The sequence below is a fragment of the Tamaricihabitans halophyticus genome (assembly GCF_004340875.1).
GTDB classification, from domain to species: Bacteria; Actinomycetota; Actinomycetes; order Mycobacteriales; family Pseudonocardiaceae; genus Tamaricihabitans; species Tamaricihabitans halophyticus.
On record NZ_SLXQ01000003.1, the window covers coordinates 221,631 to 277,762 of the forward strand.

General features: G+C 66.0%; 55 protein-coding genes and 1 other RNA gene (1 of these 56 only partly in view). 20 read left to right on the top strand and 36 right to left on the bottom strand.

The features are described 5' to 3' along the window. Positions 1–152 precede the first annotated feature (152 nt). Positions 153–1,244, top strand: a complete 1,092-nt coding sequence (locus EV191_RS11450; RefSeq protein ID WP_132876954.1) for an alpha/beta hydrolase — start codon at positions 153–155, stop codon at positions 1,242–1,244. 136 nt (positions 1,245–1,380) lie between these two features. On the opposite strand, the gene EV191_RS11455 is transcribed toward EV191_RS11450, so the two are convergent. Next, positions 1,381–1,752 carry a hypothetical protein gene (locus EV191_RS11455; RefSeq protein WP_132876955.1) on the bottom strand — a complete coding sequence of 124 codons (372 nt, stop codon included), beginning with the start codon at positions 1,750–1,752 and terminating at the stop codon, positions 1,381–1,383. A gap of 618 nt (positions 1,753–2,370) precedes the next feature. Here EV191_RS11455 and EV191_RS11460 point away from each other — a divergent pair. The 3 genes from EV191_RS11460 to EV191_RS11470 all read left to right on the top strand — a co-directional run bounded on the left by EV191_RS11460 (position 2,371) and on the right by EV191_RS11470 (position 4,038). Beyond that, positions 2,371–3,126 carry a hypothetical protein gene (locus EV191_RS11460; RefSeq protein WP_132876956.1) on the top strand — a complete coding sequence of 252 codons (756 nt, stop codon included), beginning with the start codon at positions 2,371–2,373 and terminating at the stop codon, positions 3,124–3,126. A 164-nt stretch (positions 3,127–3,290) separates the two neighbouring features. After that, a complete protein-coding gene (locus EV191_RS11465; RefSeq protein ID WP_132876957.1) occupies positions 3,291–3,617 on the top strand; it encodes a hypothetical protein in 327 nt (108 codons plus the stop codon). Next, positions 3,610–4,038 carry an acyl-CoA thioesterase gene (locus tag EV191_RS11470; protein ID WP_132876958.1) on the top strand — a complete coding sequence of 143 codons (429 nt, stop codon included), beginning with the start codon at positions 3,610–3,612 and terminating at the stop codon, positions 4,036–4,038. The genes EV191_RS11465 and EV191_RS11470 overlap by 8 nt, the downstream gene beginning before the upstream one ends. Here the strand turns inward: EV191_RS11470 and EV191_RS11475 are convergent. Then, the gene (locus EV191_RS11475; RefSeq protein ID WP_132876959.1) at positions 4,035–4,652 is read right to left on the bottom strand and encodes a TetR/AcrR family transcriptional regulator; all 618 of its coding nucleotides are present in this window, start codon (positions 4,650–4,652) and stop codon (positions 4,035–4,037) included. The genes EV191_RS11470 and EV191_RS11475 overlap by 4 nt on opposite strands. Then, positions 4,633–6,165, bottom strand: a complete 1,533-nt coding sequence (locus EV191_RS11480; protein ID WP_243658890.1) for an MFS transporter — start codon at positions 6,163–6,165, stop codon at positions 4,633–4,635. Before EV191_RS11480 ends, EV191_RS11475 begins: the two co-directional genes overlap by 20 nt. A gap of 113 nt (positions 6,166–6,278) precedes the next feature. Between EV191_RS11480 and EV191_RS11485 the strand changes: the two genes are divergently transcribed. Further along, on the top strand, positions 6,279–7,499 hold the full coding sequence (locus EV191_RS11485) for an MFS transporter (RefSeq protein ID WP_424565453.1): 1,221 nt from the start codon (positions 6,279–6,281) through the stop codon (positions 7,497–7,499). Here EV191_RS11485 and EV191_RS11490 read toward each other — a convergent pair whose 3' ends face one another. The 8 genes from EV191_RS11490 to EV191_RS11525 form a co-directional block, all read right to left on the bottom strand. Then, the gene (locus tag EV191_RS11490; RefSeq protein ID WP_132876961.1) at positions 7,500–8,018 is read right to left on the bottom strand and encodes a GNAT family N-acetyltransferase; all 519 of its coding nucleotides are present in this window, start codon (positions 8,016–8,018) and stop codon (positions 7,500–7,502) included. Positions 8,019–8,094: 76 nt separating this feature from the next. After that, on the bottom strand, positions 8,095–8,712 hold the full coding sequence (locus tag EV191_RS11495; protein WP_165912921.1) for a DUF3558 domain-containing protein: 618 nt from the start codon (positions 8,710–8,712) through the stop codon (positions 8,095–8,097). Positions 8,713–8,726: 14 nt separating this feature from the next. After that, positions 8,727–9,209: a hypothetical protein gene (locus EV191_RS11500; protein WP_132876963.1), complete on the bottom strand. Its 483-nt coding sequence runs from the start codon at positions 9,207–9,209 to the stop codon at positions 8,727–8,729. Positions 9,210–9,362: 153 nt separating this feature from the next. Further along, the gene (locus EV191_RS11505) at positions 9,363–9,548 is read right to left on the bottom strand and encodes a DUF397 domain-containing protein (protein WP_132876964.1); all 186 of its coding nucleotides are present in this window, start codon (positions 9,546–9,548) and stop codon (positions 9,363–9,365) included. Next, on the bottom strand, positions 9,493–10,410 hold the full coding sequence (locus EV191_RS11510) for a helix-turn-helix domain-containing protein (protein WP_132876965.1): 918 nt from the start codon (positions 10,408–10,410) through the stop codon (positions 9,493–9,495). Before EV191_RS11510 ends, EV191_RS11505 begins: the two co-directional genes overlap by 56 nt. A gap of 114 nt (positions 10,411–10,524) precedes the next feature. Then, complete coding sequence (locus EV191_RS11515; RefSeq protein ID WP_132876966.1) at positions 10,525–10,905, bottom strand: hypothetical protein; 381 nt, start codon at positions 10,903–10,905, stop codon at positions 10,525–10,527. Next, entirely contained in the window at positions 10,902–11,966 is a 1,065-nt protein-coding gene (locus EV191_RS11520) for an aspartate-semialdehyde dehydrogenase (RefSeq protein ID WP_132876967.1), read from the bottom strand. Before EV191_RS11520 ends, EV191_RS11515 begins: the two co-directional genes overlap by 4 nt. Further along, a complete protein-coding gene (locus EV191_RS11525; RefSeq protein ID WP_132876968.1) occupies positions 11,966–13,231 on the bottom strand; it encodes an aspartate kinase in 1,266 nt (421 codons plus the stop codon). Before EV191_RS11525 ends, EV191_RS11520 begins: the two co-directional genes overlap by 1 nt. Before the next feature lie 401 nt (positions 13,232–13,632). Between EV191_RS11525 and EV191_RS11530 the strand changes: the two genes are divergently transcribed. Together EV191_RS11530 and EV191_RS11535 are read left to right on the top strand one after the other, a co-directional pair. Beyond that, on the top strand, positions 13,633–14,742 hold the full coding sequence (locus EV191_RS11530; RefSeq protein ID WP_243658891.1) for a hypothetical protein: 1,110 nt from the start codon (positions 13,633–13,635) through the stop codon (positions 14,740–14,742). Between the two features lie 10 nt (positions 14,743–14,752). Further along, positions 14,753–15,364: a nitroreductase family protein gene (locus tag EV191_RS11535; RefSeq protein WP_132876969.1), complete on the top strand. Its 612-nt coding sequence runs from the start codon at positions 14,753–14,755 to the stop codon at positions 15,362–15,364. 88 nt (positions 15,365–15,452) lie between these two features. Here the strand turns inward: EV191_RS11535 and EV191_RS11540 are convergent, their stop codons facing one another. After that, positions 15,453–15,890: a hypothetical protein gene (locus tag EV191_RS11540; RefSeq protein WP_243658892.1), complete on the bottom strand. Its 438-nt coding sequence runs from the start codon at positions 15,888–15,890 to the stop codon at positions 15,453–15,455. A gap of 312 nt (positions 15,891–16,202) precedes the next feature. Here EV191_RS11540 and leuA point away from each other — a divergent pair, with 312 nt between their 5' ends. Both leuA and EV191_RS11550 read left to right on the top strand, forming a co-directional pair. Beyond that, complete coding sequence (gene leuA / locus EV191_RS11545) at positions 16,203–18,008, top strand: 2-isopropylmalate synthase (RefSeq protein WP_132876970.1); 1,806 nt, start codon at positions 16,203–16,205, stop codon at positions 18,006–18,008. Positions 18,009–18,013: 5 nt separating this feature from the next. Further along, a complete protein-coding gene (locus tag EV191_RS11550) occupies positions 18,014–18,994 on the top strand; it encodes a helix-turn-helix transcriptional regulator (RefSeq protein WP_132876971.1) in 981 nt (326 codons plus the stop codon). Between the two features lie 18 nt (positions 18,995–19,012). Here EV191_RS11550 and EV191_RS11555 read toward each other — a convergent pair whose 3' ends face one another. Together EV191_RS11555 and EV191_RS11560 are read right to left on the bottom strand one after the other, a co-directional pair. Then, a complete protein-coding gene (locus EV191_RS11555) occupies positions 19,013–19,930 on the bottom strand; it encodes an SDR family oxidoreductase (RefSeq protein ID WP_132877148.1) in 918 nt (305 codons plus the stop codon). Positions 19,931–20,009: 79 nt separating this feature from the next. Further along, positions 20,010–20,912 carry a LysR family transcriptional regulator gene (locus EV191_RS11560; RefSeq protein WP_132876972.1) on the bottom strand — a complete coding sequence of 301 codons (903 nt, stop codon included), beginning with the start codon at positions 20,910–20,912 and terminating at the stop codon, positions 20,010–20,012. 72 nt (positions 20,913–20,984) lie between these two features. On the opposite strand from EV191_RS11560, the gene EV191_RS11565 reads away from it, so the two are divergent. Continuing rightward, on the top strand, positions 20,985–21,959 hold the full coding sequence (locus tag EV191_RS11565) for an EamA family transporter (RefSeq protein ID WP_132876973.1): 975 nt from the start codon (positions 20,985–20,987) through the stop codon (positions 21,957–21,959). A 124-nt stretch (positions 21,960–22,083) separates the two neighbouring features. Here the strand turns inward: EV191_RS11565 and EV191_RS11570 are convergent, their stop codons facing one another. From EV191_RS11570 to EV191_RS11605, 8 genes are all read right to left on the bottom strand, one after another. Then, positions 22,084–23,208 carry an ABC transporter ATP-binding protein gene (locus EV191_RS11570; RefSeq protein WP_132877149.1) on the bottom strand — a complete coding sequence of 375 codons (1,125 nt, stop codon included), beginning with the start codon at positions 23,206–23,208 and terminating at the stop codon, positions 22,084–22,086. 23 nt (positions 23,209–23,231) lie between these two features. After that, positions 23,232–24,224, bottom strand: coding sequence for an ABC transporter ATP-binding protein (locus tag EV191_RS11575; RefSeq protein ID WP_132876974.1), 993 nt, complete (start codon positions 24,222–24,224; stop codon positions 23,232–23,234). A 7-nt stretch (positions 24,225–24,231) separates the two neighbouring features. Then, positions 24,232–25,167 carry an ABC transporter permease gene (locus EV191_RS11580; RefSeq protein WP_132876975.1) on the bottom strand — a complete coding sequence of 312 codons (936 nt, stop codon included), beginning with the start codon at positions 25,165–25,167 and terminating at the stop codon, positions 24,232–24,234. Then, positions 25,164–26,171 carry an ABC transporter permease gene (locus tag EV191_RS11585; RefSeq protein WP_132876976.1) on the bottom strand — a complete coding sequence of 336 codons (1,008 nt, stop codon included), beginning with the start codon at positions 26,169–26,171 and terminating at the stop codon, positions 25,164–25,166. Before EV191_RS11585 ends, EV191_RS11580 begins: the two co-directional genes overlap by 4 nt. A 65-nt stretch (positions 26,172–26,236) precedes the next feature. After that, complete coding sequence (locus EV191_RS11590; RefSeq protein WP_132876977.1) at positions 26,237–27,916, bottom strand: ABC transporter substrate-binding protein; 1,680 nt, start codon at positions 27,914–27,916, stop codon at positions 26,237–26,239. 114 nt (positions 27,917–28,030) lie between these two features. Continuing rightward, a complete protein-coding gene (locus tag EV191_RS11595; RefSeq protein ID WP_243658893.1) occupies positions 28,031–28,663 on the bottom strand; it encodes a uridine kinase family protein in 633 nt (210 codons plus the stop codon). Beyond that, positions 28,660–29,256 (bottom strand): recombination mediator RecR, encoded by a 597-nt coding sequence (gene recR, locus EV191_RS11600; RefSeq protein ID WP_132876978.1) that lies wholly within the window; start codon positions 29,254–29,256, stop codon positions 28,660–28,662. Before recR ends, EV191_RS11595 begins: the two co-directional genes overlap by 4 nt. A 3-nt stretch (positions 29,257–29,259) precedes the next feature. Next, positions 29,260–29,589 (bottom strand): YbaB/EbfC family nucleoid-associated protein, encoded by a 330-nt coding sequence (locus EV191_RS11605; RefSeq protein WP_243658919.1) that lies wholly within the window; start codon positions 29,587–29,589, stop codon positions 29,260–29,262. Between the two features lie 96 nt (positions 29,590–29,685). Between EV191_RS11605 and EV191_RS11610 the strand changes: the two genes are divergently transcribed. Then, the gene (locus tag EV191_RS11610) at positions 29,686–30,516 is read left to right on the top strand and encodes an N-acetylmuramoyl-L-alanine amidase (protein WP_243658894.1); all 831 of its coding nucleotides are present in this window, start codon (positions 29,686–29,688) and stop codon (positions 30,514–30,516) included. On the opposite strand, the gene EV191_RS11615 is transcribed toward EV191_RS11610, so the two are convergent. Then, positions 30,517–32,565, bottom strand: a complete 2,049-nt coding sequence (locus tag EV191_RS11615; protein ID WP_132876980.1) for a DNA polymerase III subunit gamma and tau — start codon at positions 32,563–32,565, stop codon at positions 30,517–30,519. A gap of 117 nt (positions 32,566–32,682) precedes the next feature. Here EV191_RS11615 and ffs point away from each other — a divergent pair. Then, positions 32,683–32,777: signal recognition particle sRNA small type (ffs, locus tag EV191_RS11620), an RNA gene on the top strand. A gap of 7 nt (positions 32,778–32,784) precedes the next feature. Here the strand turns inward: ffs and EV191_RS11625 are convergent. The 4 genes from EV191_RS11625 to EV191_RS11640 form a co-directional block, all read right to left on the bottom strand. Continuing rightward, positions 32,785–33,186 carry an SH3 domain-containing protein gene (locus EV191_RS11625; RefSeq protein WP_243658895.1) on the bottom strand — a complete coding sequence of 134 codons (402 nt, stop codon included), beginning with the start codon at positions 33,184–33,186 and terminating at the stop codon, positions 32,785–32,787. Positions 33,187–33,284: 98 nt separating this feature from the next. Next, positions 33,285–34,934 (bottom strand): thiamine pyrophosphate-binding protein, encoded by a 1,650-nt coding sequence (locus EV191_RS11630; RefSeq protein WP_132876981.1) that lies wholly within the window; start codon positions 34,932–34,934, stop codon positions 33,285–33,287. 5 nt (positions 34,935–34,939) lie between these two features. Then, positions 34,940–35,719, bottom strand: coding sequence for a cyclase family protein (locus tag EV191_RS11635; protein WP_132876982.1), 780 nt, complete (start codon positions 35,717–35,719; stop codon positions 34,940–34,942). A 48-nt stretch (positions 35,720–35,767) separates the two neighbouring features. Then, a complete protein-coding gene (locus EV191_RS11640) occupies positions 35,768–37,393 on the bottom strand; it encodes an AMP-binding protein (RefSeq protein ID WP_132877153.1) in 1,626 nt (541 codons plus the stop codon). Positions 37,394–37,559: 166 nt separating this feature from the next. Here EV191_RS11640 and EV191_RS11645 point away from each other — a divergent pair, with 166 nt between their 5' ends. Continuing rightward, positions 37,560–38,387: an enoyl-CoA hydratase family protein gene (locus EV191_RS11645; RefSeq protein WP_132876983.1), complete on the top strand. Its 828-nt coding sequence runs from the start codon at positions 37,560–37,562 to the stop codon at positions 38,385–38,387. 34 nt (positions 38,388–38,421) lie between these two features. Here EV191_RS11645 and EV191_RS11650 read toward each other — a convergent pair whose 3' ends face one another. Continuing rightward, positions 38,422–39,564, bottom strand: coding sequence for an acyl-CoA dehydrogenase family protein (locus EV191_RS11650; protein WP_243658896.1), 1,143 nt, complete (start codon positions 39,562–39,564; stop codon positions 38,422–38,424). Continuing rightward, complete coding sequence (locus tag EV191_RS11655; RefSeq protein WP_132876985.1) at positions 39,557–41,938, bottom strand: bifunctional salicylyl-CoA 5-hydroxylase/oxidoreductase; 2,382 nt, start codon at positions 41,936–41,938, stop codon at positions 39,557–39,559. The genes EV191_RS11650 and EV191_RS11655 overlap by 8 nt, the downstream gene beginning before the upstream one ends. Before the next feature lie 87 nt (positions 41,939–42,025). Here EV191_RS11655 and EV191_RS11660 point away from each other — a divergent pair, with 87 nt between their 5' ends. Continuing rightward, positions 42,026–42,799, top strand: a complete 774-nt coding sequence (locus EV191_RS11660) for an SDR family NAD(P)-dependent oxidoreductase (protein WP_132876986.1) — start codon at positions 42,026–42,028, stop codon at positions 42,797–42,799. Beyond that, entirely contained in the window at positions 42,796–43,203 is a 408-nt protein-coding gene (locus tag EV191_RS11665; RefSeq protein WP_132876987.1) for a RidA family protein, read from the top strand. The genes EV191_RS11660 and EV191_RS11665 overlap by 4 nt, the downstream gene beginning before the upstream one ends. Before the next feature lie 29 nt (positions 43,204–43,232). On the opposite strand, the gene EV191_RS11670 is transcribed toward EV191_RS11665, so the two are convergent. Continuing rightward, positions 43,233–44,102, bottom strand: a complete 870-nt coding sequence (locus EV191_RS11670; RefSeq protein ID WP_481557249.1) for a PaaX family transcriptional regulator — start codon at positions 44,100–44,102, stop codon at positions 43,233–43,235. Positions 44,103–44,256: 154 nt separating this feature from the next. On the opposite strand from EV191_RS11670, the gene EV191_RS11675 reads away from it, so the two are divergent. Then, positions 44,257–44,901 (top strand): TetR/AcrR family transcriptional regulator, encoded by a 645-nt coding sequence (locus tag EV191_RS11675; RefSeq protein WP_165912922.1) that lies wholly within the window; start codon positions 44,257–44,259, stop codon positions 44,899–44,901. Here the strand turns inward: EV191_RS11675 and EV191_RS11680 are convergent. From EV191_RS11680 to EV191_RS11695, 4 genes are read right to left on the bottom strand one after another with little or no spacing between them, the layout of a single operon-like run. After that, a complete protein-coding gene (locus EV191_RS11680; RefSeq protein ID WP_132876989.1) occupies positions 44,879–46,471 on the bottom strand; it encodes an AMP-binding protein in 1,593 nt (530 codons plus the stop codon). The genes EV191_RS11675 and EV191_RS11680 overlap by 23 nt on opposite strands. Next, positions 46,468–47,340, bottom strand: a complete 873-nt coding sequence (locus EV191_RS11685; RefSeq protein WP_132876990.1) for an amidohydrolase family protein — start codon at positions 47,338–47,340, stop codon at positions 46,468–46,470. Before EV191_RS11685 ends, EV191_RS11680 begins: the two co-directional genes overlap by 4 nt. A gap of 17 nt (positions 47,341–47,357) precedes the next feature. Beyond that, positions 47,358–48,665, bottom strand: a complete 1,308-nt coding sequence (locus EV191_RS11690) for an MFS transporter (protein WP_132876991.1) — start codon at positions 48,663–48,665, stop codon at positions 47,358–47,360. Next, entirely contained in the window at positions 48,662–49,702 is a 1,041-nt protein-coding gene (locus tag EV191_RS11695) for a phosphotriesterase family protein (protein ID WP_132876992.1), read from the bottom strand. The genes EV191_RS11690 and EV191_RS11695 overlap by 4 nt, the downstream gene beginning before the upstream one ends. A gap of 133 nt (positions 49,703–49,835) precedes the next feature. Here EV191_RS11695 and EV191_RS11700 point away from each other — a divergent pair, with 133 nt between their 5' ends. Further along, positions 49,836–50,522 (top strand): alpha/beta hydrolase, encoded by a 687-nt coding sequence (locus tag EV191_RS11700; protein WP_132876993.1) that lies wholly within the window; start codon positions 49,836–49,838, stop codon positions 50,520–50,522. Positions 50,523–50,537: 15 nt separating this feature from the next. Here EV191_RS11700 and EV191_RS11705 read toward each other — a convergent pair whose 3' ends face one another. After that, positions 50,538–51,926, bottom strand: coding sequence for an MFS transporter (locus EV191_RS11705; protein WP_132876994.1), 1,389 nt, complete (start codon positions 51,924–51,926; stop codon positions 50,538–50,540). 352 nt (positions 51,927–52,278) lie between these two features. On the opposite strand from EV191_RS11705, the gene EV191_RS11710 reads away from it, so the two are divergent. Together EV191_RS11710 and EV191_RS11715 are read left to right on the top strand one after the other, a co-directional pair. Beyond that, complete coding sequence (locus EV191_RS11710; RefSeq protein WP_207894500.1) at positions 52,279–53,658, top strand: hemolysin family protein; 1,380 nt, start codon at positions 52,279–52,281, stop codon at positions 53,656–53,658. Beyond that, positions 53,655–54,710: a hemolysin family protein gene (locus tag EV191_RS11715; protein ID WP_132876996.1), complete on the top strand. Its 1,056-nt coding sequence runs from the start codon at positions 53,655–53,657 to the stop codon at positions 54,708–54,710. Before EV191_RS11710 ends, EV191_RS11715 begins: the two co-directional genes overlap by 4 nt. Here EV191_RS11715 and aztA read toward each other — a convergent pair. Next, a complete protein-coding gene (aztA, locus tag EV191_RS11720; RefSeq protein WP_132876997.1) occupies positions 54,651–55,382 on the bottom strand; it encodes a zinc ABC transporter ATP-binding protein AztA in 732 nt (243 codons plus the stop codon). The two genes, EV191_RS11715 and aztA, sit on opposite strands and share 60 nt — an antisense overlap. Positions 55,383–55,428: 46 nt before the next feature. On the opposite strand from aztA, the gene aztB reads away from it, so the two are divergent. After that, positions 55,429–56,132: the 5' portion of a zinc ABC transporter permease AztB gene (aztB, locus tag EV191_RS11725; protein ID WP_132876998.1), read on the top strand. It continues 154 nt past the right edge of the window; only the first 704 of its 858 coding nucleotides appear in the window; its start codon is at positions 55,429–55,431; the stop codon falls past the right edge of the window.

The following is a 56,132-nucleotide window of genomic DNA, read 5'->3' on the forward strand; positions in this document are numbered from 1 at the left end:
GTTCGCATATCCGCACAATATGACCTCAACCTGGGTCGAGGTCCAGCCCACGTGACGAGCGCGATCACCGACCAGCCAAGCCGCCACGACGCAGCCCTAGTCAGTTGCTACTCGACAGTAGTACTTTCTGATCACCCACCTCAGGAGTCGATATGGCCACCCCGCTCGAACGCCTTCCCGTGCCCGTCCTCCGCACCGTCGCGCTGGCGCCCTTCGCGCTACCTGCCGCGATGCGCAAGCGGATGGTCGGCGCGCCGATCCGGATGGACGGCCAGCAGCTCGCCCTGGACGCTCAGGTGGTCCTCTACGTGATGAAAATGTCGGGCCGTACCCGGCTGGTGAACGACGAGCTGGCCGAGGTTCGGGCTGGGATGGTCCTTGGGCAGCACATGCTCGGCGGCCCGCCGACCGAGCCGGTGGCGACCAGGGACCTGGAGATCCCCAGTGGCGAGCACCGCATCGGTGGCCGGTTGTACACCCCGGCCGGGCTCGCCGAAGGCTCCCCGCTGCTGGTGTTCTTCCACGGCGGGGGTTGGGTGATCGGCAATCTGGACACGCACGACAAGGCGTGCCGGTTGTTCGCCAAATACGCTGGTGTACGCGTGCTTTCCGTGGACTACCGGCTGGCGCCGGAGCATCCGTTCCCTGCCGCGGTTGAGGACGCGAACGCCGCCTTTCGCTTCGCCGCCGAGCATGCGGCCGAGCTCGGGGCGGACCCGGCGGCGATCGCGGTCGGCGGGGACAGCGCCGGCGGTAACCTCGCCGCGGTCGTCGCCGTGCAGGCCGCGGCCGATCCGGCGGGCCCACAGCCGGTCTTTCAGCTGTTGATCTACCCGGCCATCGACAACGTGACCGAGCGGCCGTCCAGGCGGCTGTTCCGCGAAGGGTTCCTGCTCACCGGCGAGGACATGAACTGGTTCCGCGAGCAGTACGTGGCGAATCTGCGGGATCCTGCCGACCCGCGGTTTTCCGTGTTCCATTCGGAGAACGTGGCTGGTGTGGCACCCGCCTATATTTCCACGGCCGGTTTCGATCCGCTGCGGGATGAAGGTGAGGCCTACGGCGAGAAGCTGCGCGCGGCCGGGGTTGCGGTCACGGTGAATCGCATGTCCGACCTGTTCCACGGCTACCTGAACTTCCTCGGCGCTGGCCGGCGGTTCCGTGAAGCCACGCTCGAACTGGCCAGTGGCCTGCGGGTCGGGATCAGCATGGCGTTGGCGAGCAAGACAACCGGCCGGAAGTAGTTGCTCGACACAGGCAAAGGTGGGGTGCGCCCTCCAGCACACCCCACCTTTGCTCTAACCCCCCGCCGATAGTGCCTTACCGTCCATTCCTGTCCCGTTCACCGTCAATTCGGAAAACGTCACAAGAAATGGGAACTTACGGTACGGGCACCGGCGGCACCTCTGGTTCCGGAATCGGAAGCGGAGGTGCCCCGCCGCCAAGCAAGCCATCCAGCAGTCCGGACAATTGTGTTAGCAGCGACTGCAACAAGTCATTAACCGTTGTCAGCAGGCTGCCGGTATCTGGCAATTGCCCCGAAACATTGGCCTCGATTAGTTCTCCCAGTTTGGTGTCCAAACGGACCGACAGGTCAACCGAACTGTCGACGCGGCTGGACACCTCACTACGTGCCGCCCATGGCTCCGATCGATTCTGCAGCGACTCGACGACCCCGTTGATCTCCTGCGTAGCCTGTTGTGCGGAGTTCAGCTTCCCCTGATCTGCCTTGACAGCCAGCTGATCCCGCAACGTTTGAACCGCTTCCGCACTCGCCGCCGGCGAGGTAGTCACGGAGCCAGAGCCACCGGAAGGAGGCGCACTAGCACTCGCGTATGACATACCCGCGCCAGTCATTGCGAGGACGCTACCGACGGCTACGGCGGTAACTATTTTGGCCAAGCCTTTCCTCATCACCAGCTCCTTACCAATGTCCACGCACAATGGTTCAGATTTTCGTTTCGCACGCTCGGTAATTGACGTGCCCCGATATCGTGACCCTGAGCGGCTCCGAAAATCTAGTGGGTCACCCGTCCGGTGCGGATAGCGAATTCGCGTTTCGTACACAGTTCAACCACATTCGCCGCCTTCGGGAACACTAAAGAGGTGTCGTTGCCCTGGCCGTCAATCACCCTCTGCTGATCATGAGGGCGCCGCGTCGTTGATCTCGCCTCACCGGGTGACTCAAGATCACTCGGCTCAGCGTGGTTTCGCGGTGAGCGCGTGTTCCTAGCGCCTGCCCCGTGTCGGTGAGCGCGCTATCACCCACGACGTGCATTGGGCCGGGTTGGCTCGGCAGGTGACGGCAGCCTGCCCAGTCAGCTGTGCATGCCGGCACACGAGGCGTGGCCGGCCTGGCAGACTGCACCTATGTCAGCCAGATTCGTGGATCTACCGTTCGCGCCCGCGAGTGCCGATACCGGCGAGCGAGAGGGCCGCTGGGTGCGCGAGGGCATCAGGGAGTTCGGCTCGAGCGTGTCCGCCCTGCTGCCGGACAGCCTGCCCGGCTACGCGCGGATCCTGCACCCCGCCTGGCGCGAGGTGCACGGTACGGCCCGCCAGGTTTCCTGGGCCGAGGTCGCGGGCGCCAACGGGCGTAAGGCACATCGGTTGATGCAGTGGCCGGGGATCACCGGGATCGGTGATCTGGACCAGTGGCAGCTCGGTCAGGCGAAGGTTTATGACGAGGAGCCGCTGCTCGGTAGCCTGCCGACCGAGGTGGCGCGTCCACTGGTGGAGATCCTTGCCAAGCACACCGAAACGCCCGAGTCCTGCCTGTTCGGGCTCTGGCATGGCTACGGCGGTGCGCTACAGCAGTTGCCAAGGGATGCCGAGATCGAACTGCCGCACCGCAAGCTGTGGCTTTACCAGGCGAGGGTGCAGGACGCCACGGCCAGCTTCACCGATGGTTCGGGCCCGGAACACCAGTCCGCGAACCTGTGGTGGCCGAGTGATCAGGCCTGGTGCGTAGCCACCGATATCGATCTTGCCAGCAGCTACGTCGGCGGCAGTGCCGAGTTGATCGCGGCGCTGCTCGACTCGCCCGACCTGGAGGCGGTCGACGCGTACCTAGCCGACCCGATTCACCTGCGCGCGGACACCGTGAACCCGTACCCAGAACTCTGAGCTCGCAGAACTCTGAGCTCGCTAACCTTAAAGAACGCGATCACGGGACGTAACTAACGTCGTCGCGCCCCGTGGTCGCAAGATCCCTGCGGAACGCGGTCTCGGCGCGGTTTCGCATGCCTAGCGATTGCTATGCAATTGATAGCGTTTGCTATGCTATATCGATGACCCAACAGGCTCCCGGAGTTGCCGATATCGCTGCCGCGCTACGTCAGATAAGCAGGGGTTTTGCTGCGCTGGCCAATGCTGTCGACCAGGATCCTGCCGGTTTATCGGAGTCCGATCGCTATCAATCGGTTTTGCACGAATGGGGACATCGCGGGCTGGGCAGGGCGGAGACGAGCGCGCTGCTGCGCAAGCACGGTTTCTCTCCGCAAGCCGCCGGCGGTTGGGTACGTGGCGAATGGCTGGAAACGCGCGCGGACGGGCGCAGGTACCTCACCGCGCGTTCCCGGCGTTGGCTGGCCGAACAGGAGGTCGGGAATGTTTGATCTGCCGTTTCGGGTGCGGATGACCGTACGCGGCTATGAACTTGATGCGCAGCGGCACGTCAACGGCTCCGTGTACGTGCAGTACGCCGATCATTCGCGGTATGCCTGCGTGCAGGCGGCCGGGGTGCCGGTGGAGGAACTGATTGGCAACGGCTACGGCCCGGTGAACCTGAAGACCAATATCCAGTACCACCACGAACTCCGCGGTGGTGAGGACGTCGAGGTGTCCTGCGACTGGCAGTGGACCGACGGCAAGACCTTCAAGGTGGTGCACGTCTTCCGGCGCCCGGATGGCGAGGTCGTCGCCGAGCTGGAACACCTCAGCGGGATGCTCGACCTGAAAACCCGCCGGCTGGTGCCCAACCCCGCGGAGATGTGGCGCTCCTACGCCAAACGACCGGCCCTGCTCGGCTTGTCCTAACGGTCCTCCAGGGTGGCCAGCGCTTCGTCCAGCCGCTGGATCAGCGCATCCGCATCGTCGATCTTGGCCTGCTCCAACTGGCCAAGATGCGGGACGAGCGCGGCCACCAGCACGCCGAACATCGCCCCTGCCAGCATTCGCGCGGCGAAATCGGCCGGCTCCCTGCCCATCCGGGTGGCCACCACTCCGGCGAACACGTCGAAATCCCGGATGGCCCCGTCGATGAGCGCCCCGCGTAGTTCCGGCACGGTGAGCACCAGACGCTGCCGGCCGAGCTCGGTGTCCACCTCGGCATCGGACATACCCCGGTAAACCCCGGCGATCGCGGTACGGAACGCGGCAACCGGGCCCAGTTCGGCGGGTTGGGCAAGAAACGCGGCGAACAATTCCGGGTCAACGGAGTCGTAGAGCACCGTCTGTTCCTTGGTAGGGAAGTACCGGTAGAAGGTGCTCGGCGAGATCTCCGCGGCCTCGGCGATCTGTTCGATCGTCGTCTGCGCGTAACCCTGCTCGGCGAACAGCCGCATCGCATGCCGCTGGATCGTGGCCAGCGTCTTGGCCTTCTTCCGCTCCCGCAGCCCGGTCGGCCGCGCCTCATCCCGCGACGTGCTCATCCTTCGATTGTCCCGTCCGTTCGCCCTGTTCCTCCGCCACGACATCCTCGGCGTGGTTCGGGAGATACACCAGGGTCAGGATCACACCGAGCACCGCGATCCCCGCACATACCCACAGGGTGGCGGACATGCCGTGCACCAGCGCGGCGCGCACCGAAGCGAGCAGCTCCGGCGCGTCCAGGGTTTGCGCGACCCGCACACCCGCCGCCGCGCTGTCGGCAGCGGCGGCCGGCACCGCGGTCAGGTCCAGCTGCCCGCGATACGTCGCGCCGAGTAGCGTGCCAAGAAGCGCCACGCCCAGCGTCCCGCCGACCTGGCGGGCCGCCTGCAACATCCCGGAGCCGACCCCGCTGCCGCTTCGCGGCAGGGCTCCCATCGCGATATCCATCGCTGGTGGCAAGGCGAAGCCGAAACCGACGCCGAGTACGGAAAGCCAGAACGCCACGAATCCATAGCTGTCGGCGACGCTGGTCTGCGTGCCGATCAGCAGTCCGGCGGCCAGCAACGCGAAGCCAATCGCAACGATCGCTTTCGCGCCGACGTTCGGGCGAAGTCGATTGGCCAGCTGTACCCCGACGAGCAGCCCGCCGACCACCGGGAGCAGCCGTAACCCGGTGCCGAGCGCGGTCGCGTCGAACACCGCCTGGAAGTACTGCGGCAGCACGAACATCGCACCCATCAGCACGAACGAAGCCACCGTGGCGAGCAGCGTGCCCCAGGCGAACCCGCGTGAGCTGAACAGCGCCGGATCCACCAGCGGAGTGCGAGCGCGGGTGATCCACCAGCCGAACGCGCCGAGCAGTAGCCCGCCGAGCAGGATCAGCGACCAGGTCAGCGTGCCGCCCCAGCCGTGCTCGCCAGCTTCGATCAACCCATAGGTCAACACCCCGAGTCCGGTCGCGGACAGCAGCACCCCGATGCCGTCGATCCGGTTGCCCGGCGCTGCCGGGGTGGCCGGCAACAGCCAACCGAGCAGTAGCAGGCCGACCAGCACCAGCGGAATGTTGATCAAGAAGATCGAACCCCACCAGAAGTGGTCCAGCAGCCAACCACCGACTACCGGGCCGAGGGGGATACCGAGCGCCATCGCCGCCGACCAGACACCGATCGCCTTCGTTCGCTCGGCGCCGTGGAACATCCTGGTCAACATCGACATGGACAGCGGGATCAGCAGGGCGGCACCGAGACCAAGGGCCGCTCGTGCCGTGATCAACATGCCCGCGCTGCCGGCGTAGGCGCACCATGCCGATGCCGCTCCGAACACCGTCAGGGCAACGAGCAGCAGCTTCTTCTGGCCGAACCGGTCGCCGCACAGTCCGGCCGGCAGCAGTCCAGCGGCCAGTACCAGCGTGAACGAGTTCACGAACCACTGCAGTTCGCTCGTGGACGCGGACAGTTCGGTGGCCAGCGTGGGTAGCGCCACGTTCAGGATCGTCGTATCCAACCCGATGGTCAGTAGCGCCACGCTGAGCGCGCCGAGCGCCCACCAGCGACGTGTTCCGGAATATGTCAACGCGACTCCTAGAGTGGTAGCTGCTTCTTTTTGATAGTAACTACCTTTTTAGAGTCTATGCAACGCCGGAAAGAAGTTGCACGTGCGTACCAAGTCGCGGTTACATGGACGTTGTGTCTTTGCAGTCGTATCGTGCTGCGCTCCGGATCCGGGGAGTTCCCAGCTCGCTCTTGCTGATGTTCGTCGTGCGCCTGCCGATGACCGCGGCAGGTTTGACCATGACGTTGCATGTGGTCAGCGAACTCGGGATGGGCTACGGCGCGGCTGGCCTGGTCGGCGCGGTGACGACCGGAGGGACAGCGCTGGGGGCGCCGCTACTCGGCCGGTTCTTTGATCGGTACGGGCTGCGGCCGGTTATCGCGGTCTGCGCGATCGCCTCCACCGTGTACTGGTTGACCGCCTCGCATCTGCCCTATGTGGCCTTGCTGTGCACCGCGCTCCCGGCGGGGCTGCTGGCGATCCCCGCCGGTCCCGTTGGCAAGCAGATCCTCGCCGCGCTGGTGCCCGAACGGCAGCGGCGTAGTGTCTTCTCACTGGACACGGTGTCCGTCGAACTGAGTTTCATGATCGGGCCCGCGCTCGGTATCGGGATCGCCACGGCGTTTTCCGGCACCGTGGCGTTGAGCGCCATTGGGATCTGCTTCGGCGTTGGCGGGTTGCTGTTGTGGTTGATGAACCCACCGATCCGCAATTCGGACGAGATCGGCGCGGGGGAGCTGTACCGCCCCCGGCTGCGCCAGTGGGTGAACCGTTCGCTGATCGCTACCTGGCTCACCGCGTTCGGCGCGCTTTTCGTGTTGATCGGCACCGAGCTTTCCGCGCTGGCCGTCTTGCGCGCCTCGGGGAATGTGGAGCTCACCGGCGTGGTGATCGCGGTGATCTGTCTCGCCTCGCTGATCGGTGGGCTGGTCTATGGTGCGGCGTCCCGGACGCCTTCGCAGCGCACGCTGATGTTCTTGCTTGCCGCCTTGCTCATTCCGGTTGCGGTGCTTGACGAACCGTGGTGGCTGCTCGCGATCGCGTTGATCCCGTCCAATTTGGTCTGCGCGCCGACCTTGGCCGCGACCTCGGAGGCGGTGAGCAGGCTCGCCCCGCCGCAGGTTCGCGGTACGGCGATGGGCTTACAGGACTCCTCGGTGCGGCTCGGCCTCGCTGTTGGTAACCCGGCGATCGGGTTGGTGATCGACCACGGTTCGGCGTCCTGGGGCTTCGCCGCTTCCGGGCTGGTAGGTGTGGTCATCGCTGGAGTGGCGATGCTGCTTGTCGGATTCTCGACCACGAGCAAGCCAGCTGCCCCGCGAGAGTCGAAGCAGCGGACCCGGGCACCCCGTTAGCTAGAGGTTCATGAAGGCGGCCGGATAGCTGAACTCGCCGCGCATCGTCGGGTCGTAGCCGTGTAGCGGCAGGACCATGAAATTCGGCGCCCAGGTCGGGTCCGGTGGCGTGATACCGAACTCGGCTGCCAGCCGGAATCCGAACCTCGGGTAGTAGTCGATGTGGCCGAGCAGGGCGATCAATGGCTCATCGAGCGCGTCCGCGGCGCCGAGCACGGTGCGCATCAGCGCGCTGCCGATCCCGCCGGACTGTACGCGGGCATTGACGCCGATCGGTCCGAGCGCGAGCGCCGGCGTATCGCCAACCTTGCCGCGGGTGCACACCACATGCCCGATGATCTGCGCGTCCCGCAGTGCCACGAACGCGAGTTGGGGCAGCCAGGCATCGCTCTCGCGCAGTGCGTCGACGAGGCCTACCTCGACTGGCTCGGTACCAGCTTCGCTGGTTGCCGCGAAGGCTGACGCGTGTACGTCGCGGATACCCGCCGCATCGCCGGCCTGTTCCCTCCTGATCAGCATGCGGCACAGTGTGCCGGCTGGCGTACCGCCCGGCCACTGATTTACCACCAAACCGCAATCTTTAGGGATCTTGCGGTTACTGGGCGGCCTTCATCGTCTGCAACATGTACTCAGCGATACCTTGCACCGTTCCGCATGCATCGCCGCCCTCGTTGCCCCACGACAACCGCACACCGACGTCCATCGCCAACTCATCAGTCAGGCCCACCGCAACCGTGCAGTAGCCTTTTTCCGGCTCTCCCTCAGTCGAGCTATAGATGACACCTGGGTGGCCCTCGATCGGTTCAACTGGCTCAAACACGGCGTACTGACTACGGGTCTCGTACAGTGCCGTCAAACCACGATCGCTAGCAGTCACAAGAATGATGCTGGCGTTACCCGTGGTTTCCCGATTGTTCCAGTTGCACATAGGGCCTGCTTCGGCATCCTCTTCCTCGCCTTGCTGGGGAAGGTTCAGCTCCTGCAGGTGCTCCGGCGTCAACGCCGCACAGGGATCTTCCTCGAACTTCGAGGTATCTAGCGGTTTCTCAACAGCCGGCGCGCCTCCTGCCGGAAGGCCATCGGCGTCACCTGGCGCCGAAATTGACGGCGAACCCGCATCTGACGTGCCGGCTGGCTCGGCCGAACCAGGCTCCTCCGTTGAACAACCCACCAACAACATCGACACTACGGCGACAACCGATGCGGTCGCCATATGACCACGCGACATCACACCGGCCCCACCGGGCCATCTGGCTTCTTCATCTCCCGTGCCGCCTCGTCTTCGGTTTCTACGTACTCACCCAGTGCCTCGGCGCACTTTCGCGCCTGCGCCCAGCAATAGTCACGCCGCTCTTTGAGGGATCGGATGACTTGCTCGCCGGACGCGTTTGCCGCCAGAGCATAGCGAGCGCTGACGTATTCATCGCCCGGACCGACGATCCGCCGCAGTGGCTCGGCGATCCGGACGTCCTCTTGGTACTCCTCGGCCAAGGCTTTCCAGCGGTTCATGATGGAGCGGAGTTGTTCTTCGGTGTACTCGAAGCGGCCGGCTTCGCCGCCGCTGTTGGCTACGGCGTTGAGCTCGTCCATCTGGCCCGCGCCGATGGCCGTGGCTCCGAGGCCGATGGCGCCGCCGACTTCGGCCGGGCCGGCTACATTCTCGGCTCCGGGTGCGGCCCCAACCTCTGGGTCTTGTTCTGGCTGGCTCATGTCCCCTCCCATGCGACAACCATGCGCGGCTACATACTGCAATCAATGTATCACCGCACGCGATTGTCGCGGGGACAATCAGTCAGAACTAGCTGGATAGAGCGCTACCAACAACGAACGGGCTCACTCAGGGTGAACCCGAACGGACGAGACCTAGGCCAGCTCGTCCAACAGGGCACGCCAGGCAGCGCCCGGGATCGTGAGTTGGCCGCCGGCACGGTTCTTGGTGTCCCGCACCTGGACGGCACCGTCAGCCCGGGCCACCTCGACGCAGGCGCCATTGCTACCGCTGTAACTGCTGGTTCGCCAGGGAACGACCTTCGATTCGGGCGTGGTCATCGCTGTTCTCTCCATCCGGGTAGAGCTCCATCGCCGTATTGCCGATCAGCTCCTTCGATTGTCGCGCATCCAGAGCCGTTTCCGCGAGCCTGCCCAGCATGCTCCGATAGGTGGCGATTTCCGCCGGCTCCTCAAGAAACACGCTCGCCGTCTGACTTTCCAGATACACCACCGGCTTGAAACCAACGATATCCAGCAACATGAATCCGCCAGCGATCCCCGCATGTCCACCTCGGCTGGCCGGCACGATCCGCAGCTCGATATTCGGCCGTACCGCCATCCGCAGCAGATGGTGCAACTGCTCCGACATCACTTCGGGTCCGCCAACAGCCAGCCGTAGCGCAAGCTCGTGGATGAAGTAGCTGAACCGGATCGGTTTCTCCCTGCTGAGCAAGCTTTGTCGCGCCAACCGAGCGGCAACGCGATCATCGATCTCGTTCGGCTCGTCGTTCCCAGCCTCGAGCAGCAGTGCCCGCGCATACTCGCCAGTCTGCAGCATGCCTGGGACTATGTTCGGCTGGAAGTCGCCGACATGTTCCGCGTTGTCCTCCAGGTCGACCAGGATGCGCAGTTGCTTCGGCAAGCCGGTACCGAACTGCTGCAACAGCCCCGGCCGGTTCGCTTCCTCGCCCAGCCACAACAACCGGTCGCGTTCCGCGCCTTTCACCTCGCATACGCCAAGGAACGTCGCCAGATCCAGCTTCGGGCAGGTGCGCTTACCACTGAGATAGCGGGAAAGCCGCGCCTCGTCCCAACCGATCTTGCGGGCAAATTCCTTACCGGACAGTCCGGTCGCGCGCAGCGCCTGTCTCATCGCATCGCCGAGCTGCCGGCTGCGGATCGTGGGGAAATCGGCATCCATGGCGGCCCAACCTAGCGGGCCACCATCGAACTCCACACCAACAACGGGATTGTTCCCCGGAACGACGGATCGATTGTTCCGCCTGCAATCACTTCAATACTCAACCATGCACGGCTAGGTGCAGGCCTTGCGCAGGTTTTCCAGGTTGGCAAGGCTCTGCTGTAGCCAGCTGTCGAAGTTGCTGAGTTGCTCGCCAGCCCGCTGATCCAAGGTCGCATAGGACTCGGCCATCGTGTTCAGCGTCTGCTGCACCTCGGTGTTCGCCGTTTGCTCGGCAAGTTCGCGTAGCTCCGTGGCCTTCGTGCCAGCCTGCTCCGCCGCCTGCTGCGGATCGATATTCGGGTTCAGATCCACAATGCCGAGCGCCTTGGTACACGCGGATGCCTTGTCCCCGGCGTTTTCCACCTGGTCAACCGTCTCGGTGACCTCGGAGCAACCAACGAGCAGCACGCCGAGGGCCGCAACCGAAAGCAGCCTTGGCGCGGCCCGCCTCATAGCGTCTTCGCCAGTTCTTCGGCCACCTCGTAGGTGTTCAGCGCGGCACCCTTACGCAGGTTGTCCCCGCAAACGAAGAAGTCCAGCGTGTTCGGGAAGTCCAGCGCCTGGCGAATCCGGCCAACATAGGTCGGGTCACCACCGACCACATCGGCCGGAGTGGGGAACACACCTTCGGTCGGATCGTCCACAAGCACCACGGATGCCTGCTCGGCGAAGACCTTCTGTGCGGTCGCCACACTCACCTCGCGCTCGAACGTGGCGTGCACGGCAAGCGAATGCGTGGTGACCACCGGAACCCGCACACAGGTCGCGGAAACCTTCAACTCGGGGATCCCGAGGATCTTGCGCGACTCGTTGCGCACCTTCAGTTCCTCGGAGGCCCAGCCGTCCTCCTTCAGCGAACCTGCCCACGGCACCACGTTCAGCGCCAGCGGCGCGCCGGCGAACGGCGAATCCGCCATCGGTAGCCCGGCACGCTCCAGTTCGGTTCGTACATCGCCGGCCACCGAGCCGAGTTCCTTGCCCGCGATCGCGGAAAGCTCGGCCTGTAGCCGGTCAATGCCTTCCTGGCCCGCGCCGGAAGCTGCCTGGTAGGAGGCGACCACCAGCTCAGTGAGGCCGAACTCGCGGTGCACCGAACCAAGCGCGGCCATCATGGAAAGCGTGGTGCAGTTGGGATTCGCGATGATCCCCTTTGGACGGTTCGCGATCTGGTCGAGGTTCACCTCGGGCACCACGAGCGGCACCTCGGGGTCCATCCGGAACGCGCCCGAGTTGTCCACCGCGACCGCGCCACGCGCGGCGGCGATCGGGGCCCACTCCGCGGAGATCTCGTCCGGCACGTCGAACATCGCGATGTCCACGCCGTCGAAAACCTCGGGCGCGAGCGCCTGCACGGTGAGCTCGGTGCCGCGCACGGTCATCTTCTTGCCGGCCGAACGCGGCGAGGCGATCAACCGGATCTCGCCCCATGGCACGGATTCCCGCGCATTCATGATGTCGATCATCACGCCGCCGACCGCGCCGGTGGCGCCTACCAGTGCAAGCGTCGGTGCCATCAGCGACCACTCCCCGCGTACACCACGGCTTCCTCGTCGCCGTCCAGCTCGAAGGCCTCATGGATCGCACGCACCGCGGTGTCCAACTCCTCATCCCTGATCAGCACGGAAATGCGGATCTCCGAGGTGTTGATGATCTCGATGTTCACTCCGGCGTTGGCCAGCGCCTCACAGAAGGTCGCGGTCACCCCTGGGTGCGAGCGCATCCCGGCACCGACCAGGGAAACCTTGCCGACATGATCGTCGTAGCGGACCTGCTCGAAGCCCAACTCGCCCTTCAGCTTCTCCAGTTCGGACACCGCACGCGGCCCGTTGGTCTTGGAAAGCGTGAAGGTGATATCCGTGCGCCCGGAGGAGGTCCCGGACACGTTCTGCAGGACCATGTCGATATCGATCTCCGCGTCGGCGACCGTGCGGAAGATCTTGCCGGCCACCCCGAGGTTGTCCGGCACACCGGTAACGGTGATCTTGGCTTCGGACCGGTCGTGTGAAACGCCGGTGATCATCGCTTGTTCCACGGAAAGATCCTCCACTGAGCCGGTGACCAGGGTCCCGGGCTTGCTGTTGTAAGACGAGCGGACATGGATCGGCACGCCGTACCGGCGAGCGTATTCGACACAACGCAGCATGAGCACCTTCGCGCCGGTTGCCGCGAGCTCGAGCATTTCCTCGTACGGCACCTGCTGCAAATGCTTCGCGCTGGGCACAATCCGCGGGTCCGCGGTGTACACACCGTCCACATCGGTATAGATCTCGCAGACATCCGCGTTCAGCGCGGCCGCGAGAGCCACCGCCGTGGTGTCCGAACCGCCCCTGCCGAGCGTGGTGATGTCCTTGGTGTCCTGCGCGACGCCCTGAAAGCCGGCGACGAGCACGATGTAGCCCTCATCGAGGGCCTGGCGCACCCTGCCAGGCGTGACGTCGATGATTCGCGCGTTCTGGTGTGCGGCCGTGGTGATCACGCCGGCCTGCGACCCGGTGAACGAGATCGCCTCGGCGCCCTTGGACTCGATTGCCATGGCCACCAGCGCGTTCGAGATGCGCTCGCCCGCGGTGAGCAACATATCCATTTCGCGTTCCGGCGGGACCGGGTTCACCTGCTGAGCGAGGTCGGTCAGCTCGTCGGTCGTATCGCCCATGGCGGAGCACACCACGACCACGTCGTTGCCCTCTTTACGGGTCCGCACGATCCGGTCGGCAACCCGTTTGATCCGGTCCGCGGACTCGAGAGAGGAACCGCCGTACTTCTGGACGACCAACGCCACTTGGGTCGAACCTCCTTCAACCGGCCAGATGCCGTTGCTAGCCTCCGGCGAGCAACACACGCGAACCGGAAGCCGCGATGAATACCTTCGGTGCAGGGTACCTGCGACACTCGGGTGTGGCGCCGCAGCGTGTGGCCGCGAACACGTTTGGCGCGCTACGCACCCGACGGTGTGCGGTGCGTGCGTAAGTGTAAAAAGATTGCCGCGCACAGATCAGGCGATTTTTTGGAGGGCAAGGCACGTTGTCCGGGTCGGTATCGCCCACGGAGTCCACGTCTACGTCGACATCGGCGTCAGACGCGGTTGCTACTTCGGACGATGCGGTCAACAAGGACAGACGGGCGCCAAGGGAAAAGACGTCGCGGGAGCAGGCGCCAAGGGAGAAAGCGCGGAAGGCGTTGGTGGTGCTCGCACCCGCGTTGATCTATTTCGGCGTGCGCGAGTTCGGGCTGGTGCTGCTCAGCTGGCTAGGCGTGGTGCATGGCACGACCATGAGCGAGGCGCTGACCTCGTGGGACGGCCAGTGGTACCTGGCGATCGCCAGCAATGGCTACGGCGGCGTACCGGACAGCCTGGTGGATGCCTTCGGTAACCGGTCAGGGGAGACGCCGCTCGCGTTCTTTCCCGGCTACCCCTGGGTGGTGCAGCTGTTCTCGCAGTTGCCCGGGGTAGGGATGGTGCTTGCCGCGCTGCTGGCCAGTGCGGCCTTCGGCATTCTCGCCGCGTACGCGCTCGCCCGGCTTGGCCAGTTGGTTTCCGGCGGTTCGCGGCGAGCCGGCCTGGCGCTGGTCGCGCTGTTCGCGGCCTCACCGATGGGCATCGTGCTTTCCATGGCCTACTCGGAGGCCATGTTCTGCGCGCTTTCCGCGTGGGCATTGGTGTTCGTGCTCGAACGGCGCTGGATCTTCGCCGGCGTCTGCTGCGCGCTCGCCGGGCTGGTCCGGCCGACCGCGGGGGCACTGCTGCTCGCCGTGGGCCTGGCGTTGCTGGTGGCCATCGTGCAGCGCAAGGACGGCTGGCGGCCGTGGTTGGGCGCGCTACTGGCGCCGGTTGGTCTGCTCGGTTATCTCGGCTGGGTCGGCGTACAGACGGGCTCGCTCACCGGTTGGTTCGATCTGCAGGAGCGCGGCTGGGATTCGCGGTTCGACGGCGGGCTGGCCACGGTCCGGTTCAGCGGGGAGGTGCTTGGCTCGGCCCGTTCGGTGCTCGAGGTCGGCACGGTCGTCCTGCTGGTCGGCGCTGTAGCGCTGCTGGTCATCAGCTGGCGGCGCGGGTTGGACTGGCCGTTGCAGGTGTTCTCGGTGGGGGTGCTGCTGATGAACCTGGGCTCGAACGGGCTGATGAATTCGAAGGCGCGGTTGCTGCTGCCGGCGTTCACCCTGCTTATCCCGATCGCGCTCGCGCTGGCCAAACGTAAGCCGACGACGATGGTGCTGGTGCTCAGCGCCGCCGCCGTGGGTAGCGCCTGGTTCGGTGCCTACGCGCTGACCGGCTGGAGCTACGCGATCTAGGGTGGCCGGTATGTCTGCTGAACTGCCGAGTAAACCGCCCGAGACCAGCGAGCCCTTCCATGAACTGCTCGCCGCGCGCTGGAGCCCGCGAGCATTCCGGACGGATATCGAGGTCACTGACCGGCAGCTGCGTGCGCTGCTGGAAGCCGCGCGCTGGGCGGCTTCCTCCGGTAACACGCAGCCGGCGCGGTACCTGGTTGGCAAACGGGGAACCGGAACGTTCGACCGGATTCTGGGCACGCTCAGCGGCGGTAACAAGGTGTGGGCACAGCGTGCCGGAGTGCTGCTGATCGGCGTCGCGGTTACCGAGAACGCCAAGGGCACGATCCCGCTCGCCGAGTACGGGCTCGCGCTTGCCACGCAGAACCTGGTGTTGCAGGCCGTGGCCGAGGGCCTGGTGGCGCACCAGATGTCCGGCTTCGATCCGGCCGCGGCGCATCGGGAGTTCGCGCTGCCCGCGCATGCCGCCCCGCTGGTGGCCATCGCGGTGGGCGCACAGGCCGAACCGGAAGCGCTCGAGGACGAGAAGTTGATCAGCAGGGAGCGTGCGCCACGCAACCGCATCCCGCTCAGCGAGCTGGCCTTCACCGGAACCTGGAACGAGCCAACCTTCCCCGCCTAACCTCACTAGCCTTCAAGAACGCGGTCACGCACAGTCACCGCAAGATCCCTAAAGATTGCGGTCCTGGCGGTCACGGGGAGTGTCGGGGTTACAGCGAGGAACCGCCAAGTCGGCGGACGATGCGTGCCGCGATCGCCGAGACGACGAGCCAGAAGATCGCCGCCAACCCGTAGTTGACCAGCAGTTCCAGCTTCTGGTCGGCGATGATGAACAGATCCTGGAACCCGATCGACAGCGGGCCGGCCAGGTCCGCGACCGTCATGGTTATCCAGTTGTCCGGGTTGGCCTCGCCGATCACCAGGATGATGTGCGCGACCAGGATCACCGCGAAGACCAGCCCAACCCAGCGCAGCACCGCGGCCAGGATGCCCGCGCCCCGCTCGCGCAGCTGCGTCCAGTTCGGTGGTTGGCGCTTCGCCCGGCGAATGTGGGTGGTCGCTTCGGCATCCGCCTCAGGTTTGTCGGTGCTTTCTGGCTCTTCGGTCATCGAGTCCGTCCCGGCGCCACGTTCCCCGTGCTCAGCCATAGCAGGAGTGTAGGAGCCGGCATGGCAGTTTGCTACGCGCGAGTAGTATCAATTCGGCAGCGGTTGGTAACCCCCACCCGGTTGGCGGAATGTCCGACTAGCCGCTCGCGAACTGTGATTGATCAGACCCTCGATTTCCATTCGGCGCCCCACCGTGGTTACAGTGGGCCCGTGGCACGCGTCCTCCTGCTTCGCTGCCGCGACGGGGCCTGATCAGACCGGCTCCCCGCCGCGGAGCGTTGTGTTGCCCGCCGGTCGTCGAAGTTGACCATTCGGGAACAACACCCAGCAGACGCAGGAGCCCTTCGCATCATGAGTATCTCGTCCGATAAGACGATCTCGTCCAATCCCAGCATCAACCGAGTACGCATCCCTTCCCGGCCAGCGCCGGCGGACCAGCCGGTGTGGAACCCGCAGCTGGGCAGCGCCATGCCGGTGCACCGCTACCGCCCGTTCCCCGAGCTGGTGGAAGACGTCACGCTGGCCGACCGCACCTGGCCGGACAAGCGCATCGAACGTGCCCCACTGTGGTGCGCGGTGGACCTGCGGGACGGCAACCAGGCGCTGATCGATCCGATGTCGCCCGCCCGCAAGCGCGCGATGTTCGAGCTGCTGGTGCGGATGGGCTACAAGGAGATCGAGGTCGGCTTCCCCGCCGCCTCGCAGACCGATTTCGACTTCGTGCGGGAGATCATCGAGGAAGACGCGATCCCGGAGGACGTACGCATCCAGGTGCTCAGCCAGTGCCGGCCGGAACTGATCGAGCGCACCTTTGCCGCGCTGGACGGCGTGCACAAGGCCGTGGTGCATATCTACAACTCGACCTCGATCCTGCAGCGCAGGGTGGTTTTCCGGGAAGAACAAGAGGGCATCAAGAAGATCGCGCTGCAGGCCGCCGAACTCGTTCGCGAGTACGCGAGCAAGTACCCGGACACCGACTGGCGTTTCCAGTACTCGCCGGAGTCCTACACCGGCACCGAGCTCTCCTACGCGGTCGAGGTGTGCAACGCGGTCTCGGATATCTGGCAGCCGACCCCGGAACGGCCGGTGATCATGAACCTGCCGGCGACCGTGGAAATGGCCACTCCGAACGTGTACGCCGACTCGATCGAGTGGATGAACCGCAATCTGGAGCGGCGCGATTCGGTGATTCTCTCGCTGCACCCGCACAACGACAGGGGCACCGGGGTGGCGGCCGCCGAGCTGGGGTATCAGGCCGGCGCGGATCGGATCGAAGGCTGCCTGTTCGGCAACGGCGAGCGCACCGGCAACGTTTGCCTGGTCACGCTGGGCATGAACATGTTCAGCCAGGGCATCGATCCGCAGATCGACTTCTCCGATATCGACGCGATCCGGCGCACCGTGGAGCACTGCAACCAGCTGCCGGTGCACGAGCGCCATCCATGGGGCGGCGACCTGGTGTTCACCGCGTTCTCCGGCAGCCACCAGGACGCGATCAACAAGGGGCTGGACGCGCTGGGTGTGGCAGCGGAGCGGGCAGGGCAGCCGGTGGACGAGCACCCATGGGAGGTGCCGTACCTGCCGATCGACCCGAAGGACGTTGGCCGCAGCTACGAAGCGGTCATCAGGGTGAACTCGCAGTCCGGCAAGGGCGGCATCGCGTACGTGATGAAGACCGAGCACCAGCTGGATCTGCCACGCAAACTGCAGATCGAGTTCTCCCAAGCGATCCAGAAGCACACCGATGCCGAAGGTGGCGAGGTCAACCCGAGGCAGATGTGGGACGCCTTCGCCGGCGAGTACCTGGACGTGCGCACGCCGCTCGAGCTGGTCCGGCATCGGACAACCGATTCGGCGGCCGGCGAGGAGACCGAGATTGCCGCGCTGGTGCAGGTGGAAGGTGTGGAGCACGAGGTCAGCGGCACCGGCAACGGCCCGATTGCGGCCTTTGTGGACGCACTGGCCAGCGTCGGCTTCGACGCGCGGGTGCTCGACTACACCGAGCACGCACTTTCCGCCGGCGATGACGCCAAGGCCGCGGCCTATGTGGAATGCGGCATCGACGACAAGGTGTTCTGGGGTGTCGGGATCGACTCGTCGATCGTGAAGGCTTCCCTGCGTGCGGTCGTTTCCGCGGTGAACCGCGCCAACCGGTAATCCTGATGCGGGCCGAGCGGTTGATGGCACTGCTGTTCACCTTGCAGCAGCGCAGGGGGGCAACCGCGGCCGAACTTGCCGATGCGCTGGAAGTATCCGAGCGCACCATCCATCGGGACGTCGGCGCGCTGCTGGCCGCCGGTGTTCCAATATGGACAGAACAGGGGCGTGCGGGCGGTATCCGGCTGCTGGACGGTTGGCGGACCAGATTGGACGGTCTGACGGCGCAGGAGGCCACGGCGCTGTTCGCCGTCGGGGTACCGCAGGCGCTCGCGCAGCTCGGGATGAGTACCGCGGCCGCCGCGGGGCAAGCCAAGCTCAGCGCGACGCTACCGGAGCAGCTGCGGGTTCGAGTGCAGCATGTGGCCGACCGGTTCCATCTGGACACGCCGGGCTGGTTCCGCCGTCCGGAAGAGGCGGCCCAGCTGAGTACGGTCGCCGCCGCGTTGTGGGATCAACATCGCTTGCTGGTCAGCTACGGCCGGGGCGAGCAGCTGGTGGAACGCAAGCTCGAACCGCTCGGCCTGGTACTCAAGGCCGGTACCTGGTACCTGGTCGCTGGCGTGGCGGACACCATCCGCACCTACCGGGTCGCCCGCATCGCCGAGGCGACGCAGCTGGCCGAGCGGTTCGACCGGCCGCCGGATTTCGAGCTGGTCGACTGGTGGCAGCGGTCCTCGGCCACCTTCGAACAGTCGCTGCTGCGCGAAACGGTGCATATCCGGCTCAGCCCGAGTGGGGTGCGGGCATTGCCGGCGGTGACTGACCGGGAAGCCGCGCTGGCCGCGATCGAGGCGGCCAGCGAAGCCGATGAGCATGGCTGGCGCGAGCTCGCACTCGCCGTGGAAAGCCAGGAAGTCGCGCTCAGCCAACTCGTCGGGCTCGGCACGGAAGTGGAGATCCTCGCCCCCACGGCGTTGCGGGCCGCGCTCGCCGACCTCGGCAACCGCATCGCCGCCCGCAACGCCCCACCGCAAGAACCTTAAAGACCGCGGTCCGGCGGGTCAGCGGTAGCCGGTGGTATCCGCGGGTTTACCCGCGTCCGCTACCTCGGTGATGTACCGCCACGCGTCCGGTTGGCTGCCGTCCGCGTCGGTGAATCCGTACTCCCGCGCGAGGAAGCCGCTGGACAGTCCCTGCCCGTTCCACCGGTGCACGTCCGGGTCGGCGGCAAGCGCGGCTGCCGCCCTGCCAACCAGCACCGGTGATTCGGCGATGGCGAAGTGCGGGTCCACTTTGGTCCCATCTAACCAGTTCTCCTCGGTGACCCCGAAGTGTTCCAGCATTGCCTCGGAACGCAGGAAACCGGGAGTGAGCCCGACCGCGGTGCCACCGTACGGCTCCAGCTCGACACTTTGCGCCAGCGCCAACCGCAGCACTCCTGCCTTGACGAAGTCGTAGTACACGCTGGCTTCCTTGCGGTACTTCGCGTTGTACTCATTGGTGCCATCGGTCATCTCGATCACCAGCCCGCCGGGCTGCCTGTTCAGCAGTGGCAGCGCGAAATGGCTGGTGATCAGGTGAGTGTCGATGCCCAGCCGGAGCATCCGCAAGCCAGCTTCCAGCGGCTGCTCCCACATTGGCTGATTGAACTGCAGGTAGATATCCCCGCCCCAGACATCGTTCACCAGAACGTCCAATTTGCCCTGTTCCGCGTCGATGCGCTCGACAAGGACGCGGACCTGCTCGGGGTCCAGATGATCCGTCGGCACCGCGATACCCTCACCGCCCGCCTGGCTCACCAGCTCGGCGGTGTCCTCGATGGTCTCCGATCGATCCATTTCAGACCGGGTGGTTCGCGTTGTCCTTCCGGTTGCGTACACGGTCGCCCCAAGTGTGCCGAGCTCCACCGCGATCGCCCGGCCCGCACCCCGTGTCGCGCCTGCCACCAGCGCGACCTTGCCGTTCAACGTCTTGCTCATCCTGTCCTTCCAGCCGTTGGTCACTGAACCAGAATGCGCGCGAACCATGCCATCCACTGACATGGTTTCCAGGCGAGTTTCAGCCGATCGCGGTAGCTTCCGCGCGTAGCGCGGCCAGCACCTCGGCAACCGAGGGCCGCGCGCTCGCGCCCGCGCGTAGCACCGCCTCGACATGCCGTGCCGCGCGGATCCCCGCGAGCGGCCTGCGCACCCAGCGTCGCCCACTGTGCGGCCCCAGGGTGTAGCGCGGCAGCAACGCGACGCCCAGCCCCGCGGCAACCAGCCGCTCTGTCACATGGAAATCGTTGATGCGTTGCACCACCGTCGGCCGCACTCCGGTACGCACCGCGAGCGAACGCAGCACATCGTCCACCGGAAACCCGACATCGACCCCGATCCAGGACTCTTCGGCAAGATCGGTCAGCGGCACCTTGCGGCGCTTGGCCAACCGGTGCCCCGCTGGCAGGGCCACATCCAGCGGTTCCCGCAGCAGATGCACGACCTCAGCACGGGCGTCGTCGAACGGCGGCATCTGCTCGTCCCGATGCGTGACCACAATGTCGTAATCGGCGAGCAATGCCGGCACTTCGTTGGGCTGCATATCGATATCGCGGCATTCCAGGCGCAGCCCGGCTACCGGGGTGAGCCGGCGCATGAGCCCGGCGAGCAACAGTTCCGCACCGGTGGGAAACATCGCCACCCGAACTGCCCCCTTCGGCCGTGACCGGTAGCTGTCCAGCTCGGCCTCCACCCGCTCGGCGGACGAAAGGACCTCATCGGCGTGCCGGACCAGAGCCCAGCCGGCGTCGGTCAACCGGAGCCGGCGGCCAGTGCGCTCGGTGAGCGGTATCCCCACCTCGGCCTGCAGGGCACGCAGCTGCTGGGAAACGGCCGATGGCGTGCGGTTCAGCGCCCGCGCCGCGGCGTGCACGGTCCCGCGGTCGGCGAACTCGCGCAGGGCACGGAGCCGAACTAAGTCCATACAGTAACGCTACACATCAGGGGTGCAAATATTCGCTTGTGCTGCACGAAATCCCTTTGCACCATCGATTACGTGCCGATCCGCGACCGCTTCCTTGCTGTCCTGGTCGCGGCTATCTGGGGGATGAACTTCATCGGGGTGCACGCGGTACTGCAGCATTTTCCGCCGCTGTTCGCCGCCGCGATCCGGTTCACCGTGCTGGCTATCCCCACCCTGCTGTTCGTCCGTCCGCCCCGAGTTCCCTGGTACTGGGTGGTTGGCTATGGGCTCGGGTTCGGCACCGCGCAGTTCGGGTTCCTGTTCGTCGCGATGAACGTCGGGATGCCGACCGGGCTCGCTTCGTTGGTGTTGCAGACCTCGGCCCCGTTCACCGTGCTGCTCGGCGCGCTGTGGCTCAGGGAGCGACCGCGTCCCCGGCAGTTCGCCGGGCTGGCGCTCGCGCTCGCCGGGATGACCGCGATCGCCTGGTATCGCGCGGAGGTGGCCGCGTTGCTTCCGGTGCTGCTCACGATATGTGCCGCGGTCGGCTGGGCGGTGGGCAACGTCTGCAACCGCAAAGCGCTTGTCGATGCCACCACGACGGATCGAAGCACACCGATCCGGCTCACCCTGTGGATGACGGTGGTCCCACCGATCCCGCTGTTCGCGCTGTCCGCGAGCACCGAGGGGCTTTCCGCGGGCTGGACGGCGCTTCGCACCGCGACCGACAGTGCGACCGGTTGGCTGGCGCTCGGTGGGCTGGCCTATATCGTGCTGCTGGCCACGCTGATTGGTTCAGCCGTGTGGACGGCGCTGCTGCGGCGAAACCCGGCAGGCGTGGTCGCGCCCTTCTCACTGCTCGTGCCGGTAGTGGGGATCTCGCTCGCCTGGCTGCTGCTCGCCGAGCAACCAGCCCTGCTGGAGATCATCGCCGGGGTGGTCGTGGTCCTCGGGGTGCTGCTTGGCATACCCCGCGCCACCGGCAAGCGAAAGCGGGACAGAACCGGTCCCCGTGCGCCCGCTCCCCACGAGGAACGCGACCCCGAGACACACCCCACCCCTCGCTAACCTTAAAGAACGCGGTTCGGGTGTAGCCCGGCAACCTTCCCGCTCGCCTCGATAAGCACGCTATCCCTAAAGAACGCGGTTCGGCGGGCGCTGCTGGCCGCGCAAACGCGGTTACGGGGTGTGGTCAGGTGCTGAGCATCTCGGTCACCGAAGCGGCGCCACCGAGGCCCGCACCCGGCCCCGCCTCAGTCTCCTTGACCAGCTCGACGTCCACCGCATGCCGCTCGATCTTGCCCGCGGCGATGTCCTCGGCCCAATGGCAGGCCACCCGGTGGCCCGGCGCGATCTCCCGCAACTCGGGCCGCTCGGAATCGCACCGGGTCTCCTGCCGCCACGGGCAGCGGGTATGGAACCGGCAACCACTGGGCGGCGCGGACGGGGACGGTAGATCACCCGCGAGCAGGATCTGCTCCCGCTGGTCCTCGACGACCGGATCCGGCACCGGGATAGCGGAGAGCAACGCCTTGGTGTAGGGATGCAGCGGCTCCTGGTACAGCGTGTCCGCATCGGTCTCCTCGACGATCGAACCGAGGTACATCACGCCGATCCGGTCCGAGATATGCCGGACAACCGCAAGGTCATGCGCGATGACCAGATAGGTCAGCCCGAATTCCGTCTGCAGCTCCTCGAGCAGGTTGATCACCTGCGCCTGCACCGAAACGTCCAATGCGGACACCGGCTCGTCCGCCACGATCAGGTCCGGCTCTACCGCAAGCGAGCGGGCGATGCCGATCCGCTGCCGCTGGCCGCCGGAGAACTCGTGCGGGTACTTGCGCAGCGCGGTCACCGGCAGGCCAACCGCGGAGAGCAGTTCGCGCAACCGGGCGGAGGTGGCCGTCCGATCGTTGTCCAGGCCGTGTGCCCGCATACCCTCAACCAGGATGGACTCAACGGACTGGCGCGGATCCAAACTAGACAGTGGATCCTGGAAGATCATCTGCATCCGGCGGCGTATCCTGCGTAGCTGCTCGCCATGCAATGTGGACAGATCGGTGCCATCGAACACGGCACGGCCGCCGGTTGGTTCGACAAGGCGCAACAAGCCACGGCCGAGCGTGGTCTTGCCGCAGCCGGACTCGCCGACAAGGCCGTAGGTTTCCCCCCGCGCGATCCGCAGGTCCACACCGTCCACCGCGTACACATAGCCAACGGTGCGATCAAGCACGATTCCCCGTTTGATCGGGAAATGCACCTTGAGGTCTTCCAGCCGCAGCAGGGTGTCATCCGAGGCTGGCTGGTCGGTTTCCATGGTCGTCTCCGAACTGACCGTCATCAGCCCTCCTTTGCCGCGGTAGTAGCCGGCAGCACCGGGTTGTAGCAGCGCAGCAACCTGGTGTCCTGGGTTTCCAGTTCGGGCGGCTGCTCCACGCAGCCCTGCAGCGCGTTCGGGCAGCGCGGCGCGAACGCGCAGCCATCGGCCCATGGGATGTTGTCCGCGACCGAACCGGTGATCGGGGCCAGCTTCGCGGACCGCGCCGAGTCCAACCTCGGGATCGAGCCGAGCAGCCCGTGCGTGTAAGGGTGCCGGGGATCGGCGAACAGCTCGTGCCGCGCCGCCCGCTCCACGACCCTGCCCGCGTAGAGCACGTTCACTTCATCGCACAGCCCGGCCACCACACCGAGATCGTGGGTAATCATGATCAGCGCGGTATCCGTGCCGGCAACGAGTTCCTTGAGCAGGTTCAGGATCTGCGCCTGGATCGTGACGTCCAGCGCGGTGGTCGGTTCATCAGCGATCAGCAGCCTCGGCTGGCAGGCGAGTGCGATCGCGATCAGCGCCCGCTGCCGCATCCCACCGGAGAGCTGATGTGGATACTCGCTCAGCCGCCGGTTCGGATCGGGGATACCGACCTTGTTCAGTAGTTCGGTTGCTTCGGCTTGCGCCTTCTTGTGGTCCAGCCCGCGATGCCGTCGCAGGACCTCGGTGACCTGCAGTCCGATGGGGATGACCGGATTCAGCGAGGTCAGCGGGTCCTGGAAGACCATGCCGAGGTCCCTGCCGCGCCGATCGCGCAGTTGTTTGTCCGAAAGGGTCAGCAGCTCGGTGCCATCGAAGGTAACCGAACCGCTTACCCGAACGCCGCGTTTCGGCAGCAGCCCCATAATGGCAAGCGAAGTCACCGATTTACCGCAACCGGATTCGCCAACGAGCCCGACCGTCTGGCCGGCTGCCACGGAGAAGCTGACGCCGTCCACCGCGGTGAACGGCTTCTGCCGCTTACGGCCGAAGACCACGGACAGATCGCGTACTTCGAGTAGCGCCATACTCGGCTCACCGCCGCTTCTTCGGGTCGAGGGCTTCGCGCAGGGACTCGCCGAGCAGCGTGAACCCGAGCGCGACGATGATGATCGCGGCGGCAGGTAGGAACGCCAACTCCGGTTTGACCTCGATGAACTGCTGCGATTCGGCCAGCATCAAACCCCATTCGGCGCGGGACGGGTCCGGATCGCCGAGCCCGAGGAAGGAGAGCGCGGCCGCGTCGATGATCGAGGTGGCCAGCGTCAAGGTGGCTTGCACGATCACGGGCGTGAGCGCGTTCGGCAGGATATGCCGGAACACCACGGTCCGCCGCCGCACGCCAAGCGCGGTGGCCGCGAGTACGTGGTCACTATGTCGTTGGGCGAGCATGGCGCCCCGTAACAAGCGCGCGAACACCGGGATCGCGACCATCGAAACGGCGATGATCACCGTCCACTGATTGGTTTCGGCGAACAGCGCGGCCACACTGATCGCGAGCAAAATGGACGGAAAGGAAAGCAGGATATCGGTGAACCGCATCAAAGCGGTGTCCACCCAACCGCCAAAGGCGCCCGCGAGCCCGCCGAGCGTGCAGCCAACGGCAACCCCGATCAGCGTGGCGAGCACCCCGACGATCAGTGTTTGCTGTGCCCCCACCAGTAATCTGGAAAACAGGTCATAGCCGTACTGATCACTGCCGAGCAGGAACCCAGGCATCGGCCCCGGAATCGACTCGGGGGTCAGCTGGTTCTTCAGCTCGGCGTACTGGGTGCGTGGGTCCTTGGGCGCGAGGAAAGGCGCGAGGATCGCCAGCACCACGAACAACGCGACGATGATTGCCCCGGTGATCGCGACCGGATTTGCGCGCATCCGCCGCAATGCGTCCTTGGCGAGGCTGACACCGGCATCGCCAGCATCTGCCAGCTCGTCGATCCGCTCGCGGCGGCGCTGGAGCAGTTTCGGTGTCATCGGCCCACCCGCACCCTCGGATCGATGATCGCGTACGAGATATCCACCAGCAGGTTCACCACCACGTAGACCACCGCGGCGAGCAGGATCAGCGCCTGCAACCGGGGATAGTCCTTGAGCTCGATCGCCTCGGCGAGCAGCGAACCGAGACCGCCCCAGACGAACACCTTCTCGGTCAGCACCGCGCCGGCAAGCAGCAGGCCGGTCTGCAGACCGATCGTGGTGGACACCGGAAGCAGGGCGTTGCGCAGCACATGCCGCCGGCGGATCGTCGCGGTACCGAGGCCCTTGGACTCCGCGGTGCGGACGAAATCCTCGTCGAGCACATCGAGTACCGAGGCGCGGGTGATCCGCACGATCACCGCCATCGGGATGGTGGCCAGTACCAGCGCCGGCATCAGTAGGTGCACAAGGCCATCGATCGTGGCGTCGAACTCCCTGGTGAGTAAGCCATCCAGGGTGACGAAACCGGTCACCGAGGTCGAGTTGATCTCCACGTCCTGCCTGCCGGACGGCGGCAGGATGCCCAGCTGGCTGGAGAACACCCATTTCGCGAGGAACCCGAGGAAGAACACCGGCACCGCGACCCCGATCAGGGTGCTGACCACGGTGAGGTTGTCCAGCAGCCTGCCCCGGTAGCGTGCGGCGAGGTAGCCGAGTGGGATCCCGAGGCCGATGGCGACCACCATGGCGAAAAAGGACAGTTCTACCGTCGCGGTGAAGCCCCTACCGATCTCCTCGATCACCGGCAGCCCGGTTACCGTGGAGTTGCCGAAGTCGCCGGTGATCGCGCGACCGAGGAACTTCCAGTACTGCACCCAGATCGGCTGGTCCAGGCCGAGTGCGGCATTGAGCTGTGCTTCCCGCTCCGGTGTCCACCTGTCCCCGAGCATCGCCGTCGCCGGCCCGCCAGGCAGGGCGCGCAACCACGCGAAGATCAGAATGGACAGCACGATGAGCGTCGGGATTGCTTGCAGCAGCCGACGAACGATGAATCGCAGCATACGTCGATACCTTTACCTGCCGTGGTTGGCAGCGCGCCGCACTGCCAACCACGTGCCTGGTGTGCTTACGATTCTTCCACGGTGACCGTGCTGAACCGCTCATCAGTGAGCGGGCTCGGCACGATGCCGTGCACCTTCGGGCTCACCGCGAGCGCAGCCGGCGAGGAGGTGAGCGGGACCGCCGGGATGAACTCGGCGATCTTCTGTGCGGCCTCCTCGTAGTCCTTCTTCTGCTCGGCATCGTCCACAGTGGCATCCGCCCTGCTGAGCGCGTCGAAGATCTCCGGGTTGTTGAAGCCGAACTCGGCCTTCTCCCTGCCGAAGAAGGTGCCGATGAAGTTGCCGGCGTCGCCGTAGTCGCCGGTCCAGCCGAGCAGGTGGATGTCCTGCTTGCCCAACTTCTGCACGTCGTCCTTGAACCCGCCGTTCCACGGCCGCAGCACGGTTTCCACCTTGATGCCGACCTTCTCCAGGTCGTCTGCGATCGCGCCACCCACGGCCTGCGGGTTGGGCAGGTACGGGCGGGACACTTCGGTTGGCACGTAGAACTTCAGCGTCAGGTTCTCCGCGCCGGCTTCCTTCAGCAGCCGCTTGGCGTCTTCCTGGCTGTACGGGAACTTCTCGACGTCCTTGGTGAAGCCGTCCAGCGTGTCGGGCAGGAACTGGTCCCGGCCGGTAGCGCCGCGCGGCAGCTGGTTCTGGGCCAGCTGCTTCTTGTTGATCGCGTACTGGATCGCCTGGCGTACTCGGACATCCTTCAGCTTGGGATTACCTTCCTGGTTGATGCCAAGGTAGAGGATGTTGAAGTTCGGCCTGCTGAGGATTTTCTGACCGTTGTCTTCCAGGCTCTGGTAGTGCGCGGGCGAGGGGAAGTCGTAGGCCTGGATGCTGCCGGCCTCGAGTTCCTGTTTGCGGGCGTTCTCGTCTTCAATGATCTTGAAGACGACCTTGTCCAGTTTGGCCTTTTCGCCCCAGTAGTCATCGTTGCGGACCAGGGTGACCGTGTTGTTCTGCGGCTTGTAGCTCTCGAACTTGAACGGGCCGGTGCCGGTGGGGAACTTGTTCGCATAATCCGAGTAGGAGAACGCGCCGCCGGTCTGGGTAACCTCGTCGGCGTTGTGCTTCTCCATCGCGGTGGGGCTGGAGATGGAGAACGAGGTGAGCCCGAACGCGTCCGGGAAGGCGCCCTTGGCCTTGCCCAGGTTGACCACCGCGGTGTTCTCGCCATCGGCTTCGCAGGACTTGTAGAGCGGCTCGCCGGTGGCGTCGCCCTTGTTCTCCGCGAACCCGCCGAAGACATCGCCGTAGTAGATCGCCTGGCTCTGCGCGGCCGCGCTTGGCAGGTTGTGCCAGCGGTCGAAGTTCGCGCAGACCGCCTCGGCGTTGAAATCGGTCCCGTCGTGGAACTTGACGTCTTCGCGGAGGGTAAACGTCCAGGTCTTGCCTTCGTTGCTGGGCTCCCACTCGGTGGCAAGGCCCGGTTCGAGTTCGGCGGTCCCCGGCTTGTAGGTGATCAACGTGTCGTACATCTGCCGCTGAATGCGGAAGGTCTCGCCATCGTCGTTGAAGATCGGGTCGAAGTTCTTCGGCTTGCCCGCCGCGCCGAAGACCAACGTACCGCCGGACTCACCGCTTCCCGAATCCCCTCGATCGGACTCCGCGCAGGCAGAGACGGAAACCACGAGTGCGCCGGCTAGCCCGATCAGGGCAGCCTTGCGGACCCGCTTTTTACCGGTATGGAGCATCGTTGCTACCCCTTGGCACAGTTCGGTTCTCACGTTGTGGACGCTGACACTAGCCGTTATCCCGCGTTCACTTAAGTGCCAAAGGTTACGATCCTGCTACTAGCCTCGCTGGGGTTATCCCTGGTTTAGGCCAAACGGCCTATGGATCGAGCTGGCCGATTCCAAAACACCAGGTCCGGATATGACCGAATTGGCCCGCTCTGGGGTGTGGTCGACCGCGAACCAACCTTTTTCAAACTCCTGCCAGCGGCGCAGCGGTTCCCGGCAGGCCTCCCCGTCCCGCGCCACGGCGGCGGCCAGCCGGCTCGCCTGGTCACCGCAGCCGACCCAGATCAGCTGGCTCAACTTCGCGGCGATCGAAGCTCGCCCGGCGGAAACCCCCTCGAGCACGAGTACCTCGGGCACCGGCACCCGGACGAAAGCACCCCGTACCGGTTCGCCGTTCGGCCATTCGACACGCTGGTAGCGCCCCGGCAAACCCTGGCTGAGTGGGTCGAGTACCCCAGCGTGCAGCCGGGGCCACCAAGCGACCGGTTGCTCCCAGGTGGCGAAGTCGTCGGTGCGCACGATCCGGACGGCGGACTCCGCCTGGAGGCTTTTCCGTAACTCCGCGGCCAGCGCATCGGCGAAAGTGGACTTACCCGCCCCGGACGGACCGTCCACGGCCACCAACCGGACCCGACCGAGCAGGGCGGGCGCGGCGCGCACGGCACGGGCGATCCCGGCCAGCTCGGCTGGCTCGGTCACAGCGCGCGGCGGCCGGAAAGCGCCCTACCGAGCGTGAGCTCGTCGGCGAACTCCAGGTCGCCGCCCATCGGCAACCCGGAGGCCAGCCGGGTGACGGTGAGCCCAGGGAAATCACGCAGCATGCGAACCAGATAGGTGGCGGTGGCCTCGCCCTCGGTGTTCGGGTCGGTCGCCAGGATCACCTCGGTGATCTCGTCGGTGCCGATCCGCGCCAGCAGCTCACGCATCCGCAGCTGATCGGGGCCGATCCCGGACAACGGATCAAGCGCGCCGCCGAGCACGTGATAGCGCCCCTTGAACTCGCCGGTGCGTTCCACGGCGAGTACGTCCTTTGGTTCTTCGACGACGCAGACCAGCGTGGCGTCCCTGCGCTCGTCCCGGCAGATCCGGCAGCGCTGCTGCTCCGCGACGGTCCCGCAGACCTCGCAGAACGTCACGCCCTCGGCGACCTTGCCAAGTACCTCGCGCAGTCGGTTGATATCCGCAGGATCGGAGTTCAGCAGGTGAAAGGCGATCCGCTGGGCGCTCTTCGGACCGACCCCGGGAAACCGACCGAGCTCGTCGATCAGGTCCTGGACAACTCCCTCGTACACGGCCTACATACCCGGCAGGCCAGGCAGCCCGCCTCCGCCGCCGAGCCCGCCAAGGCCCTCGGCGAGCGGGCCCATCTTCTGCTGGGCAAGCTTCTCCGCGTTCGCGTTGGCGTCGCGCACCGCCGCGACCACGAGATCGGCGAGGGTTTCCGGGTCCTCCGGGTCGACCACCTTCGGGTCGATCACCAGCGACTTCAGTTCGCCGCCGCCGGAAACCGTCGCCGTGACCAGGCCACCACCCGAGCTGCCGTCGACCTCGGCGTCGGCCAGCTCCTGCTGGGCCGAAGCGAACTGCTCCTGCATTTTCTGCGCCTGCTGCAACATTTGCTGCATGTCCGGCATCCCGCCAGGCTGCACCGCGGCTCCTCACTCGTTGGTTTCCTGCGTGGCATCCAGCCTAGTCGGCTTTGGTGTGGCAGCGTGCGCTGCGTGCGTACTCGATTGCTCCGGACGGTCCGCGGCGCGCTCACGCTCGGTTGTGCATTGGCCATAGCCGGTTGCGCCGCGGAAACGCCGTCGGCAACTGATGGTGGCACGAGCGCGGCGACCAGCGCGCCGGCGCCTTCCTCGACCACGAGTAGCCCGCGCGTCACCAGCTCACCGCCCGCGAAACCTGAGCCACTTGTGGTACTCGACCCCGGGCATAACGGGGGAAACGCCGCTGCGCCGGAGCAGATCAACCAGCAGGTGCCCGCCGGTCGGGGCGCGAGCAAGGCCTGCAACACCACTGGAACCGAAACCGATGCCGGCTATCCGGAGCACGCGTTCAACTGGGACGTGACCAACCGGATCGCCCAGGTGCTCGCCGAACGCGGCGTACGGGCACAGCTGACCAGGGGCAGTGACGAGGGCGTCGGCCCGTGTGTGGACCGCAGGGCGGCGATCGGGAACCAGTCCGAGGTGGCCGCGGTGGTATCGGTGCACGCGGACGGTTCGACCTCGCCGCAGGCCCACGGATTCCATATCGCCTATTCGGACCCGCCGCTGAACGCCGCGCAGCGCGGACCGGCGCGGGAGCTGGCCGAAGCGATGCGGGACGGGATGCGCGACAGTGGCCTGCCGATCTCGGACTACCTGGGCACGGATGGGCTCGCGCCGCGCGATGACCTTGCCGGGTTGAACCTCGCCGAGCGGCCAGCGGTGCTTGTCGAATGCGGCAATATGCGCAATCCGCAGGAGGCGGCGGCCTTCAGCAGCGAGCAGGGCAGGCAGCGCTACGCCGAGGCCATCGCGAACGGCATCCTCGGCTACCTGGGTTAGCTACTCGTCGAGCGGGCGGGCGCCAAGTTGGTCGGAAAGCAACTGCTGCACGTCGATCGCGCCACCGCCGAGCGAGGGACCGCTCGGTGCTGGGCTTGCCGGGGGTTCCGTACTGACCGGCGTGGGACTGGGCGCGCTTGCTCGCGGCGGGCTGGCCGGTGGCTCGTACTCGTCCGGCTCCGGTTCGGGCGGTAGCGGGATATCGTCGTCCGGCTGGCTGCGCGGCGCGGGTTTTGCTGGTTGCGGCTGGGCCTGCGGTGTCGGCGGCGCGGGCGGCGGTTCGGGTGCCGCCGCCGGTGCTGGACGCTCCGGTGGCGGTTGCGGTGCGCGGGCCGGCTGCGCGGGGGCCGCACTGGCTGCCGGTGGACTGGCAGGCTTCGCCGTTCCCGAGCCCGAGGTGCGTGCCGAATCCGCCTGGTCCGCGGGGACGCAGCGCACCTGCCACTGGCCGCCGAGTACTTCGGCGAGCGCCTTCGCGATGACGTCCACATTGCGCGGTTCGGAAAGCCGCCTGGCCAGCGGGGCCGCGGTATGCGTCAGGATCACCGTGTCGTTCTCCACGGCGTGCACGCTCGCGTTGGTCATCATCGCTTCGGTGCTACGGCTGGACTTGCGGATCACGCCGAGTAGATCGGACCACACCCGCCGGACCGCCGTGGCATCCAGCGCCCCCGGCGTTTCCGGTGTCTCGGCCGCAGCTGGCTCGGCGGCCGGCTGCGGTGTCGGCTCAGGTGGGGCGGGTTCAGGCTGGGCCGGCTGAGCTGGGGCCGGTGCCGGCGCGGCGGGCTTTGCCTCGGGCGCCGGCCGCGTCCGAGGCGCTGGCTCGGCTGACCGCGCCGTCCGGGCCTCCGGTTGGGCTGGCTCCTCAGCAGCCGAAGCGCTGCCCGATACGGTCAGCCGGCGCTCCAATCGATCCATCCGGTGGCGCAGCCCAGCCTCGGACTCGTCCGTCGCCGGCAGCAGCATGCGCGCGCAGAGCAGTTCGAGCAGCAACCGGGGCGCGGTCGCGCCGCGCATCTCGGTCAACCCCGTGTGCACGATATCGGCGCAGCGGGACAGGGTGCCGGCGTCCAGCCGCTGCACCTGCTGCTGCATCCGGGTGAGTTGATCCTCCGGTGCGTCCACCAGACCGCGCCCGGCGGCATCCGGGACCGCGCGCAGCAGCACCAGATCCCGTAGCCGGTCGAGTAGGTCCGCGGCGAACCGGCGTGGGTCGTGCCCAGCCTCGACGAGCTTGTGCACGGTGTCGTAAATGGCCGCGCCATCGGCCACCGCGAGACCGTCGATCACATCGTCGATCAGCGCCGAATCGGTGACCCCGAGCAACGCGATGGCCCGATCGTAGGTAACGCCCTGGCTGCCGGCGCCGGCAAGCAACTGGTCGAGCACGGACTGGGTATCCCGCGCCGAGCCGCCACCGGCCCGCACCACCAGCGGCAGTACCGCGGGCTCGACCGGTACCCCCTCGGCCGCGCAGTTGCGCTCGAGTAGTTCGCGCATCGCGCCGGGCGGGATCAGCCGGAACGGGTAGTGGTGGGTACGCGAGCGGATGGTGTTCAGCACCTTGTCCGGCTCGGTGGTGGCGAAGATGAAGATCAGGTGTTCCGGCGGCTCTTCGACGATCTTCAGCAGGGCGTTGAAGCCCTGCGTGGTGACCATATGCGCCTCATCGATGATGAACACCCGGTAGCGGGACTCCGCTGGGGTGAAAAAGGCGCGGTCCCGAAGGTCGCGGGCATCGTCCACGCCACCGTGGCTGGCCGCGTCGAGCTCGACCACGTCGACACTGCCGGGCCCCTCCGGCGCGAGCGCAATACACGAGCCGCATTCGCCACACGGATCCGCGGTCGGGCCCTGCACGCAGTTGAGTGACCGGGCCAGGATGCGTGCGCTGGAGGTTTTCCCGCAGCCGCGCGGGCCGGAGAACAGGTACGCGTGATTGACCCGACCGGCCGCCAGCGCGGTGCGCAGCGGTTCGGTGACATGCTCCTGGCCGACGACCTCGGCGAAGGTCGCCGGACGGTACTTGCGGTAAAGGGCGAGTGCCACGCCGCGAGACTACCGGTAACCATCGCGGGGATGCGCGCTGCCTCGCGCGATCGGCCAAGCAGCCAGCGTGCGAGGCCACCCAGCGCGCGAGGCAGCGAGCAGAAGGTTTACACTGAACGTGGACCCCGTGCGGCGTTCATCTCGCGAACCTCCCCAGGGCCGGAAGGCAGCAAGGATAAGCGTGCTCTGTCGGGTGCACGGGGTCCCCTCTTTTGTGCGCTATTCCCGGAAGGCGGCGCAGGCCACCGCGACGTAGGCCTTCTCCGGTGCTCGCCAGGCGACCTCCGCCCAGCGGTTATCGGTCACCTGCTTGTTGTTCGCTCCCACGCAGGAGTATTCCTCGCCGACGACATAGGGGGCGCACGGCGAATCACCGTCGGCTTGCACGCAGGTCGTGTAGTTCGCACAGGTGAGCGTGATCAGTGCCTGGTACGAAGTGGACGGACCGGTGCGCACGTTGAGCTTGCAGTCGTTGTTTTCCGTGGCGTGCACTAAGGCTGGTTCGGCCGCGGATGGCTCAGGGGTAGTGGTCGCGCTCGCTGGCGCGGCTACCAGCAACAGTGTCATCAGCGCGCCCGCCAAAAGAGCGAAAGCCTTGCCAAACAACGATCTTCCGGTCACCTGATCTCCTCCTTGCTCGGCTGGAATACCGATCAAGGACCTTAGCGAACAAGATTAGGCACGGCGTTCGCTTGATCGGATGATCCGGTCCTCGGTTCTCAGTGCCCGTGGAACGCCTCGGCCAACCACCAGGCGCCGCCATCGGAGGCGATCTTGGCGTCCAGTACCAGTGGCGCGGACCGGTCTCCGGCCAGCCAGTCACGCAGCGCCCCGAGATCATCCGGGTTGCGCACGGTCGCCGCGGTGCAGCCGAAGCCGCGTGCGATCGCGGCGATATCGGTATCCGGGAAGCGCACGGTGCTCAGCGAGTCCTCGTCGGCGTCGAGGAAATGATGCACCTCGGCGCCGTAGGCGGCATCGTTGTACACCACGACGACAAGCGGCAGGCCGAGTCGCACCGCGGTCTCCAGTTCGGCGATGGACATATGGAACCCGCCGTCGCCGAGCGCGGCGATGGGTAGCCGGTCCGGCACCGCGAGCGCCGCGCCGATCGCGGTGGCCAGCCCGAGGCCAATCGACTGAAAGCCTTGGGTGAAGCAGAATCCGTGCTTGTCCGGCACCCTGAGGTAGGCACTCGGGTACCCCATGAAGTTGCCGGAATCCACCGCGAGTACCCGTTCCGCCGGGAGCAGGTCATCAAGCAGCACGCTGAGCGTGCGCGGGTCGATCCGATCTGGCTCGGTGAGTTCGATGTAGGGCACGTCCCGCCAACGTGCCTCGGCCTTGATCCGCTCGCCGATCCCGGCCCTGCGGTAACCGGTGGCCTGCTGGGCCCAGTCACGCAGATCGCGGTGGGTGGCAAGCGCGGTGGCCGCGACATCGCCGAGCAGGCCAAGGTCGATCGGTCGGTGTGCGCCGAGCGCGGCTGGTTCAATGTCTACTTGCGCCACTTTGGCCGCCGGTCCGATCAGTTTGCCGTGCCGCATCGTCCACATGTTCAGCGCGCAGCCCCAGCCGACGACCAGATCCGCGTTCGCGATCAGCTCCGCGGCAAGCGGTGAGGCGAACCCGCCGGATATCCCGATCGACCATTCGTCCTTTTCGAACAGTCCATTTGCTACTGCCGAAGTGCTGAGTAACGCGCCGCAGTGCGCGGCGAGCATCCGCAGCGGTTCGGCGGCCTCGCGCGCACCGCGCCCGGCGACGAAAACCGGCCGCTCCGCGTTCGCCAGCAGTTCGGCCAGCTCGGCTATCCTGGCCGGGTCCGGTTCGACGTACGGGGTAAGCCAGTCGACCGAGGGGCGTGGCCGGTCGGGTGGTGCTTGCAGTTCCTGCACATCCAGTGGGAGGTTCAACACCACGGTGCGCCGTTGCTCGACCGCGGTGCGAAACGCCCGTACGGTGTCGGCGAAAGCGCTGGCCGCCGAGTGCACCCGCTCGGCAACCGCGCCAACCGAGCGTGCGGCCGCGTCCTGGTCGATCCGGAAGTTCGAGAGCACGGCCGAACCGGCGGTATCCGCGGCAAGAACCAACAACGGAGTGCGGCTCTTGGCTGCCTCGCCGATCCCGGTGAGCGCGTTGGTCAAGCCACAACCCTGGTGCACCGTGACCACGGCTGGCTGGTCGCGGGTGCGCACATAGGCATCTGCCATCGTCGCCGCGCCGCCTTCGTGCCGGCAGGCGGTAAACGGTACTCCCGCGGCCCGCAAGGCATTGGTGACGTGGAAGTTTCCGCTGCCGACCACGCCGAAGGCATGCCGTACACCCAGTTCGGCAAGCACCTCGCCGACCAGTTCGGCCACCCGCATGCCGCTCAGCCCTCCCGTTCGACGAGCGCGTACACCCGTGCCGGGCTGCCGGAACCGCCGACGATGGGTAGCGGGGAGACGATCAGTAGTGCGCCGGTTGCCGGGACCGAAGCCAGGTTCTGCAACTGGGTCAGCCCGTACTTGCCCGCACCGAGTAGCAGTTCGTGGCAGGGGAACGCGGGATCGAGTTCGGGGGCCCTGCCCGCGTCGGTGCCGACGGTCTCTACGCCGAATCCGGCGATCGCGGTTTCCTCGGCCAGCCAGCGCGCGCATTCGGCGGACACACCAGGGGTATGCGAGCCCTGCTCATCCGCGTTCAGGAACCGTTCGGCATCGGTCGACCGGGTATCCCAACCGGTGCGGTAAAGCAACCAGCCGCCCTCCGGAAGCGATCCGTGCTCGGCTTCCCACGCCCGCACGTCCGCGATTTCCAGCAGGAAGTCCGGGTTCGTCGCCGCCTGTGCGGAAAAATCGAGCACTACCGCGGGCGCCACCAGTTGGCCGAGCGGGATCTGCGCGACGTCCAGCCCATCCTTGCCGGAAACCCAGTGATTCGGCGCGTCCACATGCGTACCGGTGTGCTCGCCGGTGTGGATGTTGTTCCAGTACCAGCGCGGCCCGCGCTCGTCGTACCGGCTGATCTCCTCGAGCTGAAAGCCGATCGTGTTGGCGAACGGCTCCGGCAGTTGCAACACCGGGGTGCCTTCGGTCAACGGCGCGGTGAGGTCGACGATCTCGAGCCGGCCGGTACGGATCGCGGTGTTCAGCTCGGTGAGCAGCGACATATCGCCTTCTCCTGCCTGTGGGTGCCGTCCGGTTGGTCGGCGTCAAGACTATCCGGTCACGGTGGTGGCGCTTTCCCTGAGCGCGAAGCGTTTGACCTTGCCGGTGGATGTTCGGGGCAGGGCTTCGATGAACTCGATCCGGCGCGGATACTTGTACGGGGAGATCGCCTGCTTCACGAACGCTTGCAGCTCGTTGGCCATGGCTGGCCCGGCGTTGGCGGTTTCGTTGAGCACGACATAGGCGGTCACCAGCGCGCCACGCTGCTCGTCCGGGGTGCCGATCACCGCGCATTCCAGTACATCGGGATGCGCGGCCAGTGCCTCCTCGACTTCCGGCGCCGCGATGTTGTAGCCGGCGGAGATGATCATGTCGTCGCTGCGTGCCTGGTACCAGAAGTAGCCTTCCGCGTCTCGAATGTAGGTATCGCCGGTGATGTTCCAACCTTCGACCACGTAGTTGGGTTGCCGGTCGCCGGCGAGATAGCGGCAGCCGGTTGGGCCGCGAACGGCTAGCCGGCCGGCCACTCCGTCCGGTACCTCCTGTCCAGCCTCGTCCAGGATCCGCGCTTGGTATCCGGGCACCGCCTGCCCGGTGGCGCCCGGTCGGATCCGTTCGTCGGCCGAGCTGATGAACACGTGCAGCATCTCGGTCGAGCCAATGCCGTCGATGATGCGCAGGCCGGTCAGCCGGTCGAATTCTCGCCAGACCGCTTCGGGCAGGTGTTCGCCGGCCGATACACAGCGGCGCAGGCTGGCCAGCCGCGGCGCCTTGCCCGCGGCGAGCATCGCTTTGTACGCGGTGGGCGCGGTGAACAGCACGGTGACCCGGTGGGCCGCGATCGCCTCGGCGAGCTCGGTGGGGGAGACCCGTTCCAGCAACAGGGTGGTTGCACCGCGGCGCATCGGGAATACCACCAGCCCGCCGAGGCCGAAGGTGAAACCAACCGGCGGGGTGCCGGTGAACAGATCGCCCGGTTCGGTGCGCAGTACGTGCTTGCCGAAGGTATCCGCGATGGCCAGTACGTCGCGGTGGAAATGCATGGTGATCTTGGGTTTGCCGGTGGTGCCCGAGGTTGCGGCCAGCAGCGCGACGTCGTCGGCCGCGGTCTGCACCGCGACGAACTCGCCGGATTTGTCGGCGCACCTGGCGGAAAGCCCGTTCGCGCTGTCCGTTCCGTAGCTGAGCACCGGTGTTCCGGGGAGCTCGGCCGCGAGTAGATCGTCGAGAAAGCGGTGGTCACTGATCGCGATGCTGGGCTTGGTGAGTACGCCGAGCGCGGTCAATTCATTCGGTCGCAGCAGCGGCATGGTGGTCACGACGACGCCGCCGGCCTTGAGTACGCCGAGCCAGCAGGCGACCAGCCACGGATTGTTCGGCCCGCGCAGCAGTACGCGATTGCCTGGCACCAGCGCGAAATCCTCGGTGAGTACCTGGGCAATCTGGTTCGCGCGTTGCCGTACCTCGGCATATGTCCAGCTCTCGGTTGTCGAGCGCAGGCATGGCCGCTGGGCGCCGTGAGCGGCGATCGTGTCGTCAAGCAGCGCTTCCGCGCAGTTGAGCTGTGCTGGATAAGCCAGCTCCGGCAGTTCGAACGTGAACTCCGGCCATTGCGCGGCGGGTGGTAGCTGGTCCCGGCAGAACGTATCGACGTGAGCGGATGGCGATAACTGCATCACCAGCACTCCCCTCATGAGAACAGGCGGTGACGAGATAACTATCAGTATCTCTGAGTCATGACGACAGTCAAGATCTCGCGATATGTATATCGTGTTTCCGTGACGATAGTTAGTAACGAGTGATAAGGTTTTGTGGCCAAGGGAGCCAAGCGGAGGAGTTGGAATGAGCCCGTTTCGCGGATCGGTCCCGTTCACCGAGGACTGGCGGCACTTCCGTTTCGAGCACTCCGCTGGCATCGCGACGCTCACCTTCGACCGTCCGGACAAACTCAACGCGCTCACCTTCGAGGCCTACGCTGACCTGCGGGACCTGCTCGCGGAACTACCACAGCGCGGCGATACCCGAGTACTGGTGCTGCGCGGCAACGGTCGGGCGTTCTGCGCCGGCGGGGATGTCAACGAGATCATCGGCGAAACGCTCGCGATGCGGCCGGACCAACTACTCGAGTTCACCCGGATGACCGGGGAAGTGGTCAAGGCGATGCGCGAGTGCCCGATCCCGATCATCGCGGCATTGCACGGCATGGCAGCCGGTGCCGGTTCGGTACTCGCGCTGGCCGCGGATTTCCGGCTCGGCTCGCACTCCGCGAAGTTCGCCTTCCTGTTCACCAAGGTCGGCCTTTCCGGCGCGGACATGGGTTCGGCATACCTGTTGCCGCGCATTGTTGGCCTGGGCAGGGCCACCCAGTTGCTGATGCTCGGCGACACCATCCGGGCCGAGGAAGCCGAACGCATTGGTCTGCTCAGCCAGCTGGTGCCGGACGAGGAACTGGATGAGGCCGTGCGGCGGCTCGCCACCCGGTTGGCTGAGGGGCCAGCGCAGGGTTACGCGCAGACCAAGGCATTGCTGACCAAGGAACTGGATATGAGTCTCGGCGGGGCGCTGGAACTGGAGGCGATGACCCAGGCGCTGCTGATGAAAACCGAGGACTACGCCGAGTTCCATGCCGCGTTCAACGCCAAACGCGATCCACAATGGCGCGGCCGGTAGCCCCGTCTGACCGCAACCTTTAGGGATCTTGCGGTCAGGTGGATTGCAGCGAGCGGGCGATGATGGTGCGCTGGATGGCCGAGGCGCCCTCGTAGATCCGGGGTGCGCGTACCTCGCGGTACAGGTGCTCGAGCAGATGTCCGCGTTGCAGCGCCCGCGCACCGTGTAGCTGCACCGCCTGGTCGACGACGTACTGCGCCGTTTCCGTCGCGGTCAGTTTGGCCATCGCGGCGCGGGTGCCCACCCCTGGCTCGCCGGCGTCGTAGGCCGCCGCCGCGGCGTAGACCAGCAACCGAGCGGCTTCGGTACGGGTGGCCATGTCCGCCAGCGTGTGCGCCACCGTTTGCTGATCCTGCAGTGGCGCGCCGAAAGCCGTGCGCTCGGCGGTATGCGCGACCGCGGCATCCAGTGCGGCCTGAGCCATGCCGACCGCGAACGCACCGACGCTCGGCCGGAACAGGTCCAGCGTGCGCATCGCGACCCGGAACCCGCGGTCCAGCTCGCCGAGTAGGTCAGCGCGGTGCACCGGAACTCCGTCGAACACCAGCCTGCCGATCGGATGTGGACTGAGCATGTCCAGGTGGTTACCGGAAAGCCCTGGCCGGTCGGCTGGCACCAGGAAGGCGCTGACCCCCTTCGCACCCGCATCGCGGGTCGTCCGCGCGAACACCGTGTAGAAATCCGCCTCGGGCGCGTTGGAGATCCAGATCTTCTCGCCGGTCAGCCGCCAACCGGCACCGTCCGGCTCAGCCGCCAGACCAAGCGCCGCCGCGTCCGAACCGGCCTCCGGTTCGGTCAGCGCGAACGCCGCTACCGCCTCACCGGCGGCCACTGCCGGGATCCAGCGCTGCACCTGTTCCGGGGAACCGGCCTGTAGCACCGGATAGCTGCCCAAGCCCTGTAGCGCGAGCGCGGTCTCCGCCTCGGTGCACTTGGTGGCCAGCGCCTCGCGCAGCAGGCAGAGATCCAGTGCGGCGGCATCGGTGGCCGGCGCGCCCTCCGTGTCCTTTGTGTACAGCCGGGCGAGTAACCCCTGCTGACCCATTTCCTTGAGCAGCGCGCGATTCACCGTGCCGGCCGTGGCACTTTCCGCCAGCGGGCGTAGCTGGGTGGCTGCGAGCTGTTGTACCCAGGTGAAGTACTCCCGCTCCTGCTCGGTCAGTGCGAATCTAGGCACCTGCCGTTCCTTTCCGTTGCGGTAGCCAACGAGCGTGTGCGGTTGCCTGCGCTCCCTCGCGGACCAGTTCCAGCCGGGGCCGCGCCGCATCGGAGCGACCTGCCTGTGGTCTTCTGCTGCCCGCCGCGAACGGCTTCGGCCAGCGGGCACCGTCTCCCGTATAGCCCTGCTCGGCCGCGGCATGCAGCGTCCACTGTGGGTCGTACAGATGCGTGCGGCCGATGGCGCAGAGATCGGCACGCCCGGCGAGGATCAGCGAGTTTACGTCGTCATAGGACGAGATCGCGCCCACGGCGATTACCGCGACACCGTACTTGCGGCCGATCTCGTTGCGGATCCGGTCCGCGTACGGGGTCTGGTAGCTGCGGCCGAAGGCTGGCCGCTCTTCCTTGACCACCTGGCCGGTTGATACGTCGATACCGGCGACGCCGTGTTCGGCAAAGGCTCGTGCGACCTCAACGGCGTCATCGACATCGATCCCCCCGGAATACCAGTCGGTCGCGGAAATGCGCACGGTGATCGGCCGGTCCGCCGGCCAGACTTCGCGGATCGCGTCAAGTACTTCGAGTGGGAACCGCAGCCTGGCGCCCAGCGATCCCCCGTACTTGTCGGTGCGTTTGTTGGTCAGTGGCGAGATGAACGAGGAGAGCAGATATCCGTGGGCGCAGTGCAACTCGAGCACATCGAACCCCGCTCGGGCGGCGGCGGCCGCGCAGGAGACGAACTCGTCCTTGATCCCGGCAAGCTCGGCGATGCTGAGCTCACGCGGTAGCTGGTTGTCCGCACCGTAGCGAATCGCGGAGGGTGCGACCACGTCCCAGTTGCCCTCCGGCAGCGGCTCGTCGATGCCCTCCCACATCAGTTTGGTCGAGCCCTTGCGGCCAGAGTGTCCCAGTTGGACACCGATCTTCGCCGCGCTGTTGGTATGTACGAAGTCGACCACGCGCCGCCAGGATTCTTCCTGTTCCGCGGTGTACAGCCCGGTGCAGCCAGGAGTGATCCTGCCCTGTGCGGATACGCAGACCATCTCCGTCATCACCAGTCCGGCCCCGCCGAGCGCTTTGCTGCCAAGATGCACCAGGTGAAAGTCGCCGGGAACCCCGTCCTGTGCGGAGTACATATCCATTGCGGAGACGACGATCCGGTTGGTTAGTGCCAGCTCGCCGAGCCAGAACGGGTGGAACATGGGTGGGCATTCCGCGGTGGAGGATTGTTGGCGGTCGCTGAACCAGGTATCGGTGTCCGCGACGAACTCGGGGTCCCGCAATCGCAGATTGTCGTAGGTAACCCTGCGGCTGCGGGTGAGCAGGTTGAAGGCGAACTGGGTTGGCTCCTGATCGGCGTACTGCGCGATATTCTCGAACCATTCGAGGCTAGCCTGCGCGGCTCGCTGGGTGGATTCGACCACTGGTCGGCGTTCCTGCTCGTACTCGCGTAGCGCATCCGCGACGGTTTCCTGCTCGCGCAGGCCGGCGGCAAGGGCAAGCGCGTCCTCCATGGCCAGTTTCGTGCCCGAGCCGATGGAGAAGTGCGCGGTATGCGCGGCATCGCCGAGTAGTACGACGTTTTCCGCTCGCCAGTTCGCGCAGCGCACCGTGTTGAAGCTGAGCCATTTCGAGTTGTTGGCGAACACCTGGTGCCCGCCAAGTACATCGCTGAACAGTTCCCTGATCCGCGCGATCGATTGCTCATCGCTGACTCCGGGGGGTAGCTCGGCCGGACTGAGCGCATCGAAACCCGCGCGGCGCCACACATCCTCGGTCATCTCGACGATGAAGGTGCTGGCCTCCGCGCTGTACGGGTAGCCGTGGATCTGCATGATCCCGTACGGGGTTTCCGCGATATAGAACTTGAACGCGTCGAACACCCGGTCGGTGCCCAGCCAGATGTAACGACAGTTGCGGGTATCGGTGCTCGGCTGTAATACCCCGCTGAGTTGTTTACGTATCACCGAGTTTGCCCCGTCGCAGGCGACAACCAGGTCGTAATCGGTGGTGAGCTGGTCCAGCGCGGGCGCCTCGGTGCGGAAGCTGGTGTGCACGCCGAGTTCGGCGCAGCGTTGGCGCAGGATCGCGAGCAGTCGTTTGCGGCTGATCGCCGCGAAGCCGTGTCCGCCGGAGGTGAAAGTGGCACCCCGGTAGTGCACGTCAATATCGTCCCAGCAGGCGAATTCCGCCGCCATCGCTTGGTATACCGCCGGGTCGGCGTGCTCGATTCCGCCAAGAGTCTCGTCCGAGAACACCACACCGAAGCCGAAGGTGTCCGTTGGCGCGTTGCGTTCCCACACGGTGATCTCATCGCGTGGTTGCAGCTGTTTGGCCAGCGCGGCGAAATACAGGCCGGCCGGACCGCCGCCGATAACGGCGATACGCACGGGAACCTCCTCGGTCGGCTTGGCTCTCAGTCGTCAATTTTATGTCGTGTTTGATACGACCGTCAATGAGACGTAATATACGTGGCTATGACGACCAGCCGAACGTGCCTGGTGACCGGCGCGAGCAGGGGAATAGGCCGAAGCGTCGCGCTCGCGCTAGCCGCCGAAGGGCATCGGGTGGCGATCAATGCCAGGGAGCGTGCCGCGCTGGGCGCGGTCGAAGGCGAACTGGCTGAACTGGGGCGCGCTGAACTGGGGCTCGCCGTGCCCGGAGACGTGACCCAGCCTGGTGCGGCCGAGACCACGCTCGATGCGGTGGAACGCCGTTGGGGCGCGGTTGAGGTACTTGTGCTTGCCGCTGGGGTGGCCAGTTCCGCGCCGCTGGCGCGAACCACGGATGCCGAATGGGAACGGACGCTTGCGGTGAACCTCACCGCGCCGTTTCAGTTTCTGAAACGCGCGGCTCCGGTGATGGCCGAGCGGGGTTGGGGTCGGATCGTGGTGATCGCGTCGATGGCGGCGAAACGTGGCGATCCGTATGTCAGTGCCTATACGGCGAGCAAGCATGGGGTGCTCGGGCTGGTGCGTTCGGCGGCGACCGAGCTCGCGCGTAGCGGGGTGACGGTGAACGCGGTCTGCCCGGGGTATGTGGACACCCAGCTGACCGCGGACACCATCGCCGGGATCAGTGCGAGCACCGGGCGTAGCGCGCAGCAGGCGCGAGAAGCTCTGGAGCGAATGCACCCGATCCGCCGGTTGATCACACCCGACGAGGTTGCCGAGGCGGTGCTGGCCTGTGTACGGAATCCGGCGATGACCGGGCAGGGCATCAATGTGGACGGAGGGGCGTGCCAGTCATGACCATCGAGCCGATCAATCCGGCGGAACTCGCGAAGCCATCGGGGTTCTCGCACGCGGTGTCCGTGCGGGACGCGCGGCAGGTCTACCTCGCTGGCCAGACCGGAATGGACCCGGCCGGCGCGATCGTCGCGGGCGGGGTGGTCGCGCAGTTTGAGCAGGCGCTGGGCAACCTGCTTACCGCGTTACGCGCGGCGGGTGGGCAGCCGGCTCATCTGGTGCAACTGACGATCTACATCGTGGACATACCGGATTACCAGCGGCATGCGAAGGAAATCGGCGCGGTATGGCGCAGGCTTATCGGTGCGCATTACCCGGCAACGGCGGGGATCGGCGTAAGCCGGCTGTGGGATACCGAGGCGCTGGTCGAGGTGCAGGGCACCGCCGCGCTGCCGCTAGATGACTGACCACGGTTAGCCCGCGAAACGGTGGCGTCTCAGCCCGCCTGGCCGGAAACCAGTTCGGTCACATGTGCGTGCGCGTGCTCAGCTAGATCCTCTCGCAAGGCGAAGAACAGCTCGGTCGCCCGCATGCCAACCCAGTCCCGTGGCAGCAGCTCGGCGGGTAGACCAGGGTCCAGGTACGGCAGTCGTCGCCAGTCGGTGAGTGCCCGTACATAGTCGGCGAATGCCTCTTGTGCCTTGGGTGTCCGGCGCCGCCGCCAGCGCCGTTGCACCGGTACATACACCTGGAGGAATTCCTCGTAGAGCGTGGCCAGTTGCTCGAGGTCCCACCACTGGGCGACCTTGTCCGGCAGCGCGCCGAAAGCCTTGTGCTCGGCGTGAAACACGTCCGCGTACCCGCTGAGCTCGTATCGTTCGAGCATGCTGATCGTCGCCGCGCGCAGATGCGCTGGTGCGATCCACACGCCCGGCGCGGTGTTTCCGAAACCGAGTTTGGTCAGCTGGCTGCGTAGTACATGCCGTTTGTGCCGGTCGGACTCCGGCACCGAGAACGTGGCGAGTACCCAGCCGTCGGAAAGGGCCGCGCGCTGGCCGCCGAAGATCCGCTCATCACCCTCGCGGAGAATCTCGCGTGCTTCGGCGGATAGCTCGTAGCCCGCGGCGCCGCCGCGTTTACTGGCCACCAGGATGCCCCTGCGCTTGAGCCGCGAGATCGAGGAGCGCACCGCTGGCTCGTCCACCTCGAGATCGGCGAGCAGGCTGACCAGTGCGGCGACCGAAAGCCAGCCGTCCGACTCCCGCGCGTAAAGGCCGTAAACGGTTACGATCAGGTGGCGCGGCTGCGGCGCTTTGCCCATCGGTTCCCGCGCCGCCACCTCGTCGGCTATCGCTCCGGTCGTCACGAAAACACGATAGCAATGCGGCGTTGGGCGCCGAAAAATCGCAGGGTAGCCGGGCCGTCGGCGGCGAAGCGGCATAATGGCAGTACGCGCCCGACCGCGCGTAGCACTGCCGCCAGCGGTGCTCGGACCCGATGCAGCGTGGAGTGATCCGACCGTGGACCTGGCAACCATCCAGCAGGCCAGCGTGCGGGCCTTCGCGGATCGGGGATTCGCGGCCACCGGAATCCGGGATATCGCCCGCAACGCTGGGGTAACCTCCGGCGCGCTGTACCACTACGCCACCAGCAAAGAAGAACTCTTGATCGCGGTGATGCGGATCAGCCTCACCGAACTGTCCAGGCTGGCCGCCGAGGCCGTAACCGACCAGCCCGAGCCGGCCAGCCAGCTTGCCCAACTCGTCCGCACCCACGTCGCGCTGCAAGCGACCAGCCCGCAGACCGCCCTGGTTGTGGACAGGGAGGTCCGCGCGCTGTCCGAGGATAACCAGCGGGCTGCGATGAGCCTGCGCGACGATTACGAGGCGCACTGGCGAACCGTGCTGGACGCCGGGATCGCCGAATGCGTTTTCGACGTCCCCGACCCTCGCGTCGCACGACTCGCCCTGCTCGAGATGTGCAACGGGGTGGCCAACTGGTACCGACCGGACGGCGCGCTCGGCCTCGCCGAGCTGCAGGAGGTGTTCGTCCGGCTCGCCTTCGGCCTGGCCGGCTGCCAGCGCAGCAGCGCGGCCAGCATCGGTTCCTATGTGGAGATGAAACCGCTGTCCTGCGAACCGATCAGCCGAACCACAACTGGCTGACCCGGTCGTAGCCGGGATCCTGCCGCCCCGCCGCTGCTTCCCGCAGTTCCTTCTTCGCGATCTTCTCCGATGCGGTGAGCGGCAGCCGATCGCGGAGCACCCAGTAGCGGGGAACCTTGAAATAGGCCAGGTTCCGCTGCGCGAACTCGATCAGCTCGGGCACCAGCTCCGCTGCCGGCCTGCTGCCGCGAGCAACTACGAAGGCCTGGATCTCCTCCCCGCGTAGCTCATCGGGCACCGGTACGCATGCCGCGAGCGCAACCTCGGCGTGCTGCTCGAGCACCGACTCCAGTTGTACCGCGGCAATGTTCTCCCCGCTGCGTCGGATGATGTCCTTTGTCCGACCATGGAAATACAGCAGGTCAGCTTCGTCCTGGTGGACCAGATCACCCGTGTCGTACCAGCCACCGCGAAACGCCGCCTCGGTCGCCGCATCGTCGCCGAAGTAGCCGTAGGTCACCCTGGCACCGCGCACCAGCAGATTACCCACCGAACCACGGGGAACCGGTTGCCCCGAATCGTCCACAATGCGCACCTCGAGGTTCGGCATCGGCCGGCCAAGCGCGCCAGTGCCGACGGTCGCGTCGTGTTCGGCCGGCTCCACCATGGTGACCAGTCCCAGTTCGGTGCTGCCGTAGAGCTCGTGCCACGGCGCGCCAAACCGTTCCTCCAGCTCTCGATGCCGATCGGTGGGTAGCGCGGAGCAGGCAATGTAGCGCACCAGATTGTCGCGTTCCTGGCCAGACGGCTCCGTTTTCAACAGCAGGGTGGGCATCACGCCAAGGCAGTAGAAAAAGGTGACCCGATGCCGGCGTACCGACTCCCAGAAGCTGCGGGGGTGGAACCGATCCAGCACTACGAGTTTGGCCCCGGTATGCAGCGCGCCAACCAGATTCCACTGTGGATCCATATAGTAGAAAGGCTGCGCGGTGAGCAGCACATCCGCTCCGGTAAGGCGCGGTCCGTGATCGATCAGCACCTGCGCGAGCTCCATCCAGTACGCATGCGAAAGCAGGCAGCCCTTCGGGGTACCGGTACTGCCCGAGGTGTACTGAATATTCGCCACGGCCTCAGGGAAAACCCGACGCTCCGGTTGGCCGCTCGCGCTCGTCAATCGTTCCCAGCGTGTCCCGGACACCTCGTCCTGCTCGCCGGCGCCGACCAGGACCACCTGCGGCTGGCCGAGCTCAGCAAGCAGCGGCGCGAGCTTGCCGGCGCTTTCGGTGCTCACGATGATCGCCGAGGGGCGTGCGTCCACCAGCAGGCTGCGCAGGTCCGACTCGCCGAGGTAAACGTTCACCGGGACCATCGCCGCACCGAGCCTTGTCGTTGCGAGCCAGGCGATCGGGAACTCGACCACATTGGGCAGTAGTAGGGCAACCCGATCGCCCGGTCCGATACCGAGTTCCCGCAGTCCAGCGGCGGCACCGCGGACCGCTCCGGCAAGCTCGGCGAAGGTGATCACCGTGCCTTCCGGGTCGAAGTGCATCGCCACCCGCTGCGGCCAGTTCTGGGCCGCGTACTCGACCAGCTCCGGCAGGTTGGCCGCCTGTTTCGTCGCCGTCGTCATCGCGTGGCCGCTGCACCGAGCCCGAACAGGCTGCGGGCGTTGCCGCCGAGTAACTTGCCGAGCACCTGTTCCGGGAGATCGAGCGAGCGCCATTCATCGAGCACTCGGCCATGCCCGAGCACCGGCCAATCGGTGGCGAAGAGCACCTGGTCACGAAGCAGATTGTGCAGGTAGCCAAAAAGCACATCCCAGCCCGTACCGGAACGGCCAACGTACTTAGGCGCCAGCCCACCAAATTCGAGATATACCGTGGGATGCCGGCGGGCGACGGCCGCGTACTCGGTGGCCCACGGCCAGCCGGCGTGGCAGGCGACCAGTCGTAGCTCGGGAAAATCGCACGCTACCTGGTCGAGCAACTCCGGCCGTTCATGCCGGAGCGGATGCGCGCGCGAGTAAGTGATGCCGGTGTGCACCGCGACGATCATGCCGAGTTCTTCAGCCCTCGCGTAGGTGGGATAGAGCGCGCGGTCATCGATATCCAGCCCGAAGAACGCGGGCTGTAGGTTAACTCCGACCAGACCGAGCTCGGCGGCCGCGGCCACCTGCTTGGCCGCGTGGCCGGGCCGGGCAGGTGGCATGGTGATCGTGCCAACGCCAGTGAAACGATCCGGATAGTCCGCGACAACCCCAGCCACCGCCGCGCTGAGCTGGTCGGCATCCGCGTCCGATTCGTACTCCGCGTGCAGTACCGCGCGATCGACCCCTGCCGCGTCCAGATCGGCAAGCAAGGCGTTTACCGTTCCCGCGCGAACCTTGTCGGTGAGTCCGAGTACCCGGTCGTACTGCTCGCGTTGCAGTGCGGGGAGATCGTAGTCAGGCTTTCCCCAGAGTTCCTGCGGAAGCCGCACCCGCGCGTCGATGATCTCCATTCATCCTCACTTTCCTGCTAGTGAACTGGTTTGACGCGCATGCGCAGCGCGACCAGGAATACCGCGGCCGCCACTACGGCAAGGTAGAAACTCGGCGCGAGATCGTTACCGGAAACCGAAACCAGATAGGTACCCACGAACGGGGCGGTGCCACCGAGTGCCGCGTAGCCGATGTTGTAGCTGATCGCCGCGCCGGTGAACCGGGTAGCGGTGGGGAACATCTCGACGAAGCTGGGGTAACTCCCACCACCGAAAACGCACAGCGCCGCGGCGAGGAGGACCTGCCCGAGGATCGCCGGGAGCAGGCCGCCCGCGCCGATCAACAAGAACGCCGGCACACCACAGATCGCGACCATAGCCGCACCAGCCAGCAGCATCCGTTTGCGACCAACCGAATCCGAGATCCGCCCGCATACCGGCAGCAGGAAGGTGAACACCAGCAGCGCGACCGAATTGGACAGCAGTGCGTGTTCCCTGCTGAGCCCGGCCACCACGTCCAGATACGTCGCCAGATAGCCAATCAGGAAGTAGAAGCCGAGCGCGGACAGCGCGGCGAAGCAGAACACGAACACCATCGAACCGAGGTGCTGCCGGAACGAGTCGCGCACCGGGGTGGTGGTGATCTGCTTCTCGGTGCGTACCTGCTCGAACTCCGGGCTCTCCTCGGTGCGCATCCGGATGTACAAGCCGATCAACGACATGGGCAGCGCGACCAGGAAGGGTATCCGCCAGCCCCATGAGTTGAACGCGTCCTCGGAAAGCCCGCTGGTGAGCCCGAATACGAACAGCGCCGCCACCACCGAAGGCAGCGCCGACATCGCGATCACGATGGTTACCCACATGCCCCGCCGGCCAGCTGGTGCATGCTCGTAGACGAACGAGGTCGCGCCAATCGCCTCCCCGCCGGCGGAAAGGCCCTGGAGCAGCCGGCAGAGCACCAGTAGCAGGGGTGCGAACAGGCCGATCTGGTGATAGGTGGGCAGCAGCCCGATCGTCGCGGTCGCGATACCGATGAGCAGCAGGACCGCGGAGAGCACACCGCGCCGGCCGATCCGGTCGCCGAGTGCGCCGAACAGCACCCCGCCGAGCGGGCGGATCACGAAGGCAATGCCGTACACCGCGAAGGTCGACAGCAGCGCCGCCACCTGATTCGTGCCAGGGAAGAACTGTGCGGCGATGACCGGCGCGCAGTAGCCATAGATGGCGAAATCGTAGAACTCCACGAAAGTGCCGACACCGCCGGCGGTCAGCACCCTGCGGCGCGCCTTTGCCTGCTCGCCCGCGCCCTTCGGACTTCCGGTTACTTGCGTGGGTTCGGTGCTCATAACGGCATCGGCAGCACATGCGCTGGACTGTCCACGGTGATCGCGTGGATCTGCTCCTCGGTGAACCCCTTGCGCCGCATCAACGGGAGCACATTGTCGAGGATGTGCGTGTAGCCTTCACCGCCGTACTTGCGCATATGCGTCTTGCTGCAGATGTCCTGTGCGATCAGTACTTTGTTGAGGTATCCGGCGGAGATCAGATCCGCGATGTAGTCCACTCTGGTCGCATCATTCGGCATATCGATCGGCGCGAACGGGTAGTAACTCGACTCCTGGCCGAACAGGTCGAACTCGACATAGCAACCGGTCGCGGCGAGTTCACGGATCGACCTGGTGTCGAAAAGGGTCCGGTCGATATGGCTCATGATCACACGATCTGCCTGTCCGCCAAGGGATTCCACGGTGCGCATGGCATCGAGCGGTGCGGGCTCGCCACGTCCTGGATGGATCAGTAGCGCCGCGCCGGTCTCGCGCTGCGCCGCGATCGCCGCGCGCAGCACTTTTTGCTCGACCGGATGAACCGGCCAGCTGAGCCCGATCTCGCCGATGATTCCCGCGCGAATCCCGGTTTCGTCGACACCTTCCTGTACATCGCGCACGATCCGCGCGGTTACCTCGGCTTCGCTAGCCTCGTCCAGTTCGGGTGGATGGTAGGCGCGGCAGTAATAACCGCAACCCATCACGATATGCACCCCGGTGCGCTTGGCGATCTCCGCCATGCCAAGCGGATCACGGCCGAGCCCGATACTGCTCGCCTCGACGACGGCGCCGCCGCTCTTCGCGCGGTAGGGCAGTAGCTCGTCCACGGCGTCCTGCACATCGTGTAGCCGAAGATCCTCCGCGGAATGGTACCGGCGGATCTCGTAGTAGTTGTCCAGCCGGATCAACTCGTTGTCGCGTTTGCGTTCCGTGGCGGTTGCTTCGGCGGTGAGCGGACGGGAAAGGTCACTGAGCAGATGTTCGTGAGTCTGGGTATGACCGAGCTGGTCGGCGGGCACGGGGCCGAGTACGGTCTGCGCGTACTGGTTCGTTGGCATGGCAACTCCATTCGGATACCCGAGGGTGCGAACTGCGACAACGATTGTTAATCAAGTGATTAGCTGATGCACGGGAACGCTAATCAACTGATTAACAACTGTCAAGAAGCCGTTGAACGAAAGGACTCCGGTAATGTCCACTGGCTCAGGCGATATCGTGCTCGTACACGGCACCACGCAGTCCGCTGCTGGATTCGAACCACTGGTAGCCGCGCTGGCGGCGCGCGGGCGTCGTGCGTGCACCGTCGATATCCCGTCCGCGGGAGCGAACAGTGCCGCCGAGTACGCGGAACTGCTGGCCGCACAGTTGCCCGCGGACCTGGACAGCCCGGTGGTGGCCGCGCATTCCGCTGCCGGTTTGGTGCTCCCCGCGACCGCGAAGCGGCTGGCAGCTCGGCACCAAGTATGGCTGGCCGCGGCGGTCGCTGATTTTGCCGGTGGTCGTAGCCTTCTCGACGAGCTGCGGCAGGATCCCACCGCGATGTTCCACGCGGAATGGCTTGGTGTGGATCCGACCAGTGACCCGGTGCTAGCTACATACTTCCTGTTCCATGACGCTGATCTGGCCACCCTGCGTGCTGCCTTGTCGACGGTGGCTGGCTGTGATCTGTCCACTGTGTATGCCGAGGCGCCGACGATCGATCCGGCCCGGTTGCCGTCCACCTACCTGCTGCCCACCGCGGACCGTACGTTGACCAAGGAATGGATGGCGCGGGCGGCCGCCGAACGCCTCGGGACAGCTCCCATCGAGGTGTCCGGCGGCCACAACTTCTACTTCGCCGACCCCGAGGGGACGGCGGAGCGCTTGTGCGCTCTGTGACCGCGTTCTTTCAGGTTAGCGAGGTCGCGGGCGCCGTGCCGGCAGCAGCTGGACGGGTAGCGCGGTTACCAGTAGCACGGCGAGCATGCCGAGGATTACCGCCTGGAACGCACTGGCAAACCCGGTCGCCTGCTGCATACCGGCGTAGCCGGCGGCAGCCGCGGCCACACCCAGTGCCCCGGCCAGCTGCTGCACGTTGTTGAGCACACCCGAGGCGGTCCCGGCCAGCCGCGCCGGTACCTCGGCGAGGCCGAGGTGCAACACGGTGGCCACGACCATGCCCATCCCGCAGCCGGAGACAAGCAGGCCGGGCAGGAACTGCCAGCCGCTTGGTGCGGTGCCGGCGAATCGCACCAAGCAGCCGAATATCGCCATGCCCGTGCCGAGCGTCAGCAATCCGATGACCAGTATCCGCCGACCGAACCGGGGCACCAACCACCGTGCCGCCGGTATCGAGGCGAGCGGGATACCAAGCGACCACGGCAGGATGGTCAGTCCCGCGGCCAACGGGCCGAAGCCGAGACTACGCTGCAGGAACAGCGGCATGGTAAAGAACAACCCGAACACGGCCGCATAAACCAGCGCGCTGATCAGTACCGCACCAGTGAAACTCGGATAGCTGAACAGCGTGGTGTCCACCAGTACGCCGTACCCTCGCTTACCGCGACGGTGTTGCCGGACGGCGAAGCAGGCCAGCGCGACCAGCGCCGCCACCGGCAGCGGGGCCACCCAGCCAGGCCAATCGTTCTCGCTGCCGTGTAGTAGCGGGAACATCAACAGCAGTAGCCCGCTGGAAAGCATGGCCATCCCGGGCAGGTCGAGACTCGCTCGCCCGCCCGCGCGTCGATCCGGCAGCCAGTGCAGTCCACACAGGATCACCGCGCCGATGGGCAGATTCAGCAGAAACACCGTGCGCCAGCCGAGTCCCATGATGTTGAGTTCGGTGAGCGCGCCCCCGACAAACAGTCCACCCACCGTAGCCACCCCGGTCACCGTGGCAAACAGGCTCAGCGGCCGGCCGCGTTCTGCCGGGGGATACATCAGCTGAATAAGGGCAAGCGTCTGCGGAACCGCCAGCGCCGCCGCGCCACCCTGGGTGATCCGTGCGATCAGTAGGGTCAGCGTGTTCGGGGCGAGGCTGCATACTAGCGCTGCGGCGATGAACCCAGCGGTGCCGATCGCCAGCATCCGGCGTGGCCCGTAGGTGTCGCCGAGCCGGCCGCCGATAGTCAAGCCGGCGCCGAGCGCGAGCGTGTAGCTGGACGCGATCCAGCCGAGCATCCCGGTGCTCGTGCCGAACTCTCGTTGAATAGCGGGTAACACGACGTTGACGATGGTTCCGTCGAGCAGTTCAAGTGCCGCCGCGAGCAGCACGATTCCCAGCGCGAAGCCGCGCCTGTCCATTTCGGTCCACCTTCCACATAGCTGGCCTGGAAGGGGGAGCGAGTAGACAGTGGTCCAGCCGCCCGGTCTCTAACGTGCGCAGGGCCACTCGAGTTTCCGCAGTCGAGACTGGACCGGTTAAGCTCACAATAGTGCGTCGCACCCAGTCGGGAACTTTTCACCCCGGCTCGTTCGTGATAGATGTACGACATTCGGCCGAGCGTCCCAACGAGAGGATCATGGACCCGTCTCGAAGTACCGGCAGCGCCCACGCGGATGGGTGCTGCAACCCAGATACCGACGCCGACCCCTGTTTACCCTGCGGGTTGTCCCGTAGCGCCCGCCTCGCGGAGAGCGTGGGGTGTGGCCAGTGATGACCTTGCTCACGATCCTGCTCGGCGTGCTGGTGATCGTCTTACTCAGTGTGCTGACCGGCTACTTCGTAGCGCAGGAGTTCGGCTACATGGCGGTGGACCGGTCCCGCCTGAAATCCCTTTCCTCAGCGGGTGACACCAGTGCCCGGCGCGCGCTCCGGGTGACCAGCCGCACCTCGTTCATGCTTTCCGGAGCCCAGCTGGGCATCACGGTTACCGGATTGCTTGTCGGTTACGTTGCCGAGCCACTGATCGGCGACGGGATCAGCGTGCTGCTCGGTGGCGTCGGGGTCCCGCAGGGGGTTGGCATCGCCATTGGCATCGCTTTCGCCCTGCTGCTGTCCACAGTGGTACAGATGGTCTTCGGCGAGCTGTTCCCGAAGAACCTGGCAATCGCACGGCCGGAGCCGGTCGCGCGGCGGCTCGCCTGGTCCACCAATCTGTACCTTGGCCTGTTCGGCTGGCTGATCTGGCTGTTCGACCAGGCGGCGATTCTGCTGCTCAAGGTGTTGCGCATCGAACCGGTGCACGACGTCGAGCATGCCGCCACGCCGCGCGATCTGGAGCATATTGTCGCGGAGTCCAAGGAACACGGTGACCTGCCCGCGGAAATGTCCACAATGCTCGACCGGGTGCTCGACTTCCACGAGCGAACGGCCGACCACGCGATGATCCCGCGTACCAAGGTAACCACGATTCCTGGCGATGCGCCGGTGAGTCGCGCCGTGGAGCTGATGGCTTCGAGCTATTCGCTGCTTCCGGTACTTGGTACCGATGTGGACGACGTGATCGGGACGCTCAGCCTGCGCGATGTGTTGCGATTGGACGAGGAAGCCCAGCGCACTCGTTCGGTTAGGGAACTGGTCCGGCCAGCGGTGATGGTGCCCACCTCGCTGCCACTGCCCACCGTCGTCGAACGCCTCGGCGAGGCAGGCCAGCAGCTGGCCTGTGTGGTGGATGAGTACGGCGGCCTTGCCGGCGTGATCACCGGCGAGGACATCGCCGAGGAACTCGTCGGGGAGATCAGCGACGAACATGATCCACAGGGCCAGGACCTCGCGCGCAGGGATGGCAACGGCGGCTGGCTGGTGTCCGGAACCATTCATATCGACGAAGCCGAGCGGCTGCTCGATCACGAGCTGCCGACGGGCGATTACGAGACGATCGGCGGCCTGATCACCGCCACGTTACAGCGCCTGCCGGAGCCGGGGGACGTGGTCCGCGTGGATGTCCCGCAGACGGCGGCCGATGAGGAAGAGCCGCGTAAGCAGGTGATCGCCGAGGTGCGCAGCATCGACCGACATGTGCCGGCGACCGTCCGGCTGACCGTCGAGGATGTGCCAGAGGTCGACCCAGCCAGCGAGGAGGTGTCCGGATGACCGGGATGGACACCTGGGTCGCACTGGTGATCTCCGCGGTGATTATCGGGCTCAGCGCGTTCTTCGTCGCGATCGAGTTCGCGCTGGTTGCCGCGCGCCGCCATCGCCTTGCCGAGGCGGCGGAAACCAGTCTGTCCGCACGGGCGGCGCTGAAGAGCGCGCGGGATGTGTCGATGCTGCTCGCCGGCTCCCAGCTGGGGATCACCTTGTGCACCCTGGCTATTGGTGCGATCACCAAGCCGGCCGTGCACCACATGCTTACCCCGGTGCTCGAGGACACTGGGCTGCCGGCAGCCACCTCTACGGTGGTTGCCTTCGTGCTCTCGCTGTTGATCGTGACCTTCCTGCACCTGGTGGTTGGTGAGATGGCCCCGAAGTCGTGGGCGATCGCGCATCCGGAGAAATCCGCTCAGCTGCTCGCCATCCCGATGCGGATGTTCATGTGGTTGACCAGGCCACTGCTGGTGGCGCTGAACGGGATGGCCAACTGGTGTTTGCACCGCATCGGCGTGCAGCCGGTTGACGAGCTGACCTCCGGCCGGAACCCGGACGACCTGCGGCATCTGCTCGAGCATTCGACAAAGGCCGGCACGCTCGACGCGCAGCGGCACCAACAGCTGACCACCGCGCTGGACCTGCATTCCCGTCCGGTTCGGGACATCACGCAGCCGCGCCAGGAGCTGGCCTCGGTCAGCCCGGCGGATACCGTCGAGCGCATCCAGGCAGCCTCGCGGGATAGCGGGCACCTGCGCTTGGTGGTGCTGGATGGCGAGCAGCCGGTAGGTGTGGTGCACGTGCGGGACAGCCTCACCCAGGCGCCCGAGGTCACCGCCGCGGCGCTGTTGCAGCCGGCGCTGAACCTGCCGGCGAGCACGCCGTTGCACACCGCACTGCAGACCATGCGCAGGCGGCGCAACCACCTCGCGCTGGTCTACTCGGACACCGATAACGAGCTGCTTGGCCTGATCACCCTGCAGGACGTGCTGAACCAGCTACTTCCCATGCAGCCGGCCGGAACTCGGTTGAGTGCACAGACCCCAGGCGGTGCGTAGGGCGTCCTCGGTAAGCACCGCCGAGGGCGCTCCGGTGTCGAGCACCCGGCCCTCGGAAAGCAGTACGCAGTGATCCGCGTTCGCGGCGTCGGTGAGCTCGTGCGTCACTTGCACCACGGTGGCGCCGGCCGCCGCTGCCGTGTTCAGCGCGGCCGTGATCGCCTCCTTGGCCGCGAGGTCGAGCCCAGCGGTCGGCTCGTCAAGCAACAGCACGGCCGAATTCTGGGCGAGCCCCTGCGCCACAAGCGCCCGTTGCCGTTGACCGCCGGACAGCGTACTGAGCCGTCGCCTTGCGAGTTCGGTGATCCCGAGCTGTCGCAGACAATCCGCGACCACCTGACGATCCTTATTGGACAGTCTGCGGATCAATCCGCGAGCCGCCCAGCGTCCCATCGTCACCGTCTCACGCACGGTGATCGGCAACCGATCAGAGACCTCGCTGCGCTGGACCACAAGGGCGGGGCGAGTTCCGCTCGGTAACCGCACGGTGCCCTCGGTAGGACTCAGCACGCCAGCAACGGTGCTGAGCAAGGTCGACTTTCCAGAGCCGTTCGGTCCGACGATCGCGGTAACGCTTGCCGCCGGAAATCGCGCGGTCACCTCATGTAGCACCGTCCGTCCGGGATAGCCCGCGGATAGTCCGGTGACCGTTACCGGATCTGGTTGTGCCATAGCTCTCCTTGTAACGACATTCATTTTCACTATAGCGTAGCTCGGCGTGCAATGGTTGATCGCTCCGTTCGAGATTTCCTTCGTGCAGCGAGCGCTATGGGGCGGGATCCTGGTGTCCCTGATCTGCGCGCTCGCCGGCACCTGGGTGGTGCTGCGCGGAATGGCCTTTCTCGGCGAAGCGATGTCGCACGGCATGCTGCCCGGCGTCGCGATCGCTTCGCTCGCAGGCGGAAACCTGCTGGTTGGTGCGGCTATCAGTGCCGGCGTGATGGCGCTCGGGGTGACCGCACTCGGCCGTTCCCGGCAGTTCTCCCAGGACACCGCGATCGGCCTGCTTTTCGTTGGCATGCTTGCGGTCGGCGTGATCATCGTGTCGCACGCTCAGTCGTTCGCGGTGGATCTCACGGGCTTCCTGTTCGGCGATGTGCTCGCGGTCCAGCAGCAGGACCTGACCCAGCTCGCGGTCGCACTCGGGATTGCCGCGCTGATCTCCGTAATTGGCTACCGAGCATTCGTCGCGCTGAGCTTTGACTCGCGCACCGCGAGCACGCTCGGATTGCGCCCGAGGCTCGCGCATGCCGCGCTACTGTGCTTGTTGACCCTGGCGATCGTGGCGTCGTTCCACGTCGTCGGCACGCTGCTGGTGTTCGGTCTACTGATCGCGCCACCGGCCGCCGCGATGTGCTGGGTTGGTCGCATCCCGCTGATCATGCTCGGCGCCGCGCTGCTCGGTTGCCTCTCGACCGGAGC

Coding starts and splice junctions, on each gene's coding strand:
- EV191_RS11450 (WP_132876954.1), top strand. CDS start 153: ATGGCCACCCCGCTCGAACGCCTTCCCGTGCCCGTCCTCCGCACCGTC.
- EV191_RS11460 (WP_132876956.1), top strand. CDS start 2,371: ATGTCAGCCAGATTCGTGGATCTACCGTTCGCGCCCGCGAGTGCCGAT.
- EV191_RS11465 (WP_132876957.1), top strand. CDS start 3,291: ATGACCCAACAGGCTCCCGGAGTTGCCGATATCGCTGCCGCGCTACGT.
- EV191_RS11470 (WP_132876958.1), top strand. CDS start 3,610: ATGTTTGATCTGCCGTTTCGGGTGCGGATGACCGTACGCGGCTATGAA.
- EV191_RS11475 (WP_132876959.1), bottom strand. CDS start 4,652: ATGAGCACGTCGCGGGATGAGGCGCGGCCGACCGGGCTGCGGGAGCGG.
- EV191_RS11490 (WP_132876961.1), bottom strand. CDS start 8,018: ATGCTGATCAGGAGGGAACAGGCCGGCGATGCGGCGGGTATCCGCGAC.
- EV191_RS11495 (WP_165912921.1), bottom strand. CDS start 8,712: ATGGCGACCGCATCGGTTGTCGCCGTAGTGTCGATGTTGTTGGTGGGT.
- EV191_RS11500 (WP_132876963.1), bottom strand. CDS start 9,209: ATGAGCCAGCCAGAACAAGACCCAGAGGTTGGGGCCGCACCCGGAGCC.
- EV191_RS11505 (WP_132876964.1), bottom strand. CDS start 9,548: ATGACCACGCCCGAATCGAAGGTCGTTCCCTGGCGAACCAGCAGTTAC.
- EV191_RS11510 (WP_132876965.1), bottom strand. CDS start 10,410: ATGGATGCCGATTTCCCCACGATCCGCAGCCGGCAGCTCGGCGATGCG.
- EV191_RS11515 (WP_132876966.1), bottom strand. CDS start 10,905: ATGAGGCGGGCCGCGCCAAGGCTGCTTTCGGTTGCGGCCCTCGGCGTG.
- EV191_RS11520 (WP_132876967.1), bottom strand. CDS start 11,966: ATGGCACCGACGCTTGCACTGGTAGGCGCCACCGGCGCGGTCGGCGGC.
- EV191_RS11535 (WP_132876969.1), top strand. CDS start 14,753: ATGTCTGCTGAACTGCCGAGTAAACCGCCCGAGACCAGCGAGCCCTTC.
- EV191_RS11540 (WP_243658892.1), bottom strand. CDS start 15,890: ATGGCTGAGCACGGGGAACGTGGCGCCGGGACGGACTCGATGACCGAA.
- leuA (WP_132876970.1), top strand. CDS start 16,203: ATGAGTATCTCGTCCGATAAGACGATCTCGTCCAATCCCAGCATCAAC.
- EV191_RS11550 (WP_132876971.1), top strand. CDS start 18,014: ATGCGGGCCGAGCGGTTGATGGCACTGCTGTTCACCTTGCAGCAGCGC.
- EV191_RS11555 (WP_132877148.1), bottom strand. CDS start 19,930: ATGAGCAAGACGTTGAACGGCAAGGTCGCGCTGGTGGCAGGCGCGACA.
- EV191_RS11560 (WP_132876972.1), bottom strand. CDS start 20,912: ATGGACTTAGTTCGGCTCCGTGCCCTGCGCGAGTTCGCCGACCGCGGG.
- EV191_RS11570 (WP_132877149.1), bottom strand. CDS start 23,208: ATGGAAACCGACCAGCCAGCCTCGGATGACACCCTGCTGCGGCTGGAA.
- EV191_RS11575 (WP_132876974.1), bottom strand. CDS start 24,224: ATGGCGCTACTCGAAGTACGCGATCTGTCCGTGGTCTTCGGCCGTAAG.
- EV191_RS11580 (WP_132876975.1), bottom strand. CDS start 25,167: ATGACACCGAAACTGCTCCAGCGCCGCCGCGAGCGGATCGACGAGCTG.
- EV191_RS11585 (WP_132876976.1), bottom strand. CDS start 26,171: ATGCTGCGATTCATCGTTCGTCGGCTGCTGCAAGCAATCCCGACGCTC.
- EV191_RS11590 (WP_132876977.1), bottom strand. CDS start 27,916: ATGCTCCATACCGGTAAAAAGCGGGTCCGCAAGGCTGCCCTGATCGGG.
- EV191_RS11605 (WP_243658919.1), bottom strand. CDS start 29,589: ATGCAGCAAATGTTGCAGCAGGCGCAGAAAATGCAGGAGCAGTTCGCT.
- EV191_RS11630 (WP_132876981.1), bottom strand. CDS start 34,934: ATGCGGGTGGCCGAACTGGTCGGCGAGGTGCTTGCCGAACTGGGTGTA.
- EV191_RS11635 (WP_132876982.1), bottom strand. CDS start 35,719: ATGTCGCTGCTCACCGAGCTGAACACCGCGATCCGTACCGGCCGGCTC.
- EV191_RS11640 (WP_132877153.1), bottom strand. CDS start 37,393: ATGCAGTTATCGCCATCCGCTCACGTCGATACGTTCTGCCGGGACCAG.
- EV191_RS11645 (WP_132876983.1), top strand. CDS start 37,560: ATGAGCCCGTTTCGCGGATCGGTCCCGTTCACCGAGGACTGGCGGCAC.
- EV191_RS11660 (WP_132876986.1), top strand. CDS start 42,026: ATGACGACCAGCCGAACGTGCCTGGTGACCGGCGCGAGCAGGGGAATA.
- EV191_RS11665 (WP_132876987.1), top strand. CDS start 42,796: ATGACCATCGAGCCGATCAATCCGGCGGAACTCGCGAAGCCATCGGGG.
- EV191_RS11680 (WP_132876989.1), bottom strand. CDS start 46,471: ATGACGACGGCGACGAAACAGGCGGCCAACCTGCCGGAGCTGGTCGAG.
- EV191_RS11685 (WP_132876990.1), bottom strand. CDS start 47,340: ATGGAGATCATCGACGCGCGGGTGCGGCTTCCGCAGGAACTCTGGGGA.
- EV191_RS11690 (WP_132876991.1), bottom strand. CDS start 48,665: ATGAGCACCGAACCCACGCAAGTAACCGGAAGTCCGAAGGGCGCGGGC.
- EV191_RS11695 (WP_132876992.1), bottom strand. CDS start 49,702: ATGCCAACGAACCAGTACGCGCAGACCGTACTCGGCCCCGTGCCCGCC.
- EV191_RS11700 (WP_132876993.1), top strand. CDS start 49,836: ATGTCCACTGGCTCAGGCGATATCGTGCTCGTACACGGCACCACGCAG.
- EV191_RS11705 (WP_132876994.1), bottom strand. CDS start 51,926: ATGGACAGGCGCGGCTTCGCGCTGGGAATCGTGCTGCTCGCGGCGGCA.
- EV191_RS11710 (WP_207894500.1), top strand. CDS start 52,279: ATGACCTTGCTCACGATCCTGCTCGGCGTGCTGGTGATCGTCTTACTC.
- EV191_RS11715 (WP_132876996.1), top strand. CDS start 53,655: ATGACCGGGATGGACACCTGGGTCGCACTGGTGATCTCCGCGGTGATT.
- aztA (WP_132876997.1), bottom strand. CDS start 55,382: ATGGCACAACCAGATCCGGTAACGGTCACCGGACTATCCGCGGGCTAT.